This window comes from Haloarcula rubra (assembly GCF_019599465.1).
Taxonomy (GTDB): Archaea; Halobacteriota; Halobacteria; order Halobacteriales; family Haloarculaceae; genus Haloarcula; species Haloarcula rubra.
In genome coordinates this window covers 549,239-606,909 of record NZ_RKLR01000002.1, presented here as the reverse complement: position 1 = coordinate 606,909, position 57,671 = coordinate 549,239, and the positions used below count along the sequence as shown (strand labels likewise).

50 protein-coding genes, 5 tRNA genes and 1 CRISPR repeat array (1 of these 56 cut by a window edge) are annotated in these 57,671 nt (G+C 62.5%); of the genes, 23 read left to right on the top strand and 32 right to left on the bottom strand.

What is annotated here, in order from left to right:
* Positions 1–223: 223 nt before the first annotated feature.
* Positions 224–1,117, bottom strand: a complete 894-nt coding sequence (locus tag EGH21_RS07840) for a formate/nitrite transporter family protein (RefSeq protein WP_220617908.1) — start codon at positions 1,115–1,117, stop codon at positions 224–226.
* Between the two features lie 263 nt (positions 1,118–1,380).
* Here EGH21_RS07840 and EGH21_RS07835 point away from each other — a divergent pair, with 263 nt between their 5' ends.
* Positions 1,381–2,628: a site-specific integrase gene (locus EGH21_RS07835; protein ID WP_166968107.1), complete on the top strand. Its 1,248-nt coding sequence runs from the start codon at positions 1,381–1,383 to the stop codon at positions 2,626–2,628.
* A gap of 11 nt (positions 2,629–2,639) precedes the next feature.
* Here the strand turns inward: EGH21_RS07835 and EGH21_RS07830 are convergent, their stop codons facing one another.
* Positions 2,640–2,828 carry a hypothetical protein gene (locus EGH21_RS07830; protein WP_166968105.1) on the bottom strand — a complete coding sequence of 63 codons (189 nt, stop codon included), beginning with the start codon at positions 2,826–2,828 and terminating at the stop codon, positions 2,640–2,642.
* Positions 2,825–2,971, bottom strand: coding sequence for a hypothetical protein (locus tag EGH21_RS07825; RefSeq protein ID WP_166968103.1), 147 nt, complete (start codon positions 2,969–2,971; stop codon positions 2,825–2,827). The genes EGH21_RS07830 and EGH21_RS07825 overlap by 4 nt, the downstream gene beginning before the upstream one ends.
* A 552-nt stretch (positions 2,972–3,523) precedes the next feature.
* On the opposite strand from EGH21_RS07825, the gene EGH21_RS07820 reads away from it, so the two are divergent.
* The 3 genes from EGH21_RS07820 to EGH21_RS07810 all read left to right on the top strand — a co-directional run bounded on the left by EGH21_RS07820 (position 3,524) and on the right by EGH21_RS07810 (position 11,087).
* The gene (locus tag EGH21_RS07820; protein WP_166968101.1) at positions 3,524–4,180 is read left to right on the top strand and encodes a DUF8102 family protein; all 657 of its coding nucleotides are present in this window, start codon (positions 3,524–3,526) and stop codon (positions 4,178–4,180) included.
* Between the two features lie 1,710 nt (positions 4,181–5,890).
* Complete coding sequence (locus tag EGH21_RS07815) at positions 5,891–9,772, top strand: MrcB family domain-containing protein (RefSeq protein WP_220617907.1); 3,882 nt, start codon at positions 5,891–5,893, stop codon at positions 9,770–9,772.
* The gene (locus EGH21_RS07810; RefSeq protein WP_220617906.1) at positions 9,753–11,087 is read left to right on the top strand and encodes a hypothetical protein; all 1,335 of its coding nucleotides are present in this window, start codon (positions 9,753–9,755) and stop codon (positions 11,085–11,087) included. Before EGH21_RS07815 ends, EGH21_RS07810 begins: the two co-directional genes overlap by 20 nt.
* Before the next feature lie 402 nt (positions 11,088–11,489).
* Here EGH21_RS07810 and EGH21_RS07805 read toward each other — a convergent pair whose 3' ends face one another.
* The 14 genes from EGH21_RS07805 to EGH21_RS07740 form a co-directional block, all read right to left on the bottom strand.
* Positions 11,490–12,158: a recombinase family protein gene (locus EGH21_RS07805; RefSeq protein ID WP_166968093.1), complete on the bottom strand. Its 669-nt coding sequence runs from the start codon at positions 12,156–12,158 to the stop codon at positions 11,490–11,492.
* Positions 12,151–12,303, bottom strand: coding sequence for a hypothetical protein (locus EGH21_RS07800; protein WP_166968091.1), 153 nt, complete (start codon positions 12,301–12,303; stop codon positions 12,151–12,153). The genes EGH21_RS07805 and EGH21_RS07800 overlap by 8 nt, the downstream gene beginning before the upstream one ends.
* A gap of 179 nt (positions 12,304–12,482) precedes the next feature.
* Positions 12,483–18,030: a CRISPR direct-repeat array (repeat unit 30 nt; unit sequence GCTTCGACCCCACAAGGGTCCGTCTGTAAC).
* A 109-nt stretch (positions 18,031–18,139) separates the two neighbouring features.
* Positions 18,140–18,403, bottom strand: a complete 264-nt coding sequence (gene cas2 / locus EGH21_RS07795; protein WP_220617905.1) for a CRISPR-associated endonuclease Cas2 — start codon at positions 18,401–18,403, stop codon at positions 18,140–18,142.
* A gap of 2 nt (positions 18,404–18,405) precedes the next feature.
* Entirely contained in the window at positions 18,406–19,398 is a 993-nt protein-coding gene (cas1b, locus tag EGH21_RS07790) for a type I-B CRISPR-associated endonuclease Cas1b (protein WP_220617904.1), read from the bottom strand.
* Positions 19,399–19,400: 2 nt separating this feature from the next.
* Positions 19,401–19,961, bottom strand: a complete 561-nt coding sequence (locus EGH21_RS07785) for a CRISPR-associated protein Cas4 (protein WP_220617903.1) — start codon at positions 19,959–19,961, stop codon at positions 19,401–19,403.
* A complete protein-coding gene (locus tag EGH21_RS07780; RefSeq protein WP_220617902.1) occupies positions 19,958–22,510 on the bottom strand; it encodes a CRISPR-associated endonuclease Cas3'' in 2,553 nt (850 codons plus the stop codon). Before EGH21_RS07780 ends, EGH21_RS07785 begins: the two co-directional genes overlap by 4 nt.
* Positions 22,510–23,298 (bottom strand): type I-B CRISPR-associated protein Cas5b, encoded by a 789-nt coding sequence (cas5b, locus tag EGH21_RS07775; protein ID WP_220617901.1) that lies wholly within the window; start codon positions 23,296–23,298, stop codon positions 22,510–22,512. Before cas5b ends, EGH21_RS07780 begins: the two co-directional genes overlap by 1 nt.
* A 3-nt stretch (positions 23,299–23,301) precedes the next feature.
* Positions 23,302–24,366 (bottom strand): type I-B CRISPR-associated protein Cas7/Csh2, encoded by a 1,065-nt coding sequence (cas7b, locus tag EGH21_RS07770; RefSeq protein WP_220617900.1) that lies wholly within the window; start codon positions 24,364–24,366, stop codon positions 23,302–23,304.
* A complete protein-coding gene (gene cas8b, locus EGH21_RS07765; RefSeq protein WP_220617899.1) occupies positions 24,359–26,476 on the bottom strand; it encodes a type I-B CRISPR-associated protein Cas8b/Csh1 in 2,118 nt (705 codons plus the stop codon). Before cas8b ends, cas7b begins: the two co-directional genes overlap by 8 nt.
* Positions 26,463–27,275, bottom strand: coding sequence for a CRISPR-associated endoribonuclease Cas6 (gene cas6, locus EGH21_RS07760; RefSeq protein WP_220617898.1), 813 nt, complete (start codon positions 27,273–27,275; stop codon positions 26,463–26,465). Before cas6 ends, cas8b begins: the two co-directional genes overlap by 14 nt.
* Before the next feature lie 298 nt (positions 27,276–27,573).
* Entirely contained in the window at positions 27,574–29,619 is a 2,046-nt protein-coding gene (locus EGH21_RS07755; protein WP_220617897.1) for a minichromosome maintenance protein MCM, read from the bottom strand.
* Positions 29,620–29,830: 211 nt separating this feature from the next.
* Positions 29,831–30,400, bottom strand: coding sequence for a hypothetical protein (locus EGH21_RS07750; protein ID WP_236035439.1), 570 nt, complete (start codon positions 30,398–30,400; stop codon positions 29,831–29,833).
* Between the two features lie 69 nt (positions 30,401–30,469).
* Positions 30,470–30,543: transfer RNA gene (locus EGH21_RS07745), tRNA-Phe, on the bottom strand.
* Between the two features lie 558 nt (positions 30,544–31,101).
* Positions 31,102–31,175, bottom strand: a tRNA-Val gene (locus tag EGH21_RS07740).
* A gap of 85 nt (positions 31,176–31,260) precedes the next feature.
* Here EGH21_RS07740 and EGH21_RS07735 point away from each other — a divergent pair.
* The 5 genes from EGH21_RS07735 to EGH21_RS07715 all read left to right on the top strand — a co-directional run bounded on the left by EGH21_RS07735 (position 31,261) and on the right by EGH21_RS07715 (position 36,356).
* On the top strand, positions 31,261–31,845 hold the full coding sequence (locus EGH21_RS07735; protein WP_220617895.1) for a DUF192 domain-containing protein: 585 nt from the start codon (positions 31,261–31,263) through the stop codon (positions 31,843–31,845).
* Positions 31,846–31,885: 40 nt separating this feature from the next.
* The gene (locus EGH21_RS07730) at positions 31,886–33,802 is read left to right on the top strand and encodes an ABC transporter ATP-binding protein (RefSeq protein ID WP_220617894.1); all 1,917 of its coding nucleotides are present in this window, start codon (positions 31,886–31,888) and stop codon (positions 33,800–33,802) included.
* Between the two features lie 71 nt (positions 33,803–33,873).
* Complete coding sequence (locus EGH21_RS07725; protein ID WP_220617893.1) at positions 33,874–34,785, top strand: NAD(P)H-binding protein; 912 nt, start codon at positions 33,874–33,876, stop codon at positions 34,783–34,785.
* Between the two features lie 179 nt (positions 34,786–34,964).
* Complete coding sequence (locus EGH21_RS07720) at positions 34,965–35,408, top strand: hypothetical protein (RefSeq protein WP_236035438.1); 444 nt, start codon at positions 34,965–34,967, stop codon at positions 35,406–35,408.
* An 84-nt stretch (positions 35,409–35,492) separates the two neighbouring features.
* Positions 35,493–36,356 (top strand): hypothetical protein, encoded by an 864-nt coding sequence (locus EGH21_RS07715; RefSeq protein ID WP_220617892.1) that lies wholly within the window; start codon positions 35,493–35,495, stop codon positions 36,354–36,356.
* Positions 36,357–36,389: 33 nt separating this feature from the next.
* Here EGH21_RS07715 and EGH21_RS07710 read toward each other — a convergent pair whose 3' ends face one another.
* From EGH21_RS07710 to coxB, 3 genes are read right to left on the bottom strand one after another with little or no spacing between them, the layout of a single operon-like run.
* The gene (locus EGH21_RS07710) at positions 36,390–36,656 is read right to left on the bottom strand and encodes a cytochrome C oxidase subunit IV family protein (protein ID WP_220617891.1); all 267 of its coding nucleotides are present in this window, start codon (positions 36,654–36,656) and stop codon (positions 36,390–36,392) included.
* Positions 36,657–36,665: 9 nt separating this feature from the next.
* The gene (locus EGH21_RS07705) at positions 36,666–39,224 is read right to left on the bottom strand and encodes a cbb3-type cytochrome c oxidase subunit I (protein ID WP_220617890.1); all 2,559 of its coding nucleotides are present in this window, start codon (positions 39,222–39,224) and stop codon (positions 36,666–36,668) included.
* Positions 39,221–39,976: a cytochrome c oxidase subunit II gene (coxB, locus tag EGH21_RS07700; RefSeq protein ID WP_220617889.1), complete on the bottom strand. Its 756-nt coding sequence runs from the start codon at positions 39,974–39,976 to the stop codon at positions 39,221–39,223. Before coxB ends, EGH21_RS07705 begins: the two co-directional genes overlap by 4 nt.
* Positions 39,977–40,096: 120 nt before the next feature.
* Between coxB and EGH21_RS07695 the strand changes: the two genes are divergently transcribed.
* Complete coding sequence (locus EGH21_RS07695) at positions 40,097–40,618, top strand: DUF6789 family protein (protein WP_220617888.1); 522 nt, start codon at positions 40,097–40,099, stop codon at positions 40,616–40,618.
* A 198-nt stretch (positions 40,619–40,816) separates the two neighbouring features.
* Here the strand turns inward: EGH21_RS07695 and EGH21_RS07690 are convergent, their stop codons facing one another.
* The 3 genes from EGH21_RS07690 to EGH21_RS07680 all read right to left on the bottom strand — a co-directional run bounded on the left by EGH21_RS07690 (position 40,817) and on the right by EGH21_RS07680 (position 42,896).
* Positions 40,817–41,272 carry a DUF5790 family protein gene (locus EGH21_RS07690; RefSeq protein WP_220617887.1) on the bottom strand — a complete coding sequence of 152 codons (456 nt, stop codon included), beginning with the start codon at positions 41,270–41,272 and terminating at the stop codon, positions 40,817–40,819.
* A 101-nt stretch (positions 41,273–41,373) separates the two neighbouring features.
* On the bottom strand, positions 41,374–42,477 hold the full coding sequence (locus EGH21_RS07685; protein ID WP_220617886.1) for a DUF7544 domain-containing protein: 1,104 nt from the start codon (positions 42,475–42,477) through the stop codon (positions 41,374–41,376).
* Positions 42,478–42,548: 71 nt separating this feature from the next.
* A complete protein-coding gene (locus EGH21_RS07680) occupies positions 42,549–42,896 on the bottom strand; it encodes a dihydroneopterin aldolase family protein (protein ID WP_220617885.1) in 348 nt (115 codons plus the stop codon).
* 75 nt (positions 42,897–42,971) lie between these two features.
* Between EGH21_RS07680 and azf the strand changes: the two genes are divergently transcribed.
* Positions 42,972–43,745, top strand: a complete 774-nt coding sequence (gene azf / locus EGH21_RS07675) for an NAD-dependent glucose-6-phosphate dehydrogenase Azf (protein WP_220617884.1) — start codon at positions 42,972–42,974, stop codon at positions 43,743–43,745.
* Between the two features lie 31 nt (positions 43,746–43,776).
* On the opposite strand, the gene EGH21_RS07670 is transcribed toward azf, so the two are convergent.
* Entirely contained in the window at positions 43,777–44,388 is a 612-nt protein-coding gene (locus tag EGH21_RS07670) for a DUF309 domain-containing protein (RefSeq protein ID WP_220617883.1), read from the bottom strand.
* Positions 44,389–44,531: 143 nt separating this feature from the next.
* A tRNA-Arg gene (locus tag EGH21_RS07665) sits at positions 44,532–44,604 on the bottom strand.
* Between the two features lie 266 nt (positions 44,605–44,870).
* Here EGH21_RS07665 and EGH21_RS07660 point away from each other — a divergent pair.
* The 4 genes from EGH21_RS07660 to EGH21_RS07645 all read left to right on the top strand — a co-directional run bounded on the left by EGH21_RS07660 (position 44,871) and on the right by EGH21_RS07645 (position 48,290).
* Positions 44,871–45,218, top strand: a complete 348-nt coding sequence (locus EGH21_RS07660; RefSeq protein WP_220617882.1) for a hypothetical protein — start codon at positions 44,871–44,873, stop codon at positions 45,216–45,218.
* A gap of 146 nt (positions 45,219–45,364) precedes the next feature.
* Positions 45,365–46,789, top strand: coding sequence for a single-stranded DNA binding protein (locus EGH21_RS07655; protein WP_220617881.1), 1,425 nt, complete (start codon positions 45,365–45,367; stop codon positions 46,787–46,789).
* 55 nt (positions 46,790–46,844) lie between these two features.
* The gene (locus tag EGH21_RS07650; protein WP_220617880.1) at positions 46,845–47,282 is read left to right on the top strand and encodes a histone; all 438 of its coding nucleotides are present in this window, start codon (positions 46,845–46,847) and stop codon (positions 47,280–47,282) included.
* Positions 47,283–48,290, top strand: coding sequence for a histone deacetylase family protein (locus EGH21_RS07645; protein WP_220617879.1), 1,008 nt, complete (start codon positions 47,283–47,285; stop codon positions 48,288–48,290).
* Here EGH21_RS07645 and cca read toward each other — a convergent pair.
* Entirely contained in the window at positions 48,269–49,666 is a 1,398-nt protein-coding gene (gene cca / locus EGH21_RS07640) for a CCA tRNA nucleotidyltransferase (RefSeq protein ID WP_220617878.1), read from the bottom strand. The genes EGH21_RS07645 and cca overlap by 22 nt on opposite strands.
* 96 nt (positions 49,667–49,762) lie before the next feature.
* On the opposite strand from cca, the gene EGH21_RS07635 reads away from it, so the two are divergent.
* Both EGH21_RS07635 and EGH21_RS07630 read left to right on the top strand, forming a co-directional pair.
* A tRNA-Asn gene (locus EGH21_RS07635) sits at positions 49,763–49,835 on the top strand.
* A gap of 109 nt (positions 49,836–49,944) precedes the next feature.
* Positions 49,945–50,019 (top strand) — tRNA-Ile (locus EGH21_RS07630).
* A gap of 155 nt (positions 50,020–50,174) precedes the next feature.
* Here EGH21_RS07630 and EGH21_RS07625 read toward each other — a convergent pair.
* Together EGH21_RS07625 and EGH21_RS07620 are read right to left on the bottom strand one after the other, a co-directional pair.
* Positions 50,175–50,573: a hypothetical protein gene (locus tag EGH21_RS07625; RefSeq protein ID WP_220617877.1), complete on the bottom strand. Its 399-nt coding sequence runs from the start codon at positions 50,571–50,573 to the stop codon at positions 50,175–50,177.
* Entirely contained in the window at positions 50,507–50,896 is a 390-nt protein-coding gene (locus EGH21_RS07620; RefSeq protein ID WP_220617876.1) for a hypothetical protein, read from the bottom strand. The genes EGH21_RS07625 and EGH21_RS07620 overlap by 67 nt, the downstream gene beginning before the upstream one ends.
* 172 nt (positions 50,897–51,068) lie before the next feature.
* Between EGH21_RS07620 and EGH21_RS07615 the strand changes: the two genes are divergently transcribed.
* Positions 51,069–51,248 carry an HVO_0416 family zinc finger protein gene (locus EGH21_RS07615; RefSeq protein ID WP_220617875.1) on the top strand — a complete coding sequence of 60 codons (180 nt, stop codon included), beginning with the start codon at positions 51,069–51,071 and terminating at the stop codon, positions 51,246–51,248.
* Between the two features lie 198 nt (positions 51,249–51,446).
* Here EGH21_RS07615 and EGH21_RS07610 read toward each other — a convergent pair whose 3' ends face one another.
* Positions 51,447–51,944, bottom strand: coding sequence for a PadR family transcriptional regulator (locus tag EGH21_RS07610; RefSeq protein WP_220617874.1), 498 nt, complete (start codon positions 51,942–51,944; stop codon positions 51,447–51,449).
* Positions 51,945–52,076: 132 nt separating this feature from the next.
* Between EGH21_RS07610 and EGH21_RS07605 the strand changes: the two genes are divergently transcribed.
* The 3 genes from EGH21_RS07605 to EGH21_RS07595 all read left to right on the top strand — a co-directional run bounded on the left by EGH21_RS07605 (position 52,077) and on the right by EGH21_RS07595 (position 54,667).
* Positions 52,077–52,427: an ArsR/SmtB family transcription factor gene (locus EGH21_RS07605; protein ID WP_220617873.1), complete on the top strand. Its 351-nt coding sequence runs from the start codon at positions 52,077–52,079 to the stop codon at positions 52,425–52,427.
* Between the two features lie 26 nt (positions 52,428–52,453).
* A complete protein-coding gene (locus EGH21_RS07600) occupies positions 52,454–52,753 on the top strand; it encodes a DUF7521 family protein (protein WP_220617872.1) in 300 nt (99 codons plus the stop codon).
* A gap of 72 nt (positions 52,754–52,825) precedes the next feature.
* Entirely contained in the window at positions 52,826–54,667 is a 1,842-nt protein-coding gene (locus EGH21_RS07595; protein ID WP_220617871.1) for a UvrD-helicase domain-containing protein, read from the top strand.
* Between the two features lies 1 nt (position 54,668).
* On the opposite strand, the gene EGH21_RS07590 is transcribed toward EGH21_RS07595, so the two are convergent.
* Positions 54,669–55,784 (bottom strand): RNA ligase, encoded by a 1,116-nt coding sequence (locus tag EGH21_RS07590; protein WP_220617870.1) that lies wholly within the window; start codon positions 55,782–55,784, stop codon positions 54,669–54,671.
* 87 nt (positions 55,785–55,871) lie between these two features.
* On the opposite strand from EGH21_RS07590, the gene EGH21_RS07585 reads away from it, so the two are divergent.
* Positions 55,872–56,546, top strand: a complete 675-nt coding sequence (locus EGH21_RS07585) for an RNA ligase partner protein (RefSeq protein ID WP_220617869.1) — start codon at positions 55,872–55,874, stop codon at positions 56,544–56,546.
* Here EGH21_RS07585 and EGH21_RS07580 read toward each other — a convergent pair.
* Positions 56,543–56,791 (bottom strand): DUF7533 family protein, encoded by a 249-nt coding sequence (locus EGH21_RS07580; protein WP_220617868.1) that lies wholly within the window; start codon positions 56,789–56,791, stop codon positions 56,543–56,545. The genes EGH21_RS07585 and EGH21_RS07580 overlap by 4 nt on opposite strands.
* Positions 56,792–56,882: 91 nt before the next feature.
* On the opposite strand from EGH21_RS07580, the gene EGH21_RS07575 reads away from it, so the two are divergent.
* Positions 56,883–57,374 carry a metallophosphoesterase gene (locus EGH21_RS07575; protein ID WP_220617867.1) on the top strand — a complete coding sequence of 164 codons (492 nt, stop codon included), beginning with the start codon at positions 56,883–56,885 and terminating at the stop codon, positions 57,372–57,374.
* A 15-nt stretch (positions 57,375–57,389) separates the two neighbouring features.
* Here the strand turns inward: EGH21_RS07575 and EGH21_RS07570 are convergent, their stop codons facing one another.
* A protein-coding gene (locus EGH21_RS07570; RefSeq protein WP_220617866.1) for a type II glyceraldehyde-3-phosphate dehydrogenase crosses the window boundary here: on the bottom strand, positions 57,390–57,671 show its final stretch. 783 nt of this gene lie beyond the right edge of the window; the window shows 282 of its 1,065 coding nt (coding positions 784–1,065); its start codon lies off the right edge, out of view; its stop codon occupies positions 57,390–57,392.

Genomic DNA, 57,671 nt, shown 5'->3' with positions numbered 1-57,671 from the left:
GGACCGTAATGCCCCGGAACCGAAACGGACCGAACGACGGCGGTCGTCGAACGACAGAACAGGGTCGGCCAGACGACGCGGACCCGCAAGGAGACGACACTGCCGACACAGCCACGGAGTGGTTCGCCGCCACGGCTGTCAGGGCCGGTTTGACGGTCATCGGCGTCCCTATCGGCGCCTGCAGGCGTCTCGTGGGAGGCACTCACCGCTCGGTGGCCACTCCTCAGTCGCCGGTCGTCCCGGACGGTTCCCCGTGGTCTGCCTCCTCCCCCTCCGTGGCGTCGTCGCTATCCGAGAGGTCGTACTCCGAGCGGTCGGTCAACGCGACGTGCCCGTAGTTGAGCAGCCCGACGAACACCGACCCGCCGACGATGTTGCCGACGGTGGTCCACGCGAGGAAGCGGAGGAAGCCCCCGACCGTCACGCCCTGGCCGAGGAGCGCCGCCGTCAGCACCTCCGTCGTCCCGAGCAGCGCGTGGTGGAACGGTGCGAACCCGATGCCGCCCGTGACGAACACGACGATGAAGAAGCGACTGACGGTGTCCTCCGTGGCGGCGACCAGCCACGTGACCAGCCCCATCAACCAGCCCGCGACGACGCCGCTGAACATGATGGTCGGCCCCGAGAATGGGAGGAGGTTCGCCGCGAGCGCCCCGTAGGCCGACGGGTCCACGATTTGCAGCGACGGCCCCAGGGTCGCGATGAGCAGCGCGAACCCGCCACAGCCCAGCAGGTTCGCGACGTAGACCGTCGTCCAGAGCTGTCCCATCTCCCCGAGCGACGCCCGTCCGTCCAGCACCGGCAGTATCGCCATCGTGGTGTGGGCGGTGAACAGTTCCGTCTGCCCGAGGATGACGAACAGGAACCCGATGGTCGACGCGCCGGCGAGCGCGACCTGTTGGACCAGTGCCGACTCGAACCCGCCGGAGAAGGACAGGACCATTCCGATGAACAGTGCGCCGAAGCTCACATTCAGGCCAGCGGCCAGTCCGGAGACGAACACCGCCGACTGTGGGCGGTCGATCTCTCGGAGCGCGTCGACCATCTCTCGCTCCAAGATGTCGTGATACGAGAGAAACCCGGCGGCGTCGTCGCGCCGTGACGAGGACGTTGACATCGCCACGTCGTTTGCCAGCCGGCCTGTTCAATCCCGCGTCCTCACGTCGCCCGTACTCTCGTGGGCGCGCCGGGCTCGAATGCGAGTGAATCGCCAGATTACGACGGCGCGCGAGTTGGAGGACGACGTAATCTCAGGGCGGATGAGACGACTTCAGTCGAACGCGGTCGCTGTCCGGTCGATACGGAACGAACTGCAGGAAAATGCCGCCTCCCGGACCTCAACTGGTGGTTTACATGCCGGTATGACATCCCCCCATGTAGATGACGAGAAACGCAGATCGTCGCATCGAGAATCTGCAGGGCCGCATTGAGCGCGCCGAGGAGATGAGTGGAGACAACCGAGACGTACTGCAGGCCTTCGACAACCGACTGGCCCTGCTCGGGAGTCAGTACGGCAAGGAGCGCCGTGAGAAGCTCCTCAGGCATTGTGTACGCATCGCCGAGGAAGTCGGTGGACTGGCTGACGCCCTCGACGACAAGCGGGCGGCCGAGGACATCGTCCGCTGGATTCACGACACCTACGACAACGAAGAGTCCAACCGGGATTACCGAGTCGCGCTGCGAATGTTCGGGAAGCACGTCAGCGACGGCGACGAGATTCCCGACAGTATCGCGTGGGTCTCCGCGACCACGTCGAAGGACTACAACCCCATGCCGAACCCGGCGAAGATGCTCTGGTGGGACGAACATATCAAGCCCATGCTCGAAGAGTGCCGCCACGCCCGAGACAAGGCGCTCATCGCCGTCGCCTGGGACTCTGGAGCCCGTAGCGGGGAAATCCGGAACCTCTCCGTCGGAGACGTTTCTGACCACAAATACGGCCTGCGTATCTCCGTCGACGGGAAGAAGGGCGAGCGGTCGGTCATCCTCACGACCGCCGTCCCTTTCCTCCAGCAGTGGCTGAGCGTCCATCCGGGCAAGAACCAGCCAGAGGCCCCGCTCTGGTCCAAACTGAGCAAGCCCGAGGACATCAGCTACCAGATGAAGCTCAAGATTCTCAAGAAGCACGCCCGGAAGGCTGGCATCACGCACGCCGACGTGACGTTCACCCGGATGCGGAAGTCGTCGGCGTCCTACCTCGCTTCCGACGGCGTGAATCAGGCCCACATCGAGGACCATCACGGCTGGGACCGCGGCTCGAAGGTCGCCTCTCGCTATGTCGCTGTCTTCGGTGACGCTAACGACCGCGCTATCGCGCAGGCCCACGGCGTCGACGTCGAGGAAGACGAGTCCGACCCAATTGCGCCGGTGACGTGCCCACGATGCCGGAACGAAACCCCTCGTGACGAACCCACCTGTGTCTGGTGTAGTCAGGCGATGGACACCGCAGCGGTCGAAGAGCTGGAAGCGGACCAACGAGAGACCCGTGCCGAGCTGCTCCGAATCGCTCGCGACGATCCCGAGCTTCTCGGCAATCTCGAAAACGTCGAGCGGTTCATCGAACTCGGCGACGAGAACCCCGAACTCCTCCGTGAAGCACGGGAGTTCGCGAGTGCCGGCGGCAACTGAAACAGACACGGCTACACCTCCTCCTTGGCGCGCTCGATCTCCGCTTCAACGTCGTGGAGGAGCGGTTCGTTTCCGTACCGGACCAGCGCACTCAGTGCAAGTGCGCGGACGAACTCGTCGTTTCCGTGCTTGAGGATACGAACGAGCGTCTCCTTGTTCTCCTGAACGAACTGGTCCCCGTCTGCTCTCTTCGCCGTCATTGAATCACCCCCTGCGGTGACAGTCCGAAGTCGTTCGGCGTGTGGCTCTCGACGTGGAAGGAGGCTTTCTTGTCACGTAGGTCGACCCCACAAGCGGGACACTTGACGAGTCGAATCTTGTCGTGGCCGAACCGCTCTATCATCGGCCGGCACCTCGCTCGGTGAGAGTCGTTTCTTCGGGGCGATCCGCTATGATCAGTCCATCGTTTTTGCTTTCCATAGTCCGGTGATGGGCCGGTTAGGCCGGCGAGACCGGAGCCGCCGAAAACAGAACGAACCCGAACTCTCATTAGCAACGATTGCTAATGTGTTAACACGGTCGTCCTGTTGTACGTGCGTATAGGACGGCTCCCATATCGGTTGTTTCAACGACGGGCCACGGTGACGGGTGGTAGGACACCCGAGCGGCCTCCCGTTCTACGGGTGGTGCCTGTCGTTGGACGATTCAGACGCGTTGAGCGATATCTTTAATTCGGAGATCTTAGTGGTTCCTGTGTGTTGCCCTCCTCAAGTAGGCGTTCCAGGGTGTCACTCCAAGATTCTCCGGTGTCCTTGACATCGCTCACTTTGTCTCGAGTACTGGGACGGACGGGGATCGACGTCCATCCTTCATCGGAGTTCACCGACATACACCCCTCAATGAATCCCGGGTAATTAGGCTTTTGTGTACCCATGGTTAGTACATACTGTTAATCATGTGTACCACCGACGAATTAGACGATGACCCCGAGGACGAAAGGGAGAGCTGGCTCAGGCATAACAAAGATCCGCATGATCGACCCCAGGGACTTCTCACCTACGATGACCGAGAATACCTGCTGGGAGAAAAAGACATCAGTGACGCATCGGAGACGCAGCTACGCCAGCGGATGCGTGACCGGATACGGAACGGTCTCGTAGACTTCGAACTGCTCTTCCACTACCTGGATGACCGTGATTTGCAGACTATATTTAGCGACATCACTGAGCCGCCAGAGGGTTCAGAGATCAGCGAGGTGTACGACGGTATTCGGTGGGCTCTCGCATTCAGCTATTATGGCATCACTGAGCACACTCATGTGAACTTCGAACGACTCCTAGAGGAAGCCATCGAGATAGGGAGTAACCGGAGCCGGAAGGCGACGGAAGGAGAGCATCAGAAGGCGGCTATTGCGTCGGTGAACATCGAGGTAGATTGGCGTGTCCGATTCGTCGACCCCGAGCGCGCGATGGAGAAGCTTCGAGACGGTGAGTGGCTCACCGATAAGGAGATTGGTGCTCTGGTAAGGCACGGTGATCTCGATAACGAGGATTTGGAACGTCTGCGAGAAGACGACATATTGGACAGCGACACGGCCACTGACAAAGAATAACCCACCGATCAGAACGCTTCTCACGGGCCGGAATTGATAATTTGGTTCTGTTGCGAGTCTCAAGGCCGGAAATACGGGCATGCAGTCACGGTCACCTTATTCGATCCGGCCACGTGTCCGCTTGCCCGATATGGATAGGCAATTCGCCGCCCAATTGCCGGCGATAACCCACACTGAGAGAGCGGAGAAGAATAAAAAAGGACCCAGGCGTGGCGGTAATGGTCGGATCCATCTTGCCCACCTCAACGAGTACCGGAACAGGCGTGCCTCAGAGAGATAGAGCGGGAACCAACGAATCGGGAGCATCCCGCGAGGGACAGGCGAACAAGGCCAGCGCCTATCGCTCCCGCCATTATAATGGCGCCCGTCGTGCGAATAGAACGGCCCACTGTGCCTGTCGCTGGTGCGGTCTCAGTGGGCGCCGCCTGCCAGTACATCCATCCCTACAGGCCCGTTTTCACAGACGGCGTCTCACGGGATAGAACGGATATCTCTCGGTTGGATTGGCGAAGCCGTCAACGGTGCTCATAGATATGGAGGACTGCCAGAATCAGTGGTTCGTTCGTGTCTGCGCGCCAGGCCGACCTCGATCTGTGATGGTGGCGATGTAAGAGCAATCTGCCCATTTGTCTCCGTCAACGATGGAGAAGTCGGGGTTTACGCGGACTGGTATCGTGTTCGATGCCAGCTATCCCCAGTTCAGTCGGTGACACTCGCGCTAGTCACACCGGTTCCGGGTCCCAAAGTCGGTTCGGCGCCTTTGGACGACCAGAACCGTGTGTAGACCCGGACAATAGTATCTCGCCCTGTCCGTGATGGCCGATAAATTGGACTGTCCATCGAGGATGAATGGCGTGAGTGGGTAAGGATGATCAGTCGGGCGCAGAATTGTCGGCCAGCAGAGCATGATTGCCGGGAGAATTGGTGGACATCGGGGAGCTAGTCGGTCCACTTCCTGTCTGGTCGGCCTTGTCAACCGGGGTTTGCTCGTGGCCCGGCCTATCCCACCTCTTGCTTTGCCGGGAGTGGACTTTCGGTGTCACTTGAGGCGGCCGAAAACGGTTTTTGCCGGTCAGGAATGGGTCTATCCCGGAAAACCGGCTGCAGCACAGCCAGCTCACAGGTCACGCTTCACCGGCCGAGAGTTGGGCGATATCGGGGAAGATGGTCAAGGAGCCGGGCGAACATCGACTCTGGATCCCATCTGATTCGCCTCAGGGGCCAGCATATTCGCCCTATTCTGTGGATGGGTTGGCCTTTTTGAAGTGGGTCACTCGGAAGGGTGATAGCGGTGCCTGCCGGCCAAGAACGGGTCCACTCCGGAGGGCCAGCTGCAGTGTTAGCCTATAGGCCACGCTCCGGCGGCCCAAATAGGAATTAGGTGTCGGTAAAAATAGGCAAACGGAAGAGAGGGTGTCATACAACGGATCTCACACTCGTTCTTCTCGCCCTCTACTCGTTCAATACAGACGAGTGCTCGAACATGTCACTCGGAGATCTGCCCGAAAGCTGCCACGAGTCGTGTGCTGAATACAGAGGATAGATACGGCGAAATGCCCGTGTGACACTGCGGTTTTTGACTGACATTTCCTAATCCAGCATGGCATACATGTACAAGAAAAGTCGAAATTTTCCGTTAGAATAACGCTTGAATGTTATGATCGAGCGTTGTCGGAAAAACAATAAGTGCTGGCTAAGGAACTGATTCCTATGACAGATTGGGGAGAAGCCGTTTGCCGGGAGATAGAACGGTTTCAGCAGTGGTCGTCGCGGGATGAATTCTGTGTTGAGGCATTGTTTACCCAGGCAAAGCCTCGGCTACAGTCGCAATTTCCTACTTCTAGTACACACCGCCAGTCGATGCGGAGGGCCCTTCAGGACCTGACATCCATTGGCGCGATCGAACGCCTTCGCCCAGGTGACTACAGAATCGTTGATCTTGAGACGGATGGCCTGGCACTTCAGTCAGTCTCAAAAGAGGGCGAATCACTGCTTGAGCAGTGGCAGGCAGTAGCTGAAGAACAGCCACAAGGAGAGCATTTCGACTTTGTGGACCCCTATGACTTTGATGGGTTTCAGACTAATGTTGAAGCGTTTATCTCAAGCCCTGATCTGGAGACATTCAAGGCTGTCCGGGATCACCTCAACAGCGGTGTCAGTACGGATTCGGGAAGCAACATCTACGAGAAGTGGACTGAGACAAAGGGGCGAGAACCCGAAGAATTAGCGACCTTGATCGGAGAGATCCAGGATGCGAGCAGTTATGACACTGGATGGGAAGATGAGCTAGATGCGAAGTGGATGGTTCGGGAGCTCTACGGCCGGTTTCACATCGATGAGGCGCCCCCAATAAACAGCCAGACGCTAGCTGGTTTGGAACTGTTTGGTTATCCCTCGACGGATGATTACAACGAGGCTCATGTTCATTACGAGGATTTCAAGCTTGACTATCTGGAGTTCTGTGGTCACGCCACCGAAGAGACTGACCATGAAGTGTCACTGAATATTGAGATCGGCCAGCTACTCCGAGTGATCACCGAAGTTGACAAAGACGGTTTAGAGGAGTTTGAGGGTCCCGCTCAAGTCGAATTACTTCTGGAGTCGATCACGGACCAACGGCGCATGGCCACGCCAGCGATGATCGGCCCCAAGCCCAGGGAGCTTGGGCTCAAATACGTATTAGGAGAAATAGCATCGAGGTATCCTGCGAAAGAGGAGATCTCCGGAAGTGAGGCTGAGCGAAGCGTTTCGAACTATCCCCGCCTGCAGGGCTGGTTAAAAAGTGAAGCGACGGCTGCAATCAAGGAGTTTGTCGCCGAGACAGACCTCGATTACAAAATCCGTGCTGGAATGGGCCAGGGGACAATGGCATATGACCCTTATGTGGCTGTCTTCGATAAAAATCACACTACGAGTACCCAAAACGGAATTTATGTTGTGTTTCTTTTTGACCCGGCTGCAGATAGTGTCTTTTTAACCCTGAATCAAGGCGCCCAAGAAGCAACCAAAGCAAGTCATTGCGCAGAGTCGGGTGCAAATACCTACGACCTGTTAGACCGAGCTGCCGAATCCTACAGAGAGGCGCTTGCAACGGTCCCTGACCGATTCACCGCACAGTCGCCTGAGTTGACTAATGATACTTCAAAGGCCCGAAAGTATGGGCGTGGGGCGATCTGTTATCGTGAATACGGTGAGACTGCATTCAAACAGTCCTCAGAGGATACTACCGGAGAAGATCTACAAAACATTATCAGCACCTATCAACAGTTGTTGAAGACTGTCGGCTCTACACCGACGATGACAATGCCAGCCGGCCAGATGTGGCGTATCGGGCCAGGCTCGGGCGGAGGACTATGGGAGGTATGGTCAGAGTGTGGGATTGCCTCCGTTGGGTTCGGGGGACATGAGCTGGCAGATGTCCAATCTGCCTCGCAGGACGTCCGTGAAAACTGGCAGAAGAATCAGAGCGAACAGCAGCTCTATGATTTCGTCACAAACATCGAGGACGGGGACCTCATCGTAGCAGGCTCACAGAAAGACAACTTGAGCCGTGTATATGGTTTTGGGGTCGTGACGGCTGGTTTTGATTCGACCGATCAAGATGCTGTCCTCGATGAATACAATGGCGACATTGAAATGCCTCATGACCGCTTCATCCAAGTCGATTGGTTCCCGGTCGCAGAGCAAGGACTACCGATCACGATCACCTACAATCAAGAGGTCTTCAATCAGTGGACCTTAGAAACCCTCTCAGAGGAGGCCTACCAGCAGATCGGCGCCGCAACGTGTCGGAAGCGCTCGTTTGTCGACACGGACCGTACGTATCAGGAGATTGCTGATGCTCTCCACACGACTTTGGGGCTAAGCGATGGGGAGACTAAAACGACCGAGAAGAAAACCAAATCTGGCCAACGACGGCTCCCATCGCTACCGGATATCGACAACCCTGCAACCGCCCCCTATTATTGGGTGAACCAGAGTGAGGGAAAAGCACCAGTCGCTGACAAGTACCTGCAGGCGGGTCTTGATGAGCGCTGGTCACACAACCTTGGGAAACTGGAGGTAGGTGACACCGTCTTCAATTATCACGACGGGGAGCTACTCGGCTATTCAGTCGTTGCGTCGGAAGCTTACGTGACAGAGGTCGATGGAGCATACAAACAGCAAATCGATGTCACTTTTACGCAATTTAAAGAGCCGATCGGGTTGACCGATCTCTATCCGATTTTCATCCAAGACAAATATCGCCTGGAGAAGTATAATCCGATGGGGCCCTCGGGCCCAAACCAGGAATACCTCTATTGTGTCTCCGAATCGGCTGGTGAGAAACTCATGCAGTTGGGGACTGCCCAACAGAATATAGATCGACTGGAAGACCGGCTCTCGTTACCACCGGTCGAACCAGACCTCCCGGAAGGACTCTACTATCCGAGTGAGCAGGCCGTTTCGATCCGAAATCAAATCAGAGCAGCGCTGAACGGCGGTAAACACATCGTGTTCACTGGCCCGCCAGGAACGGGAAAATCGAAACTGGCAACAGCAGTCTGTGCCCAGCTGACTGAGGCAGGGGTCATCGACGGCTCAGTGTTCACGACAGCAACAGCCGAGTGGACAGCATACGATACCGTCGGCGGCTACATGCCCAGCCAGAATGAAAAAGATGGGAGCCTAAAGTTCTCACCCGGGCAGTTCCTACGGTGCTTCCGGACAGATGAAGGAGACATCCGGACCAGGTGGCTGGTGATCGACGAACTCAACCGCTCGAATATCGACAAAGCGTTTGGCCAGTTGTTCTCGGTCCTGTCCGGTGACTCCGTCGAGCTCCCCTACGAACGCGATGACACAGTGAAGATTGACTGGGTCGATGACGGGACCCTCCAGGAACAGCGGGAAGCGATCGCAACCAACCCAGATCGCTATCCTGTGACACCGCAATGGCGGCTATTGGGGACTATGAACACGGCAGATAAAGCCTCACTCTATGAAATGTCCTATGCTTTCATGCGGCGCTTCGCGTTCATCCATGTCGGCATCCCCGAGCTGATCGAAGACGGTGACGTTCAGGCCTGGCTGTTGAATCCGGCAGCTGGTAAGGATAACTACGCCACCTCCTGGCTAGCGATCGACCCAACCACCGAGTTGGATATCGAAGAGGATGTAGATGACGACTCAGTCGGACTGGCTAGAACTCTCGACAATATTGGGGATCGAATCGCAGTCCTTTGGGCGAATATCAACGCCGGCCATGAAATCGGTCCCGCCCTTATTGAGGACCTTGTCTCTTACACGGCAGCTTATGATAGCGAGGCGGCAGGAAGTGCACTAACTAGTGCGGTGATATCACTAGTCTACCCTCAACTGGAGGGCTTGCGGCCTGATGAGCAGAAAGATCTGATTAATTCGCTAAACGATAGCACGACCATTCAGTGGGTCCACTCAGATCATGAGCCCGAAGACACGGAGGCTGGTGTCGAGGATGAAGGCCAGGTCGACAATGACCGCGAGGTGACCCCTGGTGTCGATATAGGGGCCCTGAAAGCCACTGCCGAAGATATGTTCGCTATCGACTTCGATGACAAAGACGACGCGTGAAACCCTCACTGAGAGGGTTCAGACAGAGCTCATAGCCTATCTAAAATCGGGGCGGCCGATTGGCCAGGAGCAGTTGGTACATGCTCTCGACAAAACGGGCCTCCAGATTCAGGACCTTGATCGGTTGCTCAGGATCCGGTTTGCCCTCTCGGAGCCAGTTCAGGACTACCTGTCGGAGCTTCACGATCGGCTCCGGCGGGTAAAAACCGACAGCACAGTCGAGAGCGAGGAGACTCGTGGGGAAATACGGGGGGCGATTGACTGGGGCCAGACCATCCGACAACGCTATTCGGAGCACCCAGGTGATACATCCAGGTTCGTGACACGGTCGGCAACAACTGAGTATCAACTACCACAAAACGTCTTGATGAAGGCCTTATTGTCGATTATTGCCGAGACAGCCAGGAGTGAGCTGCTGGAGATTGATTACCAGTGGCGACGCGACCGATGGGACGATGGCAATATCCAGTCCTTCCTGCGCCATTACAACCGAAACGTCCACCTGAACCGGATCAACGCCGATAGCGATACCAGGGTCACGCCAAAGGCTCTAGATCAGGCCCGGCAATCTCGTCAACCGCTCTACTATGAAGCCTACGACCTCTATCGACTGTACGAACGGCTTCTGGCCCGAGACTTCGATGACGATGACGCTGGGCGGGTGCTGTTGGAATCCCTATCTGTCCCCGAAACGGCAACCCTATTTGAACTGGCCGTTATCTTTGAGCTTCTCAACGCTTTCTCGGAGCAGGCGGAGGTAACGTTACGATCGATCGAGCGTGGCAGCGACGCGATTGCAGTCATGGCTGACAGTAACTGGGAGTATCGAATCTATCACGACAACACTGGACGGCTACGCTTTCACGAACCGGTGCCGGAGAACAATTCCGTACAATATATTCGCCAGTCACGGCGGGCACTTGACCGACACCGGGATATCATGGATCACGATACCAGGCGGTCCCTCTATTCAGGCCGGCCCGACATCGTGATAGAGCGCTATCCGATGGACCAAGCAGATGGCCAACCAAATCATGTGATTCTGGGAGAGATCAAACATACCGAAAGTCGGTCCACTCTCTCCGACGGAATCTACGAACTCATGCGGTATTTTGAATTCGCTAAGCCAGACCCGGGGCACGGTGGTTGGGATAGCTCATCGTACCTGTTGGGACGAGACGATATCAGTCTCTCCGGATTCATCGTGTCAGACGGCGTCGCGTTCGAACCTGAAGTCTCTGAGGTCGCACTTCAGCATTTGGTATATTCGTGGCTCGGAGAGCTCTCTATTGACGACCTCTTCGTCTTCAACTGAGCGCCACCGGTGACAATCGTAGATTCGCACGTTCAGCGAGATCTGACGCCCCGACAGAAGAAGCTACTGTTGGTCTGGCCACCCAGTTTTCCATAGAGCATATGAAAGAATGAGACACTCGCTCTTTGACGTCATTAAGGACGTCAGCTTTGTCTAACACTCAGCAAAACCGGTGATGGAGACCGAGCGATAACCGACTCGCGCGCTGTATTCAGCACGATACACTGAACATCACTTAGTTCTGACAGGGGGCCAGCGGTCAGCTCGCATGTAGTTGAGCACACGATTCTCCTCCGATAACATTGAAATTACCCATATTGTGAACTCTTCAATGACACCCTAAAACGGAAGATACAAATTGGCGAGTTCAGAGGATAAGATCCTCGGGATCGACGTCGTTGCTTATGGGCTCTCAGTCTCCTGGAGGTAGCGGTCGCGGCGGTCCATCACGCCCGACATCGTTGAGGGTGCGATGTCCAGCTCTTCTTGGACGTCGCGGTAAGTCGCTCCGTCCTCCACCATGCGGATGGCCTCGACGACGTGCTCAAAACGGCCCTCTCGGTCCGGCACCCACCGTTCGCCAGCGTCATCGAACTGGAAGCCGATAGGCGGGCGGCCGTGGTCGTACCCATTCTCAATGCGCTCCTGGACGGCCTCGCGGGCGCGCTCAATCTCCTTCTTTTTCGCCTCGTGTTCGCTGGCGGCTTGGAGGACTTCGACGGCGGCCTGCACCGGGTCCGACAGGTCCAGTCGTCCCTCCTGGAAGGTGTGCGCCTCAACGTCGTGTTCGCGGAGATCGAGGACGAGGCGCATCGTCTCGTCGAAGTCCCGGGCGAGGCGACGCTTGTCGTTGACGATGACCGCTGCGATCCCTCCAGACTGCACGCGCTCCCGGACGCGCTGGTACTCCTCTCGGCTCTCGTCGAAGCCCGAGGAGTGTTCTCCGTCGTCGTAGATGGCTTCGAGCTTGAGGCCGTTCTCGTCGGCGTACGTGCGGATGTGGTGCTTCTGGCGGTCGATGGACGTGTCCGACTCCTGGGAGATTCGGGTGTAGCCGACGGCGCTACTCATCGACGATGGTCACCTCTAGGGTGCTCCCCGACTTCACCTTCCAGTCGAGGCGCTTCCCGTCCAGTTGCATCGCTTCGGCGACACCCTTCGGCACCGTGACCTTGTACTGCCCGTTCGATCCCTGACTGACGCGTGTCTTCGGCATCTCTGTATAGGCCTTATGTTAGTCCTATACTTAGTCCTAATCTATCTGTTCGTGTAACCCCGGTTTCTCGAACGTAGGGCGTCAAAGAACGGCACTGTGGATTTGTCGCTTGAGTTCCAATCCCGCGGTGGGTTTCTCCCGCGTCCGAAGACGTTTGGGCGGTGGTGACGGTAGGAAGAGCTTTGATCCCACAAGGGTCCGTCTGTAACTCGGCGTCGTCGATGGTGAGGTCGTGGAAGCGATAGCTTCGACCCCACAAGGGTCCGTCTGTAACGACCTCGAAGCCGACGGCGGCGACCCCGACGAGCGAGGCTGGCTTCGACCCCACAAGGGTCCGTCTGTAACAACTTGCGTACAAAGGGCACTTCAACGCGCTCAAAGCTTCGACCCCACAAGGGTCCGTCTGTAACAAGAGCCCGGAGACGTCCGGCGAGAGCTGTTGTTTGCTTCGACCCCACAAGGGTCCGTCTGTAACGCAGTGGAGGACAAACAGATGAAACGCACACACTACGCGCTTCGACCCCACAAGGGTCCGTCTGTAACCAGAGCCACGAAGGAGGCACCGAATGTCTGCCCGTGCTTCGACCCCACAAGGGTCCGTCTGTAACGACCTTGCCCTCCTGCGAGGCGTCTATCTTCACCTCGCTTCGACCCCACAAGGGTCCGTCTGTAACCAGCGCGAACAGGTTGCCGAGGATGTCGTCGGTGATGCTTCGACCCCACAAGGGTCCGTCTGTAACGGCGTTATAGTCCCGCCTAAGGATAGCTGGGCCGAGCTTCGACCCCACAAGGGTCCGTCTGTAACCGCCGACCGACGACATGTGGACGGCGCTGAGCAACGCTTCGACCCCACAAGGGTCCGTCTGTAACACGCTGTCGTGTCGAGTGTGATGGGATGGGTGAGGCTTCGACCCCACAAGGGTCCGTCTGTAACCCGCACCACGGACAGCCGTCGTCGGCGTCGGCCGCCGGCTTCGACCCCACAAGGGTCCGTCTGTAACCAGTCACGCCCGGTAGGTCCTCGTCAGCATTGTCCTGGCTTCGACCCCACAAGGGTCCGTCTGTAACTAGCGGTACGTCCTCGCCGCGCTGGTGTTGTGTGCTTCGACCCCACAAGGGTCCGTCTGTAACGGTCGGCAGTACAACGCCACGTTGGCCCACCTGTCGCTTCGACCCCACAAGGGTCCGTCTGTAACGCTCACCAGTCCCGCGCCGACGACGGGTGCAAGCCATGCTTCGACCCCACAAGGGTCCGTCTGTAACGACGACGGCACCGTGTCGAAGATGTTGCGGACGACGCTTCGACCCCACAAGGGTCCGTCTGTAACGCGCGCCCCGCTGACAGCGAGGTCCGTGCATGGCGGGCTTCGACCCCACAAGGGTCCGTCTGTAACGCGTCCGATCGAGTGGGTCGGCGGGAACATGGCTGGCTTCGACCCCACAAGGGTCCGTCTGTAACCGATTCCCACGGGTCAAGGCCTGAGTCCTGATAATCCAGCTTCGACCCCACAAGGGTCCGTCTGTAACGTTAATGCGAAAAGGGCGGCGGGTTACTCTTTCGAGGCTTCGACCCCACAAGGGTCCGTCTGTAACAGCGCTAGCGACGACTCGGGCGGGCTCCCGGAGGTAGCTTCGACCCCACAAGGGTCCGTCTGTAACACCGACGGAGGCGACGAGACCTACCTGATCGAGGAGCTTCGACCCCACAAGGGTCCGTCTGTAACTGCGCACATCATGGCTCGTTCTTAACGCGCTCCTCGCTTCGACCCCACAAGGGTCCGTCTGTAACAGACATTCCGTGCGGACTCGTCTACGACGATGGTGCGGGCTTCGACCCCACAAGGGTCCGTCTGTAACACACTCGGCGGCACGGACCTCGGGAGTATCCTCGCTTCGACCCCACAAGGGTCCGTCTGTAACGCGAACTCGACGACGTCCGCTCCGCACTTCAAAAGCGGGCTTCGACCCCACAAGGGTCCGTCTGTAACAGGACCTCGCCCGGTACGTGCGCCCGAAGCGCGGGCTTCGACCCCACAAGGGTCCGTCTGTAACCAACCTCAACGGCCGAGAGGCACTGGACGAGTTCTTAGCTTCGACCCCACAAGGGTCCGTCTGTAACACGGCCTCAAGCCCTACTACGCGATAGACTCGGTACGGCTTCGACCCCACAAGGGTCCGTCTGTAACCATCCCAACAGAGGGACAGCGGACATCATCGACCTGCTTCGACCCCACAAGGGTCCGTCTGTAACCAGCAGGCCGTCAACGACTCGTACCTCAGCTACGAGCTTCGACCCCACAAGGGTCCGTCTGTAACGGCACGGAGACGCTCGAACCCGGCGCGGCCAGCTCGCTTCGACCCCACAAGGGTCCGTCTGTAACGAGGACCTCATCGACCGCCAAATATACATGGGCACCGCTTCGACCCCACAAGGGTCCGTCTGTAACAACCCCATTGATGGGTATCTATTCCGCGACGGGACTGGCTTCGACCCCACAAGGGTCCGTCTGTAACCCGCCGAGATCCGTCGTCAGCAGGAACGCATTCTCGCTTCGACCCCACAAGGGTCCGTCTGTAACGATAACCTGCGTGATGCCCGACGCCGACCGCACGCGCTTCGACCCCACAAGGGTCCGTCTGTAACCGTGCTAAAGAAGGTCGGCCAGACCCGGAGTGAAAGTGCTTCGACCCCACAAGGGTCCGTCTGTAACCGGGTGAAGGTACTGTCGACCCTTCTGACGGGGGTTGCTTCGACCCCACAAGGGTCCGTCTGTAACTCGTCTCGATCGCCATCGCGAACAGCGCCGTCGACGGGCTTCGACCCCACAAGGGTCCGTCTGTAACCTCTCTATCACGGGTTCGACGTCGTACTGGTCGGCGCTTCGACCCCACAAGGGTCCGTCTGTAACACATATTCGCCGTTAGCCCCATCCCCGCCACCTTCGGGCTTCGACCCCACAAGGGTCCGTCTGTAACTAACAAAGCCAACCAGACCGACGGCGGAGTATCCACGCTTCGACCCCACAAGGGTCCGTCTGTAACTCCGCATCCGCCGGTTCCCTCCAAATCTATGCCCTGCTTCGACCCCACAAGGGTCCGTCTGTAACAGCAGTTGGCCGCCTATTACGACGACCTCGCTACTCGCTTCGACCCCACAAGGGTCCGTCTGTAACTGATACTGGCGACGTACTCGGCGGCGACCCGTTCGGCTTCGACCCCACAAGGGTCCGTCTGTAACAGGCACACGACCCGGACCACCCGCTGTATCACCCGCTTCGACCCCACAAGGGTCCGTCTGTAACGGTCAACCTGTTCTTTCGTCGAGAGTGCATCGGGTGTGCTTCGACCCCACAAGGGTCCGTCTGTAACCTTCGGATTCATCGGCGGTACTATCTACGTATGGCAGCTTCGACCCCACAAGGGTCCGTCTGTAACGAACGTCTCGAGCTCGGACTACGTCGACAAAACCGGCTTCGACCCCACAAGGGTCCGTCTGTAACCGCAACGAACATGACGCCGGGCGAACTCCGCGACCTGCTTCGACCCCACAAGGGTCCGTCTGTAACGCGTCCCGCCGGGGGCGTGGAGGTACATGTTCCGGGCGCTTCGACCCCACAAGGGTCCGTCTGTAACGTCCCGGCGGCGGACTCTACAAACGAAAACGCCCGGCTTCGACCCCACAAGGGTCCGTCTGTAACGTCCTCTGCCCCCGCTGTCGTCCCCTCCGACCCGTCGCTTCGACCCCACAAGGGTCCGTCTGTAACCAGTCCGCTGTACGAGGTGGCGACCGACGGCACCGAGCTTCGACCCCACAAGGGTCCGTCTGTAACCTGTTCCTGTATCATCGCCACTGGTACTGGCGCCGTGCTTCGACCCCACAAGGGTCCGTCTGTAACTCGGCCCTTCAGCATGTTCGCCACCTGTCCGGACGCGCTTCGACCCCACAAGGGTCCGTCTGTAACGTGGGTGGCGACGACGCCAGACAGGACCTCGCCGAGCTTCGACCCCACAAGGGTCCGTCTGTAACCCTGCTCGACCCGGATGTCCCGAAACACCGAGTTGGCGCTTCGACCCCACAAGGGTCCGTCTGTAACGAGAACCAGCGTCAGCCAGCCGGGGGTCGTGACCGCGCTTCGACCCCACAAGGGTCCGTCTGTAACTCATGCTCCTGTCAGATTGTCAACGCCGAAATTGGGCTTCGACCCCACAAGGGTCCGTCTGTAACACGGCGTCGTGACGATTACCCCGCCGGGGACCAGCTTCGACCCCACAAGGGTCCGTCTGTAACGGCAGGTACGGGTGCATCTTGTACGTGTACAGGTCGCTTCGACCCCACAAGGGTCCGTCTGTAACAAGAGGTTCGTGAGATGGCCGCCGAAGCGAAAGAGCTTCGACCCCACAAGGGTCCGTCTGTAACCGGAGTTCCCCACCCGGATGCCGCTGGAGTTCCTCGCTTCGACCCCACAAGGGTCCGTCTGTAACAAGTTCGGCATCGCGCCGGCCGACGAAGTCAACGTCGCTTCGACCCCACAAGGGTCCGTCTGTAACTGCTGTACGCCCTCCTGCGGGGTGACGGACGGCGAGCTTCGACCCCACAAGGGTCCGTCTGTAACATTTTCGGCAAATCCTCACTCAATCCACGCAGGGCCGCTTCGACCCCACAAGGGTCCGTCTGTAACAGTCGGTGGACATCGACACCGGGGACAGTAATCCTAGCTTCGACCCCACAAGGGTCCGTCTGTAACGAGAGCGTCGGTCTCGTCGCCGGCTTTCCCCGAGCTTCGACCCCACAAGGGTCCGTCTGTAACTTGTTGCGGACGTGCTCGCACCAGTCGGCCAGCGTCGCTTCGACCCCACAAGGGTCCGTCTGTAACCACTGTACACATCAACTGTGGTCGGATACGAGCAAGCTTCGACCCCACAAGGGTCCGTCTGTAACATAATTAAATATAGACATACGGATGGTGCGGGACTTGCTTCGACCCCACAAGGGTCCGTCTGTAACACCGAGAGAGAAGTATCGATTGACGAGGTAGGGGCTTCGACCCCACAAGGGTCCGTCTGTAACCAGCAGCCACACCGCGGCGAAGGCCCCGACGAGGGCGCTTCGACCCCACAAGGGTCCGTCTGTAACTGCGGTCGGTATCTCCTACCCCAGAATCCATGTGTAGCTTCGACCCCACAAGGGTCCGTCTGTAACGACGGGTTCCTCACCGAAGACGAACAACGCCGTGTCGCTTCGACCCCACAAGGGTCCGTCTGTAACTCGCCCCTCGGTGGCCGAACCTGACGAGCAACGGGCTTCGACCCCACAAGGGTCCGTCTGTAACAACAACAGCAGCCCGACCGGCGGCGTCACGCTGGCCGCTTCGACCCCACAAGGGTCCGTCTGTAACCGAGCAAGGGCTGGGGGACGTCGGCCGAGTTGCAGCTTCGACCCCACAAGGGTCCGTCTGTAACCAGCGCGAAAACTGCCGGCACGCACACCTGGACGGTGCTTCGACCCCACAAGGGTCCGTCTGTAACGCGCCGGGCGGCGGCGACCCGTCGACGGCGCCGGCCGACGCTTCGACCCCACAAGGGTCCGTCTGTAACGCGCGAGGTGGTCATCGGCATCGTCGCCCTCTCGGCGCTTCGACCCCACAAGGGTCCGTCTGTAACTCCTGTTTGCTGTACGAGATACCCCTGTTGGGGTTTGCTTCGACCCCACAAGGGTCCGTCTGTAACCATGGCCGATTTGGCCACGTATTCGTCTTTACTGCCCGTTCACACTTCATCGTTTCCGTCGACCCGCGATAATCCCTGGACCCCCGGGGGTCGATGGAAGAGGGGAGAACTATAGAAATTGGTCGTCAGCGGCGGGATCATCACCGAACACAGTTCGATCAACCATCTTCTCGGAGGAGATGCGGTAGATGATCGTTGATTCTCCGGGTTTGAGCAGGTCGTCGACACCGGATCGGATCTTTTCTAGGTCTCCCTCGGTCACATCCCCTTCAAGCACGGAGTTTTGCACGTGTGTGAGATACCGACGGAGGAATTTCAGCATCTTGTGGGTCCGATCTGCTTCCATGTCGTAGACCACGACGACGTAGACCACAGTCACCACCACCGTCGGAACGGAACGTACTCCTCATCTGTCAGGAGGTGTTTTTTCAGTTTGTATGCTTCGACTCGGAGGAGATACTGGTAGCTCACTTTCTTACCCAGATTCGGGTGATCGATTGTCTCTTCGAGGGTCTCCTCGTAGGCTTTCGAGTAGGTCTTTCGACCGCGTTCGTTCAGGAGACACGAGTTCATGTCGTCCTCGAAATCGTCAGTAGTCAGCTGACCACGGTTGACGAGCCTGAAGATGATCCGATCAGCGAGCAACGGCTTGAACAGGTCGGCGATGTCGAGTGCCAGCGAATAGCGTCGTTCACCCGGTTCGTGAAGGAAGCTGACCGTTGGGTCGAGTGCCGTCGCTCGGATTGCCGAGACGACGTTTGCATAGACCAGCGAGTTGCCAAAGGAGATCAGGCTGTTGACCTCGTTGTTCGGTGGATTGTACTGGCGGCCGCCGAAGACGAATCCCTCGGGAAGGATCTCGTCGAAGGTCGAATAGTAGGCCTTCCGGCCACGCGCTTCGACGCCCATCGTCTCGTCGATCGTCCCCATTCCGTCAAGCGACGCTCGGGCATCCTCCAATTCCTCCAGCACGTGCTCGAAGTCGTGTCCACGCCCGTTGTAGTAGGTGACATTCGAACGCATGTTGTGGATGCTCCCGTCGACGAACGCCTTCGCCAGTTTGAGCCGGTGGTCCGGGTCGTCGTAGGCCCGGACTTGATCGACGATCGTCTGGCCAGAGGTCTGACCTCGCTTTGGCATGATCGAGCCGGCGTAGTGGTCATGCCAGCCGAAGACGTGGACTGCAACGCCTTCCTGATTGAGGAAGGAGACGAAGCGAGTATTGTACTCGATCTGGCCGTGGAGGAAGATCGCCTCGGCGTTCTCGACCGGGAGGTACTTCTTCTCGCCGTCGTCGGTGACGACCCGCACCGTGTCGTCATGGCGTTCGATCCGTCCGTTGGAAAACACGTGGTAGTTGTCGTTCATGATCAACAGCTCCAGCAGAAGTCGTGATACGCACATGAGTCACAGACCGGCTTTTCTTCCGCCGTCGGTGGGGACTTGGCGGTGACGACTTCGCGAATCCCCTGAATGGCCGATTCGACCTCGCCGCTAGTCTCGGTAGTGAGTTTGATCGTCTCGCGCCGTTTCTCAGTCGGATGTGCGAGAACGCCGGTCTTCTTGACGCCGGTGACGCGGTCGAGATACCAGAGGTAGAACAGCAACTGCAACCGCGCCGGTTCGGTCATCGACGAGGAGGGTTTGACCTCCAAGATCTCGCCGCTGTCCAGCACGTCGATGGCGATGATCCCGTCGACGCGTACGTCTCGACGTTTGTCCGAGTACGCCGAGTCGTCCACGTCGCTCCCGCGGACGATCGTCGGCGTGTCGCGGTCGATCTCGATATCGCGGCTGAGGAACCAGAGTTCGCGCTCACAGACGACGTAGTACTGAAACATGACGCCGGTGAGCCGGAACGGAAGTTCCTCGGTCTCATCTCTAGCGGCGGCGAGAAACCGGTCGACGGGGTCGGCCGACGGGTCGGTCATAGGAACCGATCGTCGACGCTCGGGTTGTCCACGGCCAGACCCTTCGTCTCGTCGAAGTAGTCTTTACTCCGGGATCGCCTGAGAACGTGGAGACCGGTATCACCGAGCTCTTCGAGGTTCCGGACCGTCTCGGCCTCACGCGAGTCCTGGCTGTAGATCGGCAGAGAAACCGTGATATCCTTACTCTCATCTCTGAGAGTCTCGAACGCCTCGTAGTCGAACTCTCTAATGGCCGTCTTCATCGATTCAGCCATTTGACTGTCGGCGTCGGTCCGACAGACGATGACGTCGACACTGTCACGCCGACCGATCAAGGAGAGAGATCCAAGTTTGTCCGCGTTCGCCTCGTCCACCCAGTCGACGTACTCGGGGGACCCCGGATTTCGGTCTGACACGAGTCTGTAGTAGTGCTGGACGGCCTCCCGAGTCATCGTGCTTTCCGGGATGGTTCCTTCGTTTGCCCCGACTGCATCGAGCGTCTTCGAAGTCAACGAGATCGTGCTTACGCCTTGGGAGTCGTACACGGCCTGTGAGGGCGTCTTGGTCGTTCCTTCGGGCGGTGCGAGCCACCAGAGGGTCACCGTACCGTAGTCGCGTTCGAACGACCGGTTACACCGGCCTGCTGCCTGGACGACGCTGTCGATGGGTGCGACGTCGCGGTATACCCGATCGAAGCTGATGTCGACGCCGGCTTCGATGAGTTGTGTCGACACTGCGACGAGCGGGATCGACCGCTCAGTGAGGCGCTTCGTCGCCTCAACGAGTGCAAGACGGTCGCGCGGCCGAAGACGAGTCGAGAGGTGGACGAGTGCCCGCTCATTCGGTCCGACAGTCGTCGTGACCTTGTCGACGAGGGCATCGAGATCGATCCCTTCATCATCGAGTTCGGTCCTTAGACACCGGCCAACATCGACGACCGCCTCGCGGTCCTCAACCGCGTCAGTGAGCGCGATGGCACTATCGATGGTGTTGCAGATCGCGAGTACCGAGTCGGTCTCCCCCGTCTCGTTGAGGATGACCCGGCCGGCGTTCTCGTAGCCCATCGTAGCGTCGGTGTCGTCAAACGCCAGAGCGGAGTCGTGGACCTCGTACTCGACGCGCTCAAAGCGGTTGAAGTATCGATCCACGTCGTTGACCAGTTCGAACGCATCACTGAACAGCGCCGGCTGCGTCGCCGTCATGGCGACGACCGTCGCGTCGTACTCTTCCGTGAGGATCTCCGCAATCCGGCGAACGACCTTCCACCACTTCATGGGCAGTGCCTGTGGTTCGTCCAGCACGATCACAGAATCGTACAGCGCCGGCAGTTTCATCGACTGCGTGTTGCCGGGACCGACGAGACTCTCGAAGAGCTGGACAAACGTCGTGAGCGTCAGCCCGGAGCGCCAACTCTCGGCGACCATCTCCTCACGTCGGGCGTTCTCGTCTGTGTCCTCCTCCCTTTCCGCGCTGTCGCCCAGTTCGGTGCGCGTCTCGGCAAGGTGGTGGTGAATCGTGAGCAAGTCGTCACAGCCGTCGGTGTCGAACACGTCTGTGAGTTCGTCAGCGACTTGATCGATGACCGAGGTGAAGGGAAGCGCATAGACGACGCGCCCATTCTCCCCACGAAGCGCGAGGGCGGCGCTCAGCCCGGTCAGGGTCTTGCCCATCCCGGTCGGGAGGGTGAGCGTCGCGATCGACGACTCGGCATCGCGAAACTCCTCAACGCCGGCGATGACATCATGTCTCGCCTCGTCACGGAAGCAATCGAGGACATCGGCCTGACTGTCCTCGTCACTTTCTCCACCGAGGCCATCGATGTATTCCGAGAGGACAGCGGCGTTCGGTTCGGAGGCGTCGAGATCTTCGTCTTCAATCCCGGCGGCTGTGGTCTTGTCAGCGAGGATCAGCCCGCTCCAGAGCTGGATGAGCAGACCGTAGAACTCGTCGGATGGTGCTGCCCGCTTGCTTCCAAAATCAAACCTGTCGACGTGTTCGTGGACCGTCTCGAAGAACGTTTTGTCCGTGATTTTCGTCCCGAACTCGTCCCACGATCCAGCACCCTCTGTTACGTCGGCGACGAACGACTGTGCGAACGTTCGGTGATGGTCGTCGACGTTCCGGACCTGCTCGATCACGACGCGTTGGCGCTCGTTGTTCGCCTCGCTTTGGTTCTCGAACCGCGAGACGCAGTCGACGTACTCTTTGACATCCGGGAGGCGACCGTGATGTTTGGCGATCGCGACGAAAGCCGCCAGACAGTCTTCGCCGTCATAGCCCGATCGATCAAGGACGTAGTACCCGAGATAGGCACCGAACAGGGAGTGGTTCGTCCGTTTGCTGGACTCTCGCTGGCCTGTTACGTACTCCTGAAACCACGTCGTCGCCTTGCCGACATCGTGACACTGGGCCACGACCGCCGCAACCTCATCGAGCGGGTCGCCACCGATCGTCGTGGCGTCTGCCGGGATCGTGTCGCGTGTTCGACCGGCCACCGCGTCGAGATGATGGCGGAGCAGTGTCGCCTCGTGGTCCCCCTCGGGAGGGTGAGATATCGGGGCGTTGGTCATCAGGTAAACACCACGACTCTGCCGTCGACCGTCTGTGGTGACAAGTCCGTCAGCCGTAGCGACCCCCCGTCAGGGTTGTAGGCATAGGAGACGAACGCGCTGGTCGTCCGACCGCCCTCGTCGCGTTCCATGAACGCGGGCGTCTGTTCGATCTGGTAGCGGGTGTCCGGTTGTGGGACGATCGAATCGACGGCTTCCGGAACGGTTGAGTCGATAGTCACCGTCTCACCGTTCGGTCCCGTTTCGATCGGAAACTCCCCGTGGTATTCGACCGTCGCGAGGTACTCGGAGAGACCGAGACTCGGGACATAGTACGACTCCCCAGATTCGAGCAGCGAGCGCAGTTGTTCGTACCGCTTGTCGTCTGAGAGCCACACGTCAACCCGATAGGCTGGGTCCACGAGGACCTCATAGTTGTGTTGCTGGCGGGGCTTGGACGGATCGGGGAGCTTGATCGAGAGCTTCCCACGAGGGTTCAGCGAGGCCAAGTGCTCGTCGGCCGTCGAAAGCGTGTTCATGGGGAGCTTCATCGTGCGGAGTTCGGTCGCCGGTTCGATGGCGACGAGGGACTCCCCTGGCGCGAACAGGTCGTAGTAGCCGTCACGCTCGATCCCTAGCATCGCCGCGATCAGCCCCGCGACGGTTGTCCGCGGGATGACCCGGTAGGTCTGTTTCACGATGTTGCCCTCGATACGTCGGAAGTGCCCCCACGGACCGCTGATCGTGAACGACAGACACGTCTCCGCGTCGTCGGGGAGATTCGACGCGGTCGAGGCGTGCAAGGTCACGGCTCACTCCTCCGGCATCGTCGCTTTGGCGTCTTCGTACACGTCGATCACCCGGACGGAATCGGCACCGATGGCATCTTCAAGTGCGCCGTAGAGGAACTCGTGACCGCCTATCTCCCCGTCGACGGAAACGTCGAGGACATCGCTGGCGACGACGTGGACAGTGTCAATCCGGTCGGACGCTTTGTCGAGTCGGTCGACGAGGCTTGTCACGTCGAGACACACGTCCCGAACCGTCCGGAGTTGTTCGGCCGGTTCGGACGCCTCCTCATCGAGTGCGAGGTCCTGATCGAGACCACCGAGGTGGAAACTCTCGCCCTCGTACTCGACCCGGAGGTAGAGCCGCGGCTCCTGGCCGACCTTGCTCCGGCTGATCGTCTGGTTCTTCAGCGCACGCCAGCACAACGTGTCCAGCCGCCGAACATCCTCATTCTTCAGCAGCGTGTCCTCGGCCCCATGTTCGTCCACGAGACCGTGGAACCCGATGAACGCGTATTGGATGCGGTGGTCGTCGAGGTCGAAGCCGCCCTGCTCTTTGCCCTTTCCAGTCGCGATGACGCTCGTGAGGCTGTTGTACTCCTCGTTCTCGGTGACCGGATGGAGCGACTTACCGGGCGAGAACTGGACCGGACCGGTGAAGTGGCTAGGGAGTTCGTCGGCGATATCCTCGTACTTCTCCTCGTCCATATCGACGCTCATCGTCGCGCCGAAGTAGCGTACGTCGGCGCTGTTTTCGAGGAACTGCTGGAAGACTGCGTCTTCGATCTCGTCACCATCCACATCGTCGAGTTCGACATCCTTCAGTCGATCTTCGAGAAGATCTTCGCGCGTCGCCTGATCGCCTTCCTCCTTGACATTGCGAATATAGACGCCGTGCCCGTCGTCCTGTAGCTGGTCGCGGAGGTACCGCTTGAGACGAACGTCTGTGACGATCGCTTGGTCTGTCTGCGGGTCGATTCGTGGTCGGTTCGCACCGCTGAGCGGATTGCCGTTGGGGTTCGCGTCGACTGCATCATAGGCGAAGACGATCTCTGATCGGTTCGAGGCGGTGGGATAGTGTTCACTCATTGGTATCGATAGTGTCGTCGGTGTCTGCGTCGCTGTTCTCTGCGTCCTGGTTCGTCGAACGGTCGTTCATTCCGTAGGTCACACCCAGTGCGTAGTAGAAGCGGAGATCGTCGGTGCTGATCTCCCATACGTCGGGATCCTTCTCGGCCATCGTCTCGACGATCCCGTTGGTGACCTCCTTGTACATCGTCGAGTTGATGTTCGAGCCTTTCTTGGCGCTCTCCCGAGAATAGACGACGTCCTTGTCGATCACCTCCTGCGTAATGCGCTTGACCTTTGTCTTGGTCATCGACTTGATTGGGTACTGATCGATGACGGTCGTCGATCGGTCGTGGTAGGCCTGTTGGTAGGTGCCGACCTGGCCGACGAGTGCGCCGATCAGGAACGCACCTCGCCGTTCGGGATTGTCGAGGCCATCCGTCTGGTCGATGAACGATTCGAGTTTCTCGGTGCGATCGAGGGCGACAGTGCCCCCGTCGGTTCGTGCAGCATCTGATTGCATAGTGTCGTAGTCTGGTCCGTCGATCAGGTGTGATTCAGTATCGCCAGCGTCTGTCGTCACGAGATTGGCGTTTTCGAGAGCGCACAGCTGTGCGAACTGTGAAGCGATCTGGAACTCGGGGACATCGTCGCCGTCCCAGTCAAGCAGTCGCTCAACGTAGGCGCTGACGAGTTGGCCCCTCGGCACTGGGTCGCCGGCGAGGATCGAGACGTGAACATCAATGCGCTCGTCGTCCACTGTCGCGTCGGTGTCCTCGTCGGTAAAAGGGAACGTCGCGTAGAGATAACGACCATCTGCAACCCTCCCCCGTGGGTTCCCCCCGTTCGTCAGTGGCCACTCCTCGTGAGAAGGCATCGGTGATGTTCGCTCCTCATTCCTCGCGTCATCGTCGTCAAACACCCAACTGCCGGAGACCTGTTCGTGTCGCTTACCGACCTCCGTCGGATAGTGGAGTCGACCGTTCAGCGTCTCGCCGTACACGTCGAAGCGAGACATCTGGTGTTTCATCACTGCGGCGACGTAAAATCGCAGCCGCCCCTCGAACTCGTCTTCGTGCTCCCCGAAGCGGTCGTAAAACTGCTGGACCGGATCCATGTCGTCCGCCTGTGCTACGCCGTGAAGTGCCGAATACAGTTTGTACGTCTCCTTGGGCTTCGGTCGACCGAGGAAGTACGGGAGGTAGTACACGTCCGCGTTGAACGTCCGGTAAGAGCAGGCGTCGACGAACTCCTCGGCGTTCATCAGCGTGACCGCCCCGTCCTCGGAGATGGGGTGGCTCCGCCAGGCTTCGTCGGGATCCAGTCCCGGGAACTTCTCCATCTGCTTGCCCAAGAAATAGTTGAGTGGATCTTGAGCGGTACCAACTGTACGACAGACCTCTCCGGTAATCAGATCAGTTGCTTGTCCGACCGAGTTCGTTGCCTCACCTTTTGAGACAAGTTTATGGAGCTTTTGAGCCCGCATTGCATCGTTGAGAACCGGTACTTCACCCGGCCATTTGTAATCCGATTCCTCGTCCTCTTTTATTTTCACCGTGATTAGAGAGGTACGTTTGCCGCCGAGATCGTCCTCGATCCTGTTTCTTAGGGTATCGAGAACGTCGTCTCGCTCGCCGATCTGGGCCAATGAGTCAATTATACAACCCTCGTCATGTTGTTGTGCAACCTTAGTAACGGCATCCTCGGTTGGCCACCGAGTGAGACGGTCCGCTGCATATTTGCCGAGTCGTTCTGGTTCTTTATTTTTCCCAGATCGGTGAGTTATACTGTGATCGATTCCTGATCCTCTGTTGAAATAGTAACAGTGGCAGATCTTATCGACGTGATCATCAGTATACTGAGCTATCCTAATCGGAGGGTCGGCCAATTCTGGCTGCTCGCCCGATAGATCTACTCTGACAACGATCAGGCTCTCTTCTGCGCCGACCAAGTCGTTGGCCTGGTCAGGTGTCAGATACGCGGCATACTCGCCGCCGCCTGCTGTCGCCAGCGTGTAGAGACGACCATATAGATGCTGGATGTCTCGAAGCGAGGAGATCGGCCGCTCCGGGAGTTCGTCTTCCAGTTTCTCTGGTGGATACTCCTCGTAGAACGCATCAGGTTCGAGCACCGATTCGACCTCCCGTACGAGCGTCCTGACTGTCTTTCTCGGTGATGTTGACGAATCCGAACCCGAGCGAGTTGCGCTCGCCGATACCGGTGTCGAGAGCGAGATTCAGATGGCGACGGTGGTGGTCGTCGCGGACGGTGTAGTCGAACCGCCATTTACTCAACACCCACGTCTCACGCTGGCCCTGTGTCACGGTCACCGGGATCGAGAACGTCTTGATCAGGTCCGCGCCGTCGAACAGATCGCCGTCAGCCTCGGACGGCCCGGGAAGGTAGTCGGGACAAAACAGATCGTGTTTCTTGTCGAGATTGTTCTCGATTTGATTGCGGAACGGCTCCATCGTGTGCTGGGGTCGCCAGAACTCCGCCTCGTCGTGGTCAACGTCAATGTCGTATTCCTCGAAGCGCCATGGCGGGATCCGAACCAGCACGCCCGTCCCCGTCTCGATCGTTCCCGATGTGCCCGGTTCGCCCACGTCGGTCGCCAACCCGTTGACAGAATCGACGTGGAAAGGCATCTCACCGATGTTCAGCTCCCGGTCGTCTTTGAGGTCGGCAGCAACGTGGGCGAGTAATTCCTCGTTGGGAGAGGCTACGAGCAGGGTTCGTTCGTCCCCCTCCCGCATATCTCCCGGAGGGAACGGGTTCGAGTACGTGAACCCTTTCGGGCGATTCTCGTCGTGGATCGAATCGTACTCCGTCCCGTCGAGCGCGTTCCAGATACGCCCTCGAAGCTTGTGGTGGTACGTGTTGTCGTAGGCAGTATCGGCGCGTGCGTTGATACGCGCTAATATACGCAAGAAGACATCACCTCTGTCTCCTCTTGGCCAGTAATGACATAGCAAATGACAATTTGCAGGCTACTACATAAATGTCACTACGTCATAATGGAAATGAAATTCCAATTCAAGGCTCTTCGAGAAAGTGTTCCAGATTAGTCCAAAGGTCCGGAACACCCCATTGCGGCCTCCTAAGTGAACCGGTTGCGAGAGTGTTCTGTCAGGAGACATAAAAATTTGATTACAGACGTCATTGTTTCCTCCACACCACGGTACACCGCACCCTGGATTATTGTTAGAAAGGCTCTCTATAACATTTCTACGCTTTTCTGAGTTCCTCGTTTATGAGGAAGAGCATCCCCTTCTGTTTTAAATGGTTAATATCATTCTCAATGGTGCTTTTTTTGAAGGCTAAATTTTCAGCTATCTCTTTTGTAGATGCTCCATCCAGTTCAGCAACAGCGTCAAGAATCGCTTGTCTTCGCTCTCGCTGACTCTTCGACTGCCCAGTTTCAATAATATCAGCATCGAACTCACCGCTCTCCGGATCGTACCCTACCTGCTTCATCGACTTCGTCACGAGCTTAATCGCCCGCTCTACATCTTCGACCTCCACAGTATCGGAAAGACGAACCCGAGCGCTCGACTCTGCGAGCCGCTGTATCGCTTCGACCTTGCGGAATGTCACCGGAATCGGTGAGTCGTCGTCTTGTTCACCAGCCCCAGCTCGGAACTCGACGAAGAACTGCTTCAGTCGCTCCGCTACTTCGTCGCTCTCGATGATCGGACGACAAGTCTGTTTGGCGTGAGCGACGTAAGCCCGCATCACCGACCGGTCTATCGCGGGTTCGACCCGCTGCTGTTCCTCCTCACTCAGCTCCTCACCCCGGGTGTAGCGGCCTGCAGCCTGCCGGCTCTGGACCATGTGCTCGACGACATCTGCATCGTCCTCCCTGTCGGGCTCGTCGGACACCATGAACATCAGGTCGAACCGGGAGAGCAGTGTCGGTCCCATATCGATCTGCTCCCCTTTCGGACGGTAGCGCTCGAAGCGGCCGTCCTTCGGATTCCCCGCTGCAAGTAACGAAGTCCGGGCGTTCAGCGTGGCGTTGATGCCGGCTTTGTTGATGTGGACCTGCTGACTCTCTAGGGCGTCGTGCATCGAGGATACCGCGTCGGACTGCATCTTGTCGATCTCGTCGACGCAGGCAATCCCGCCGTCGGCCAGTACCAGCGCACCGGCTTCCAGTCCCCACTCCGTATCCCCGAAGTCATCCGATACAGCGGCTGCCGTCATTCCCGCCGCCGTCGCACCCTTTCCCGAGGCATATGTCGACCGCGGCGCAATTTGGTCGACGTAGCGGAGGAACGTGGATTTCCCACAGCCGGGGTCTCCAAGGAGGAGCATGTGCCAGTCGCCACGGTCGCGGCTGCCGTCCGGGTACTCGTGTACCCAGCCGCCGAAGAGCTGCAGCGCGACGGCCAGCTTGACGTGTTCATCGCCTCGGTGTTTCGGGTTGATCGAGTCGATAAGTAGCCGGTACGGGTCGCCACGTTCCCCGTTTGCGATGGCTTCGATCTCGTCGAGGTGCTCCTCTACGTCGACATCGTCGTAGTCGCTCTCCTCTTTGACGACTGAACGCGCGTCGAGGTTCGTGTCGAAGTCAAGCCCCTGGTCGGCTCCGGGCTCTTCGATGTCGAGAATCCCGGTCAGAATCACCCTGTTACCGGCATCGAAGCCTTCGATCAGGTCGTCTTCGAGGTGCGCGTCGACACTCTGTGCTTCTCCGCCGTTCGTTTTCTCGGGCGGTTGCTGGATACGGGCGTACTGGTGGTCGGTCCAGCTACTGGCGCTCGCATCGAGTGAGAACGGACCCTGTCGCTCACACCCCTGGCACTCGTGCGGTTCCTGCAGGCTCTCGCCGTATTGTGGAATCTCAGTCTGGATCCCACAGCGTTGGCACTCCCACACGGCTTCTGTGAGGCGCGGCTTCACGTCGGAGACCTTCTGGACCTGTCCCCGGATGTCGAGCAACTGGCCGACGTTCTCGTGACGGGACACACCAGAGGGGTCAAATACGTGTGTCTCCGGGAGGTTGTAGATACGTACGTGGGCGTCGTCAAGTTCGACCGCTACCGGCAGGTCGTAGAGACGGAGCGCTTCCTCTAGGTGTTCCTGCAGTTCCTTTGGATGGTTCCGCACGTCGTCGGCTACGTTCGGATCGAATCGGTACAGGTCGTCGTAGTCGACGTGGATCGATTTCTGCTCTTGGGGGTAGCGTTGTGCGAGCTGTGCGATCTCTTCCGAGTAGTAGTCCCGGAAGAATTGTATCAGTTCTTCAGTGAGTTCGTGGTTTTCGGGCATCATGTGATTCTGTGAAGTCTTCACAACAGCCACGGAGGCTGTTGATTCGTATCGACTGCGAGCGGTGCGAGCGGTTTGCGAGCGTACTAACAGCTAACGAACAGTTGTTTACATAACCGTCCTACCCTGCAAACTCTAAGGTTTCAGACGGTATCGCTCAGACTGGACCTATCCGGTGGGGGCTTCCCCCATCGCATCTGTTGTGAGGACTTCACAGATTCTCACCCTCCTGGTCAGCCGTGTACTTCCGGGGAAGGCTCCCGGCGTCGAGATCAAGACGTAGCTCTCCGTTCTCGTACTGGAGCGCGCGGCCGTTGATCAACCGAGCCGCGCGCTCCATGTCCCGGTAGATCGTCGTCCGGTCGATGTTCGGGTAGTGGAGCGCTTCCTCGGCTTCATCCCGGTCGACGGTCGCTGCAGGCGGCTCGTCGCGGCGTTCACGCGCCTTCGCAGCTCTGTGAAGGTGCTGGACCAGCGTCACCGCGCGCTGCTTGCCGGACATCTTGTCGGCGTTCTCGACGACTTCCAGGATGTCGGTACGCGCATCGAGGCGCGCAACCTCCGCTTCCAGTTCGTCGACGCGCTCGTCACGCGCGGCCAGCTCCTCCTCTAGCTCCTCGCGTACGTCGCGCTCATCGTGAAGCTCCTCACGGAGCCCGGAGACTTGTGTCGAGAGGGCGTCGAGCCGCGCTTCCAACGCTTGCACGGTAGTTTCGAGGCCCTCATCCCCAGGGTTTGCGTCGGGAGAACTCCCCTCGCTGTCGGGGTTCGAATCGGTCACGCCGACCACCCCCTGACAGACCCCTGGCTAAGGGGGATTGTCGTTCGGGCATGTGAACCGAGAAGGGTATGCCGCCTCCCGGATTTGAACCGGGGACAGCTCGATCTTCAGTCGAGTGCTCTCCCAGTCTGAGCTAAGGCGGCGCGCACTCTGTGCGAGGACGAGGGTAGAAAAAAGGATTTCGATACCCCGCCGCCATCGGCCGAATCGCGAGGCGCGTCACCACACCACCTACGGGAGGAAGAGGTCGGCGCTGTCGAACTCCGCGCCACAGTCGTCACAGGTGTACTCCGTGCCGTTGTCCGTCGAGACGCGCCCGCTACACTTCGGACACGTCGAGCCGTCTATCATGGTTTGCGGTACCACAGGTCGTAATAAGTGACTTTCGGCAGGTGTCGACAGGGCAACAGGCTGGGACGTCGACGGAGAGCGCTCGGCGTGAGCGCCGCGAGAACTCAGTGGGTCCGGGCGGATTCGAACCAGAGAAAGACTCGCGTCGCTCGTCTTTCGGGGCGCGAATCCGCTATCCCACACAGACGCCGCTGGCTCCTCACCTCCGTTCGTCGCAGTCGCCGTCAGAAGTGGGTCCGGGCGGATTCGAACTGGGGGGAGACGTGCTCACTCCGTTGCGCGCGACTCCCGAAGTTCGAACCGCCCGGAAGAGACATTCACCGCTCACGGTTCGTTCGCGGCAGAATGTATGGGTCCGGGCGGATTCGAACCACCGGCCTCGGCCTTGTAAAGGCCACGTCATAACCAACTAGACCACGGACCCGCATCCCCAAATTTTCCACCGGCAGGAATAACGCTTTCTCTCTCGGTCGGAACCCTTACCGTCGCCCTGTCCCTCAGTAGCGGGTATGAACCGCCGTCCGCTGGCCGCCGTCCTCGGCCTCGTCGGCCTCCTCGTCGTCGGCGTTCTCGTGCTTCAGAGCGGCGCGTGGGTCGGCGTCCTCGGCGTCGGCGAGTACGACGAGGGGACGGTGACGGTCCGCGAGGGGACGACCGGCACGGCGAACGGGACGGCCACCGAGACGGCCACCCGGTCGGCGAACGCCACCACCGTCGCCGTCCGCGACGACGCAGAGCGGTTGGCGACGGTCGAGGTTCGCATCGCCGACACCTTCGAACAACGGTACGTGGGCCTGAGCAAGACCGACTCTATGGGGCCAAACGAGGGGATGCTGTTCGTCCACGATGAGGAAGGCGAGTACGCCTACGTGATGCGGAACATGTCCTTCCCACTGGACATCATCTTCGTCGACGCGAACGGGACCATCACGACCGTTCACCACGCGCCGCTCCCGCCCGAAGGGACCAGCGAGTCCGACCTGAAGCGCTACGAGGGGCGCGGGAAGTACGTCCTCGAGGTGAACCGCGGGTGGGCCAACCGGACCGGCGTCGGCGTCGGCGACCGGGTGGAACTGCCCGCGGGCGTCGCGTAGCCCGACGGCCTTTTGCGCGTCGACCCCGTGAGAACGGACCATGGACATCGACGCGGCGTCCGACGAGGACGTCTTCGAGGACGCCCGCGACCGCGTCGAGCGGCCGATGTGGCGGCTGTTCACCGAGTACGGGCGTGGCCAGCGCGGGGCCTTCCTCGTCGGCCTCGTCAGTTCCGTCTTCGCGCGGATGCTGGACCTCCTGCCACCGCTCTTGCTGGCGCTGGCTATCGACGCCGTCATCCAGGGCGAGTCCGGGTACAGCCTCCTGTTCGTCCCGCAGGGACTGATTCCCGACGAGACGACCGGCCAGCTGTGGCTGACCGCGGGGCTCATCGCCGCCTCCTTCGCCGGCGGTGCCATCTTCCACTACTCGCGTAACTGGGGGTGGAACAAGTTCGCCCAGCACGTCCAGCACGCGGTGCGGACCGACACGTACGAGACGATGCAGCGGCTGAACATGGACTTCTTCGCCGACAAGCAGACCGGCGAGATGATGTCGGTGCTCTCGAACGACGTGAACCGACTGGAGAAGTTCCTCAACGACGGGCTGAACTCCTCTTCGCGGCTGGTCATCATGGTCGTCGGCATCGCCACCTACCTCTTCTACATGAACTGGCAACTGGCGCTGGTCGCGCTGTTGCCCGTCCCCATCATCGCCGTCTTCACCAAGCGGTTCATCGAGACCATCCAGCCCAAGTACGCCGACGTGCGCTCGTCGGTCGGGAGACTCAACTCTCGGCTGGAGAACAACCTGAGCGGCATCCAGATAATCAAGACCGCAAACACGGAAACCTACGAGTCAGACCGCGTCGAAGACAGTTCACAGGAGTACCTCGACGCGAACTGGGACGCCATCGAGACCCGCATCACGTTCTTCCCCGGCCTCCGACTCGTCTCGGGACTGGGGTTCGTCGTCACCTTCGTCGTCGGCGGCCTGATGGTCATCGGCGAGGCACCCGCGGCGCTGTCGGTGGCGCTCTCGCCCGGCGAGTTCGTCGCGTTCATCATCTACACCCAGCGGTTCGTCTGGCCGATGGCCCAGTTCGGGCAGATAATCAACATGTACCAGCGGGCCTACGCCTCCGCAGAGCGCGTCTTCGGCCTGATGGAGACGCCGGGCCGACTCGCCGAGGCCGACGACGCCCCGCCGCTGTCGGTGACAGAGGGCGCCGTCGAGTACGACGACGTGACCTTCGGCTACGACGACGACCCCGTCGTCGAAGACGTCGACTTCGAAGTCGAGGGCGGCGACACCGTCGCCCTCGTCGGGCCGACCGGCGCAGGTAAGTCGACGGTGCTGAAACTCCTCCTCCGGATGTACGACGTGGACGAGGGCGCGGTCCGCATCGACGGACAGGACCTCAGAGACGTGCAGATTCCCTCCATCCGACAGGCCATCGGCTACGTCAGTCAGGAGACGTTCCTCTTCTACGGCACCGTCAGGGAGAACATCGCCTACGGCACCTTCGACGCCACCGACGAGGAGATTCGCGCCGCCGCGGAGGCCGCCGAGGCCCACCAGTTCGTCGAGAACCTCCCCGACGGCTACGACACGATGGTCGGCGAACGCGGCGTCAAACTCTCGGGCGGCCAGCGCCAGCGCATCGCCATCGCCCGCGCGATGCTGAAAGACCCGGAGATTCTCGTTCTGGACGAGGCCACCAGCGACGTCGACACGGAGACGGAGATGCTCATCCAGCGCTCGCTGGACGAGTTGACGAGCGAGCGGACCACCTTCGCCATCGCCCACCGCCTCTCGACGGTGAAAGACGCCGACACCATCCTCGTCCTCGAAGACGGGCGCGTCGTCGAGCGCGGGACCCACGCGGAACTGCTCGCCTCGGAGGGGCTGTACGCCAACCTCTGGGCGGTGCAGGCCGGCGAGATAGACGAACTGCCCGAAGAGTTCGTCCAGCGGGCGATACAGCGCCGGGCCCGGACCGACGCCGACGACTGAACCGCGAGAGGGCCGTCACGTCGCTCCGTTTCGTGGGTCGCCATTAAGCCACTGGAGCGACATCTAGGGGTATGCGCGTCCTCGTCACCGGAGCCACCGGCTTCGTCGGTGGCCATCTCGTGCCAGAACTGCTCGCGCGGGGTCACGAGGTGGTCGCCATGACCCGCGACGCCGACAGCTACGACGCGCCGGCCGGCGTCTCCGTCGTCGAGGGAGACGTGCTGGACCCGGACCTGACGCTGCCGTCCGTCGACGCCGCCTACTACCTCGTCCACTCGATGCAGGCCGGCGAGGACTTCGAGGAACGGGACCGGCGGGCCGCCCGGACCTTCCGTGACGCCGTCGACGCGGCGGACATCGACCGTATCGTCTACCTCGGAGGCCTCGGCAACGAGGAGGACGAGGACCTCTCGGAGCACCTCCAGTCCCGGCGCGAGGTCGAACACGTCCTCGGGGACGGCGAGGCGGCGCTGACCGCGCTCCGGGCGGCCATCGTCATCGGCGAGGGGTCCGCGAGCTTCCAGATAATCCGCCAGCTAGCGGCCCGCCTGCCGGTGATGGTGACGCCGTCGTGGGTCCGCACGGAGTGTCAGCCCATCCACGTCGACGACGTGGTGGCCTACCTCGTCGGGGTGCTAGAGACCCCGGAGACGGCCGGCCAGACGTACGAAGTCGGTGGGCCCGACGTGCTGACGTATCAGGAGATACTGACGACGACGGCGAAACTCCTGCTCGGGCGCCCGCCGATCATCGTCCCGGTTCCGGTGCTCTCGCCGGGGCTGTCGGCCCGCTGGCTCGGCCTCGTGACGGACGTGCCGGTCAGCGTCGCCAAACCGCTGGTCGACGGCCTGCGCAACCGCGTGGTCGTCACCGACGACAGCATCAGGTCGATAGTCGACGTGGACCTGACCCCCTTCGAAGAGAGCGTCCGTCGGGCGCTGAGTGAGTCCGAGACCGTCGCGGAACGACCCGTCGAGGCCTAACCGCGCAGCAGGTCCGCCACGTCGTCGGCCCGTTCGAGGACGGCCGGGTTCGAGGCGTCACCCTCGATACCCGTCGACGGTGCGTACGGTTCCCCGACACTTCTAACCGGGCCCGGACCCCGCCACGACCCACGAAACGGCACAAACAGTTATCATGGAGTGTCATGTACTGCCATACCATGACGACCGCGTTTCTCGTGAGCACGGCGGTCATGGGGCTGTTCGTGGTCGCGGTACTGGGCTGGGTGGCACGGAGTCGCGGCTGGTATCACTACTCGCCGAGCGCCGAGTCCATCGGCTGGGCACACGGCGGCGAGGGGGAGACGCAACTCGGAACGCTGTCCGACGACCCGCGAGTGCTCGCCGTGGCGTTCACGCTGCTCGTCGTCGGGTTCGTCGGCGGTGTCGTCCTCGTCGTCTCGGGCCCGGTCGAGATGCAGGCCGCGGCGGGTCTGGCCGTCGCCGTGGCCGGCGGGCTCGTCCTCGTGGGCTACCTCCTGCTCGGCGTCTACCTCTCCGCCACGCGACGGGGCCACCCACGGTCGCTGGCCGTCGCCGAGTCCGCGACGGTGGCCGGCGTCCTCTTTCTGGTCGCCGTGACCGCCCAGTTGTTGATGGGGTGAGCCCTCGGCGTCGACGGTGGCCCGCTGACAGCCCGAGCCCCAACGTTCAAATACGCATTTGTCGCACAATCTGTCGTGACGATGGTGGTGCTGCCCGATTGGCTCGTCGCCGTTCTCGAGGAAGTGGCGCTCGGTGGCGGGGCCCTGCTACTCGTCTGTGGCGGCCTCCTGTGTTACTTCGGGTGGGACCAGCGCCGGACGGCGGCGTTGCTCGCCGACGCCGACCCCGTCTCGCCGGAGGAGGCAGAGCCGGGAACCCTCGCACGGGTCCGTGGGACGGTCACGGCGACGGCCGACGGGACGCTCGCCTCGCCAGTCGCCGACCGCGAGTGCGTGTTGGCCGGCTACGAGATCGAGGAGCAGTACGACACACCGGCCGACACCACGTGGGAGCAGGCCGCGTGGGGCGTCACGAGCGTCCCGTTCGCCGTCGACGTCGACGGCGGCCGACTACTGGTCGACGTCGGGGACCACGTGGTCGGGAACGCGACCGAGGACGTGTTCACACCCGAGAGCGTGCTGGTGTCGGCGGGCGTCTCGACGCCCGAGGTCAGGTGCCGATTCGAACGCTTCGACACGCACCTCGAGACCGACTACGGAGAGGCGCCACCGCCGCGACTGGCGCGGTTCCTCGACGCGACCGACGGCCTCTCCACCGACCCGATGGCGTCGACGCCGACCGTCGACGAGAGTCGGCGGCGCTATCGGGAAGGGTGGCTCCGGCCGGGCGACGAGGTGAGCGTCCTCGGGACGGTCACCCGGCGGGCCGACGCCGACACCGCCGCCGGCCACCCCGACGAGATGGTCCTCACCGGCGGCGACGAGACCCCGCTCCGGCTCTCTGCAGAACCGCTAGACGCTGGAGGCGGCGGGACCGGTGTCATCCTGACGGGCCTCGCTTTCGGGGCCGTCGGCCTCGCCTTGCTGGCGGCGGTGCTCGTCTGGTGACCCAGACGACCGGAGCGGGACGGCCTCCCCCGGTCAGACGATGGAGTACGCGGCGGCGGCGGTCAGCGCGAGGGCGGCGACGGTCCCGCCCAGCACGAGGTACGTCACCGACCGGGGTTCCCAGCGCAGGTGCTGGTAGTAGGCGGCGACGCCGACGGCCTTGACGACCGACAGCACCATGATGACCCCAAAGGCCACCCAGTAGGCGCTGTCGACGAGGCCGGCGAACTCGACGACGGCCTGTGCGGTTGCGAAGACGAACAACACGACGTATATGACGGTGTATCCTTTCCAGTCCATGATGTCACCTCAGAGGATGTAGAACAGCGGGAACAGGAACAGCCAGACGATGTCCACGAAGTGCCAGTACAACCCGAAGTACTCGATGGCCCTGTCGTCGCCCTGATACGCCCCGTTCCACGCCCGATAGGTCATGTACGCACAGATGACGAGGCCGATAGTGACGTGGGCGCCGTGGAGACCGGTCGTGAGGTAGAACGTCGACGAGGCGATGTTCGTCGAGAGGTTCCACCCGTTAGGGAACATCTCGGTGTGGATGTGGAACAGGTGTTGCCACTCCAGTCCCTTGTTGACGAGGAACCCGACGCCGAGCGCGAACGTCCCCGCGAGTGCCGCCGTCGTCCCCTTCTTGCTCTCGCGTTCGGCGGCGACCATCGCCAGCACGACGAGGAAACTCGACGTGAGCAGGAGATAGGTGTTGATGAGGCCCGGCATCGTGACGTGTTCGGCCGGGATGAGGTCGTGGTGCCACTCGGACCACCCGTAGGCGACCCGGACGAAGGCGTACGACCCGATGAACGCGCCGAACAGGACGATGTCGCTGGCGAGGAACGTCCACATCCCGAGTTTCATCTTCTCGACGCTGTCGAAGGGCCACCGCTCGGCGATAGGCATCTCCGGCGCGTGGAACGGTTCCCGGGTCATCCCGAACAGCGCCCCGAACGTCGCGAGGCCGCCGACGGCCGCCATCGAGACGTAGACGACGCTCCCCGTGCGCACGCCCGAGAGACCGAGGAACGCGACGAACCCGCCGAGGCTGACGAGGAACGGCCAGAAACTGGCGTGGCTCGCGTGTTCCTCGCCGGCCGTCTCGTGGGCGGGCGACGCCGGCGTCGCGGTGGCCGCCGTCGTCACGGAAGCGGTGCCGCCGTCGGCCGCCGTCCCGCCGTCCGCGGCCACGCCGCTGCCGCCAGACCCGCTCGTCCGCCGGGCGACTTCCGCGTCGTCCATGAACGACAGCGACCCGTCGGCGTACGTCGGGACGCCGGGGAAGTTCTCCAGCGGCGGCGGCGAGGAGACGGCCCACTCCGCCGTCGTCGCGTAGTCCCACGGGTTGTCGCCCGCGTCCTCGCCGCGCCACAGTGAGACGAACAGGTTGTAGAACATGATGAGCATGCTCGCGCCGAGGATGAACCCGCCGACGGTGGCCATCGAGTGCCAGATCTGGAGGTCGCGGGAGTACTCGAACACCCGGCGCGGCGTCTCCCACGCGACGAACATCGGGAAGTACAGCAGGTTGAACCCGACGAAGTACACCGCGAAGTGTATCTTCCCGAGTGTCTCGTCGTACATCTTCCCGGTTATCTTCGGGTACCAGTAGTAGAGGCCGCCAAACAGGGCTGTCGCCCCGGAGACCATCACGTAGTGGAAGTGCGCGACCACCCAGTAGGTACCGCGGAACTGGTAGTCGAGGACGATAGCGCCGAGGAAGACGCCGGTGATGCCGCCGACGATGAACAGTATCAGCGCGCCCAGCGAGAACAGGAACGGCGTCGTGAACCGGACCCGCCCTTTCGCCATCGTGTAGATGAGCGAGAAGACCATCAGGTCGAACGGCAGGGAGATGCCGATGGTCGTCGCCATGAAGATGGTCTTGATTGGGAGGTTGATGCCCGTGAGGAACATGTGGTGCATCCAGACGACGAAGCTCTGGATGGCGACCAGCACCATCGAGATGATGAACCACTTGCGACCCACCAGCCGTCGCCCGGTGAACGTCTGGAAGCACTCGGCCATCACGCCCAGCGCCGGGAAGAAGACGATGTACACCTCCGGATGGCCGAAGAACCAGAACAGGTGCGCCCACAAGAGGGAGGCACCCGGGTTGTCGGCGTCGGTGGCCAGCGTCGACCCGTCGTTGGCGAACTGGAAGTACGTCGTCCCGAGGATGTGGTCCGAGGCCAGTATCATCAGCGCGGCCAGTAGCGCCGCGAACGCGAACAGCATCATCCAGACGGTGAGGTTGATAGACAGCGAGAAGATGGGGATGTCCCGCATCCGGAGGCCCTCGGCGCGCATCCGGTACATCGTCGTCAGGAAGTTCACCGACCCCAGCGTGACGGCGGCGGTGAACATGATGAGCGCCAGCACGACCGACGTCGCACCGAGTCCCTCACCCGGGATGTACGCCGGGGTATTGAGCGGCGCGTACATCGTCCACCCGCCCGCGAAGGTGGTCCCCTGGAAGAAGGAGACGCCCATCAGGACCCCCGAGAAGAGGTACAGCCAGTACGACAGCGCGTTCAGGCGCGGGAACGCGAGGTCGTCGGCCCCGATCTGCAGGGGGACGACGTAGTTGGCGAACCCGAAGGCAAAGGGCGAGATGAACCAGAACACCATCAACAGACCGTGCGTCGAGACGGCCTGATTGTACCCCAGTGACCCAAGCAGGTCCGCGCCGGGCGTGATGAGTTCCAGACGGAAGAGCAGTGCCAGCAGGCCGCCGAACACGAGGAAGAAGAGGGCGGTGATGAGATACAGGACGCCGATGTCCTTGTGGTTGGTCGTGAGGAACCACCTACTGACCGAGGATTTGGGCGGCAGGCCGTGGTCGTGGGCGTCGCTCATGCCGGGGCACCTCCCACGCTGGCGGCAGTCTGGTTCGACGACCCGTTCTCGGTCCCGTTAGTCCCGGCGTACCACGACTGGTACTCGTCCTGTGGCAGCACTTCGACGGGGGAGACCATCACGGAGTGACCGCTCCCACAGAGTTCGTAGCACTTCGCCTGATACGTCCCCGTCTCGCTCGTGGTGAACCACGCGTCGGTGGTCTGGCCCGGGATGGCGTCGGTCTTGACCCGCAACTCGGGGATACCGAAGTTGTGGAACACGTCCCGCGAGGTCACCTCTAATCTGACCACCCGGTTCCGAGGCACCTTCAGAGTCGACGTCTCGTGGCCGTTCGGGTAGATGAACGCCCACCCGAAGCGGAACCCCTCGACCTGAACGGTGATGTCCTCCTCGCCCTCTATCGTGGGACCGTCCTCGACGTAGGCCAGCGAACTGTACGTCCACGCGATGAGCGAGACGACGATGATGGCGCTGATGCCGAACGAGTAGAACACCTTCCGCCCCCCCGACCCGCCGGTGGGCATCTCACCCATCGACGGGCGTTCGACCTTGTCGGCGTAGGGGTCCTCGCCCGCCGTCTCGCGATACTTGATGGCGTGATACAGCGTGTACGTCACCACGAGGACGCCGACGGCCGTCCCGAGGACGAGAAACACCTCGAAGATACTGTTGAACACGTCCGCCGGTGCCCTGACGTCGCCCCCGTGGAGTGGGACGCCGACCACGGCGTGTGGTACCAAGTGGCCCATCGTTTCCTCATGATTTTTTGCACCTCATATTAGGTATTGTGGACAGTTCGCTTACATATGCAGTGCGTTACCCGAACGTGTGCGCGAACTTTTTTATTCATTGGTATGGTACAACACAACATGGCAGACACGTCACCGGGGGTCGAAGACCCGATGAACGACGACTCGGTCGCGGAGAGCGAGGAGTTCGACAATCTGCGAGGCATCCTCGCCGACGGCGTCGTCGGTGCGGCCGGTGGACTGGTCGGCACGGCGATGATGAGCGTCGTCTTCCTCATCGCGCAGTCGCTGGGCGCGTTCAGCCTCTCCGATTTCGCTATCCTCACCGAACTCGTGGGGCTGACCGGCTACGTTCCCGAAGTACTGTTCGGGTACGTCATGTTCCTCGGCGGCGGGATGTTCCCGTGGCCGCTCCTGTTCGCGTCGCTGAAAGAGTACCTCCCGGGACAGTCCGACCCCATCTCGGGGGCCTTCTTCGGTGCGGCGATGTGGACGGGGTTCGTCCTCGCGTTCTACACCGGCCAGTCCGGACTGGCGCTGGTGCTGTACGCCGTGCTGACGCTGGCGGCCCACGTCGTCTACGGCATCGGTCTGGGCGCGGTGTTCAACTACTTCGCGACGCGACCGGACTCCATCGTCTGAGTCCGACCGCTCGCGTGTCCCGGTGTGGCCCAGCGACTCACAGGACCAGCTAGCGGCACCACGTCGACGGCGGAGGCAGGAAAGTCAGACGAGCGACACCGAATCGAGGAGAGCGAGGGACCGGTGACCGACCGCTGGACGGGACGAGCGAGGCGCTTCTCGGACGAGATACCGGACGAATCGACGGGTCGTGCGGCGTCAGGCCTCGGCTTCCTCGGCGTCGGCGTCGGCGTCCGCGTCGGTGTCCGCGTCCGCGTCCTCGTCGGCCTCGAACTCTTCGAGCGTGCTCCGGAGTTGCGGAATCGTCGCGGTGAGGTCCCCGACCTGTTCGCGGGCCGCCTCCACGTCCGCGACGAGTTCCTCGACCGTCTCTATCTCCTCGGCGAGGTCGTCGGCGTCCTCGAAGGCGTCGGCGCGTTCCCCCATCGTGTACCACTTCTTGGCGTCCCGCAGGTGGTCCTCGGCGTCGCCCACGTCGAGTGCGCCCTTCAGCGCGTTGAGCACGCCCAGCGTGTTGTCGGCATCGACGTCCCACACCGCGTCGGCCTCGGGGAGGGCGTCGCGGGCCTCGGCCAACGAGGCCTCGACGTCGCTTCGCATCTCGTTCGCGGCCTCGCCGAACAGTTCGTCGTCGTCCAGACTGGTCTGACTCATGGCTACCAGTTGACGTGGTGAGGGGTTAAAAGCCCGCCTGAAAGTGAAAGTGAAACCGACGGACGTGAGCGGGCGGACGGCGCGAAAACCGAAAAGCTCTCTCAGTCGGCCACGTCGGCTCTGACCTCGGGGACCGGGTCCATCTCGGCGTCGATGGCACCCAACACCAGCATGGCGTAGTACCGCAGGAACGCCTGTAGCGGCACTTTGACGAGGTTCGCGACGACGAGCATCGCCAGCGCGAACAGGGCGAGGACGAGGCCCGCCAGCACGCCGGCGACGAGTCCCTGTCCCAGCGCGAACCAGAGGGCGGCGGCGGCGAGGCCGAACGGAATCAGCAGGACGACGAACGCGACGACGCCGGCGACTGCGCCGACGATGCCGACCCCGATGCCGAGGACGACCGAGAGGGCGAGGTACGCGAGATACTGCTTCGGGTGCTCGCCGATAGAGGCGAGGAGCCGTCGCCACCCCTGCACGACGCCGTGGTCGCCCTGCAACATCAGCGGCACGACGAACACCGTCGTGAACCCGTTGACGACGCCGCTGACGACGGCGAACACGGCGAACCCGAGAATCAGTAGCGTGGACGACGCGACGAGGGCTTCCGGCCCGAGGTTGGCGAGTTCCCCGCCGGCGACGACGAGGAAGAGAACGAGGAAGGCACCACCGGCGAGCAACAGCGTCACGAGGCCGAAGACGAGGCGGAACACGAGCAGACGGACGCCGTTCCCGACGTTCTCGCCGAAGTATCGCCGGACGTGGACCTCCCGTTCGACGAGGGACTGGACGAAGACGAACTCCATGAAGTTGCTCAGCAGGCCGACGACCAACACGAAGAGGGCCACGGCGAGAAGCGCGACGAGCAGCACGATGCCAGCACCGGCCAACGCCTCGGCGGCACCCGGCGGAAGCTCCGGACCGGGCGGCGTGAACTGTGACAGCGTGCCGTCCGCAATCGACGGCAGTACGTCCAGCGTGCCGGTGAGCGCGAACTCGCTCCCGGAACCGTTCGGTCCGGTCGGCCCCTGACCGAAGTCGTCGAAACTGTTCAGACTGCGAGCGAAGTTCAGGCCGCTACCACCGCCGCCGACGAAGAAGACGACGAACGCCAGTTTGAGCCACTTCCGGAGGTCGAACGGGAACAGGAACGCCTGCGTGGCGTCGATAGCGTCGTCGATGTTGTCTATCGCGTGGAGGGTCATCACCGGAGTTGCACGACCAGCGAGGGTAAAATTTTCGGAGGGTAGCGTGGCGATACCAACCGAGCGACGCGTCACTCCCCGACCGAGTCGACCTGCATCAGCGGGTAGCCGTCCGCCATCGCCATGCTCGTCTCGACGACACAGCCCTCGTAGTCGATTGTCATCGACACGTCGAGGAAGCGGCCGGTCAGTTCCGTGTAGTCGGCCCCGGCCGCCGCGATAGCCTCGCGAAGGGGAGCCTCGCGAACCTCGACGGTGACCGACTCGCAGTGTGGTTGGTTCTCTATGGCGTCCTCCATCGCGGCCGCCAAGGAGTCCGCGCTGTCGGGACTCACCGGCGTCCCGGCGAACTGGTGATACAGCGAGCCGAACTTGATGCCGGCCTCGAAACAGGCGACCTGCGGCGTCGTCGGGTCCATACCGAATGGTCGGTCTGCCGGCACATAACGGAACCGCAAGCTACCTATTGTGCGCTGTCTATCCACCGTATACGAATGGACGACCCGGTTCTACTCACAGGCGCGGGCGGCGCGGTCGGGGAGGCCATCCTCGAAGGCATCGGCGACGCCTACGAGTGGAAACTCATGTTCCACAGTCCGCCGGCCGAGGAGCCATCCCACGAGTACCTCGTCGGCGACGTCGCCGACGACGAGGACGTCGCGGCCGCCGTCGAGGGCGTCGGCGCCGTCATCCACCTCGCCGGCGACCCACGTCCCGAGGCTCCGTGGGACTCCGTGCTGGCGAACAACATCGACGGCACCCAGAAGATGTACGAGGCCGCCGTCGACGAGGGCGTCGAGAGGTTCGTCTACGCCTCGTCGAACCACGCCGTCGGCGCGTTCGAGACCGACCGCCGCACCCCCGAGATGTACCGCGAGGAAGACGACTTCCTGCTCGACGGGTCGGAGTTCCCCCGCCCCGGCAACCTCTACGGCGTCTCGAAGGCCACCGGCGAGGTTCTCGGCCGCTACTACCACGACGAACACGGCATCAAGGTGTGTAACATCCGCATCGGGAACCTCACCCGCGGGCACCCGCCCATCGACTACGAGCGCGGACAGGCGATGTGGCTCTCCTACCCCGACTGCGCCCACATCCACGAGTGCGCGCTCGAAGCCGACTACGAGTTCGAGATCGTCTACGGCATCTCCGACAACGACCGGAAGTACTACTCCCTCGACCGCGCCCGCGAGGTGCTGGGCTACCGCCCGCAGGACAACTCCGCCCACTTCGAGGGCGAAGACCGAGTCGTCGAGCCGGACGCTTGAGTCCGGAACAACCGGGTTCCGACGCGTCGGCTCAGTCGAACAGTCCCCGTACGTCGTCGTCCTTCTGCCGTTCGCGCTGGACGTGGTCGCGCAGTCGGTGGTAGACGACCGGCCGATTATCGCCGTCGCGGACGAACGAGAACAGGAGGCCGACGAACCGCCCCTCGCCCCGCTCGCCGAGTTCGTCGCGGGCGTAGTCGACGGCGTCGTCGACCACGGACTCGTCGTAGCCGTCGGCCTCTGCCAACACCTCAGCGGCGACGGCCGTCGCGTCGAAGTCCAGCGCCTCGTAGTCGAGCACCGCACCCTCGTGGGTCAGTTTCGGCGGCGCGCCCCAGTCGACGGCCGCCGGGTCGGCGGCCACCCGTGCGAGGAACGGCCGCACGTCGCCGAGGTTCACGCCGCGGTAGTCGGCCGGCAGGTCCGCGAGGTACTCGCCGGCGCTCTCCGCGAGTCCCTGCGCACCCGACCAGTTCTCCCCGCGGCCGTGGTGGACGACGGCGGTGAACTGGATGAGGCCGTGGAGGAAGCGCTCGTCGCGGCCCTCGTCGAGTTCGAGCCAGTAGTCCTCCCACGCGTCGTGGGCGGCGTGGAACCGCCCGGCGTCGTAGACGGCGATACCGGCCCGGAGGTGGGCGTCCATGCACGGCGATACGTGGGGGGTCGGCAAAAGTGGCGTGACGACGCCGTCGCTCGCAGAGTTGGTGCGCGGGAATGTAGCGTCCGGACGGAGTTCCACGCGAGCGGAGCGAGCGTGGCGCTCGCCGGTTTGCTTCGAGAGAATGACGTCCGGACGGAGATTTGAACTCCGGTCCCTGGCTCCGCAAGCCAAGAGGATAGTCCACTACCCTATCCGGACTCATCTTGACGGAGGGTGGTCGGTATGAAAAGGGTGACGGTTCGACGGCCGCGCGCGACGGGAGAGCACACCACGGTCAAAGCCGGATTTGAACCATCACAAGGGCCTTCGTATCTCCGGACGGTTGTCAGGGTGTGCAACGCAGAACCCTTCTTCGACGACTCGGCGCGGTCGGTACGGTCGGTCTGGCCGGTTGCGCGTCGCGTGGTGACCCCGGAACGGGTGACGGCGGAACAGACAACGGCACGGGGGGCGAAGGCCCACGCGTGACCGACAGCGAGTTCACCGTCACTGGACGCGGGTCCGGGACGCAAGCCAGCGAGGCCAGCGTCACCTTCGGGACGGACGCGGTGACCGTCGAAGGGACCATCTGGGGCGCCAACGGCTGTAAGACCGCCGCACTGTCGAGTGCCGACTACGACGCCACGGCCGACGAACTGACCGTCGCCGTCGAGACGGTCGACCGCGACGACGCCGGCGACGCGTGTACGCAGGCCATCGTCGAAATCGACTACGAGGCGACCGTGCAGTTCGCGGCCGGTCTCCCCGGACGCGTCGTCGTCACCCACGACCACGGTGACGGCCCGACTGAAGTGACGACGGCCGAACGGTGAGGCGGAGTTCCCGTCGGGCGGAGGTTTATATCGGGTGACGAGGCCAACGTCGAGCATGGGAACGACGACGGAATCGACGGACTGCAGCGCCTCGCTCGGCCAACGACAACGCTTAAGCGCGGCCCATCCCTGCGTCCCATAGATAGATGGGTGCGATAGAGGACATTTACGCGGATTTAGAGACGGACGTCTCGGAGGAGGAGTTCCGCGAGGCCGTCGAGGAGAAGGTCGAACAGATGGGCGGCCTCGCCGACGAGGAGACGGCCGCGATGTTGCTCGCCCACGAACTCAACGAGGGCGAAGTCGAGACCGTCGCGGACGTGGAACCGGGGATGGACGAGGTGAAGTTCCTCGCGAAGGTGATGGCCATCGGCGACCTGAAGACGTTCGAACGGGACGGCGAGGACGAGGACGGCCGGGTCATCAACGTCGAGGCGGCCGACGAGACGGCCTCGATTCGGCTGGCGTTCTGGGACCAGCAAGCCGCCGACATCGACGACGGCGCACTCGACGTCGGCGACGTCCTGCGGGTGAAGGGCCGACCGAAGGAAGGGTACAACGGCCTCGAAGTCTCCGTCGACAAGGCCGAACCCGACGAGGACGCCACCATCGACGTCGAACCCGGCGACGGATCCACCGTCGAGTCGCTGACGATGGGGCAGTCCGACGTGACACTGCGGGGCCTCGTCCTGGACACCGACAGCATCCGCACCTTCGACCGCGACGACGGGAGCGAAGGCAGAGTGTCGAACCTCACGCTGGGCGACGAGACCGGACGTGTGCGAGTGACGATGTGGGACGACCGCGCCGACCGCGCCGAGGAACTGGCCCCCGGCACCGCCGTCGAAGTCGTCGACGGCTACGTCCGCGAGCGCGACGGGTCGCTCGAACTGCACGTCGGCGACGAGGGGGCCGTCGACGAGATAGACGAGGCGGTCGACTTCGAACCCGACGCCGACCCCATCGAGACCGTCGAGATCGGCGACACCGTCGACATCGCCGGCGTCGTCCGCTCGGCCGACCCCGTCCGCACCTTCGACCGCGACGACGGCAGCGAGGGACAGGTCCGGAACGTCCGGATTCAGGACGCCACGGGCGATATCCGGGTGGCGCTGTGGGGCGACAAGGCCGAGAAGGACATCGCGCCCGGCGACGAGGTACTGGCCGCCGACGTGGAGATACAGGACGGCTGGCAGGACGACAAGGAGGCCTCCGCGAACTGGGCGTCGACGGTGGTCGTTTTGGACGACGGGACGGACGTCGGCAGTGCACCAGCCCCCTCGGGCGACGACGAACACGCCGGCCTCTCCTCGTTCGCCGACGGCGACAGCGACGGCGCGTCGAGCGAGGCCGGCGGCAGTTCCGGCCGGACCGACGACGGCGGCGGCGCGCAGGCCGCCGAACAGGTCGAGTTCACCGGGACCGTCGTCCAGACCGGCGACCCGGTCGTACTGGACGACGGCGAGGAGACGATGAGCGTCGAGACGAGCGAGCGCGTCCAGTTGGGACAGGAAATCACGGTCCGCGGGGTCGTGGACGGCGACCGTCTGGACGCCGACGACGTGTTCTGAGCGGGAGAGCGCCGCTACGGAAACTCTTAAGGCCGCAACACTCCCGCTTGTGGGTATGAGCGTCGAGCTACCGTTCGCGCCGGTGGACGCCGTCATCCGACGGAACGCGGACGGGTTACGGGTCAGTGCCGACGCGGCAGAGGAACTGGCTCGTCGGATTCAACGACGGGGAGCGTCGCTCGCGGTCACCGCCGCCGAGGAAGCGACCGCGGACGGCCGAAAGACGCTGATGCCGTCGGACTTCGGCGTCGGACACGTCCCGGACAAGGACAGTCTGGAACTCCCGGTGGCGCCGGTCGACCGCATCGCGCGCCTCGACATCGACGACGACTACCGCGTGGCGATGGACGCTCGCGTCGCCCTCGCGAACATCCTCGAAGCGTTCGCCGACGACGTGGCCGCCGCCGCGGCGACGCTGGCCCGTCACGCCGACCGCCGAACAGTCAAAGCGGCAGACATCGAGACCTACTTCCAACTCGGCCAGTACTACTGAATGAACTTCGGCTACCGCGAGGTCTGTCTGGACCACGACACCGGCCCGCGCCACCCCGAGAGTCCCGACCGACTCCGGGCGGTCAGACGCGCACTCAAGGACCGCCACGGCGTCGAGTACGTCGCCCCCAACGACGTCGACATGGAGTTGGTCCACGGCGTCCACGACGCCGACTACGTCGAGGAGTTCCGCGAGTTCTGCGACGACGGCGGGGGCAACTGGGACGCCGACACCGTCGCCGTCGAGGCGACGTGGGACGCCGCGGTAGCCTCGGCCGGGCTGGCCGTCTGGGCCGCCGAGACGGCGATGGACGGCGTCTCGGCCCGCGACACACCCTTCGCACTCGGCCGCCCGCCGGGCCACCACGCCGTCTACGACGACGCGATGGGGTTCTGTTTCATCAACAACGCCGCCGTCGCCGCACAGGCCGCCCTCGAAGCGGATGCAGAGCGGGTCGCCATCTTCGACTGGGACGTCCACCACGGCAACGGCACGCAGGACATCTTCTACGACCGCGAGGACGTGTTCTACGCGTCCATCCACGAGGACGGCCTCTATCCCGGTACCGGTGCCATCGACGAGACGGGCGAGAACGACGCCGACGGCACGAACCTCAACGTGAAGTACCAACCCGGCGCGGACACCGCCGACTACCTCGCGGCCATCGACGAGGCCATCGGTCCGGCCATCGCCGACTACGACCCGGACCTGCTCGTCGTCAGCGCCGGCTTCGACGCCCACGAGCACGACCCCATCTCGCGGATGCGCGTGACCACGGAGGGGTACGGCGCCATGACCCAGCGGGTGCGCACGCTCGCCGACGACTGTGGCGCCGACCTGTCCTTCGTCCTCGAAGGCGGCTACGGCCTCGATACCCTCTCGGACTCGGTGACGACCGTCCACGAGGTGTTCGACGGCTACGAACCGATGGAACCCGACGACGGCGTGAGCGAGGACGCCCGCGACGTCCTCGACCGGGTCGCCGCTCAGGGCTTCGGATCGAAGTAGTCGGCCAGTGCCACGCCGAACGAGTCGGCCAGTGCCGCTATCTCCTCGCCGACGAGCACGTCGTACCCCGCTTCGAGCGCCGACTCGACGTGCGGCCCGAGTCGCACGTCGAACAGCGCGTCACTCGTGACGAACGCCTCCGCGGTCGTCACCTCGCGCGGTCGTTCGACGACGTATCGCTCGCCGTCGACGAACGGGCCCGCCACGTCGGGGTCGTCGGCGTACGCCTCGTAGAACCCCGTGGCGTGTTCGCGGACGTGGACCGGCGGCCCGTCGTGGCGCTCGACGGCCGGGCGTTCGGCGACGGCGAGTTCCGCCAGCAGCACCGCCTCGCCCGCGCCGTCCGACTCGGTCTCCTCATTCGCACCTCTGGTGTCCGTCGTGAACGTCGCCGAGCGGAGCACGTCGAACCCCCGCCGGTCGAGTTCGTCGGTGAGGCCGCCCAGCGACTTCCGTAACTGTGGCCAGAGTTGGTCCTCGACGACGTCCGGGGCGTCGAACCGCAACGCCACCGGCGTCGTCCCGCGACGCTCGACGGCCGTCCTGACGGCGTCGGCGTCGTACGGGTCGGGGTCGCTGGCCTCGAACAGGTCGGTTCGGGGGTTCGCGAGGAGGGCACGCGCGTAGTGCTGGAACCGCGCCACGTTGGTCGCCGAACAGACGGCGGCGACGTTGCGCTCGGGGTCCGTCGGGTCGACGACCACGAGCGGGCCGTCGAACGAGACGGTCCCGTGGCCCTCCGGGTCGAAGGTGACCGGCGGGTGCCAGTCGGCGGCCGCCGCGACCAACTCGCGGAACCCACCGTACTCCAGCACCAGCAACTCCGTCAGGTAGCCCGAGAACCCCCGCGTCCGGAGGTCGCTCCCGTAGACGCCGATACCCTTCAGGAACTGCTTCGTGACCCGGACCTCCCCGGCGAGTGCGTCGTCCAGCCGCGAGTCGAGATAGCGGGTGTGGAACGGGGTCCGGTCGACGGCCGACTGGATGGCCGTGGCGTCCTCGACTGCGTAACAGGGAACCAGGTCGACGGTGTACCCTTCGCACTCGCCGACGACGTAGGGGTGTTCGGCGTACTCCTCGCGGCCCTCGGGGAGGACGGCGTGGCCCACGTCCAGCCCGTACTCCTCCAGCGTCTCCCGTGGCAGGTCCGGCGGGAACGCGACGAACACGTCGACGTCGCGGTCCCCCGCGGTCCACGTCCCTCTGGCCGTCGACCCGACCTGTATCACCTCGGCCGAGACGGGGAGGTCGGCGATAGCGTCCGCTGCCCGCTCCATCACCGTCTCGGCGGCCCGCTGTAACCGCTCGCGCTCCTCGGCGTCGGGCGAGACCCGCTCGTGGACCCGCTCGACGACGGCGTCGAACTCGTCGCTCATGTCCGCCGGTACTCACAGAGTGCGTGAAAGCGTGTCGATGGCGCTCGGAAACGAAAGCCATATTTAACAACTCCGTCAATCGATGCATGCGAGCAAGCCGCCGTAGCTCAGTTGGTAGAGCACCTGGTTGTTACCCAGGTTGTCCCAGGTTCGAGCCCTGGCGGTGGCGTCCTTCTCTCGGTTCGCTACACGGCGAGCCTCGCGAGCCGGCGACCCACGAACCGGCCGACGCGGACCCGACAGGCTAAAGACGTGGAACCGAGAAACGACGCACGAAGGGGCCCTTAGCTTAGTCTGGTTAAAGCGATCGGCTCATAACCGATTGAGCGCTGGTTCAAATCCGGCAGGGCCCATCCAACTTCTGCCCGGTTCCAGGTCGACGACCTGCCGACCGACGGAACTCGGTGTGTCGTCTTCGTAGAGACACCCGTTACGCCGGGATAGTGTGACCGGAATCACCACGGAGATAGGCCAGTCTCTCACGACGGGACTCCGAGGGGCTTCGAGGTCAGGGGACGACGCCGAGGAGGACGGCGAGGACGGCCAGCGCCGCGGTGCCGAGGACGAGCGATACGCCTGCGGCGAGCGCCGAGCGGCGAATCGCCTGCGACCGGTCCGAATCGGCGATGTACAGGCCGCGCCCGGACAGCTGGACCCCGATTTTCTCGACGTCGAGTCGGGCGTCGTCGGACGGTCTGAGGCGGCCCTGAACGACGATGGTCTCGCCCTCGTCGACGCGCGCCTCGTAGTACTGGCGGGGGCCGTCGTGGGAGACGCCGGCCAGCGAGACGTCGTTCCGCCCGACCGGGTCGCGCACCGGGTCGGAGACCTGTGCCTCGTTCAGGCGGAGCGTCGCCTCGCTCGGGTCGACGACGCTCCCGCTGTAGTCGCTGAGTCGGAACCGCACGGCGTCCTGCCCGCGGGCGAGTTGGTGGTAGGACTGTTCGACGCGCCGTCGAACCCGCGCACCGTCCGGAGGCCGACGATTCGCCAGGCGTAGGCGAGGCAGTCCCGTCCGGACAGCGGTGCCCGGCGCGTCTCGTCGATTCGTTCCGCACGGCCCGTCACGGTGACCGTCCCGGACGCCTCCCCGAGGTCACCGATGGGAACCGCACGCCGGCGCCAGAGCCGGACCGTCAGGTAGGCCTCGCGGAGCCCGGCACCGAGGAGAAACAGTCCGATACCCCCGACGATCAGCGTCGGTACGAGCAGGTCCTCACCGATAGCCATAGCCACGCCTCGGCCGGCGTCGGGGTAAGTGTATCTCCGGACCTACCGTCGACGGCGACGAATCGGCGGACGGAAGGTCGGTACGGCACCGGCGTCGATACGTATCGTGTCGTGCGGCAACGTTTCTCAGTATCGGTAGCTCTAAATACTGGTGTGCTATACCATAGCATGTATGGCGACCGCACCGAGTGGAGACGACATGTTCGACGAATTCCTCTCCCAACGAGGCCACGACGTCGACGAGACGGGTTGGGAGGAGAACTACAACAAGAAGCAGTGTCCGGACTGTGGCGGCCTTCACGAGTCTGCCGCGAGCGAGTGCTCGGTGTGTGGCTGGACACCGGTAAACTGAGACCGGTTCGACGGCGGTCCGTTTTTTCCGCATCCGACGACGTAGCGGGTGCGCTGTCGGGTCGAGTATCGCGAGAAACGGCCACCGGCCGACGGGGGTCAGTCGTCGACCGGTGGCGTTCGTCGCCCGAGCGCCGAGGGGCCGACGGGGGTCAGTCGTCGGCCCTCGTCGACGCCGCAAAGCGGTAGACGAGAGTAGTTACAGCGCGTCCAGCGACGCGTGTAGGAACATCCCCAGCAGGAGATGCCTGTACGCCGCGGCCTCGATTCGCGATTCCGCTGCGGCGGTGTCGGTTATCGAGTACTGCTTGGTCTGTACGAGCTCGTGCACCGTGAGCGTGTCGTCGGCTTCGAGGTCGTGCAGACGCGGGTACACGGTACCCGGACTCAGGTCCGCGTCGAACAGACGCGACAGCTCCGCCATGAGACCGGTCCCGTGCGTCTCGTCGTCGGACAACGCTATCAGCGCGAGCAGAATCTCGTCCAGGCTCTGGGTCACCATGCCGTCGTCGACGGCGAGGTCGCCGTCGGCGACGTCGTCGACGACCGAAGTCAACAGCGACTCCGGGAGAGCGTCACGACTAGCAGTGTCGTTCGTTCGTGGGTCACTCGACCCTCCGAGGGGGGTCAGTCGCTCGTCTGGTCGGTCACCCATCGTCTTGCCCGTCGCGACGCGACGGAGGTTGTCTCCGGACATCATCTCACCTGAACGCGATCCGCAAGAGAGCGTAGTGGCCGTGTCGTCATATAAACCCACCAGCGTTTTCCGACTCTGAAACAACCCCGGCTCTCGAAAACGCTTATGTGACCGGATGAGAACTCACTTACAGTGGCAGAGGACAAGAGTATCGAGGAGGTTCTCGACACAATCGGGGACCAGCACGCACGACGGGTGCTGGCAGCCATCAGCCGCGAACCGCATTCAGCCAAAGAACTCGCCGAGGAGTGCGACCTCTCGTTGCCGACCGTGTACCGCCGCATCGAACTGCTGGACGAGTACGACCTCGTCAAGGACCACACGCTGGTCGCCGAGGACGGGAACCACTACAAGGTGTACGAGTCCAACTTCGAGTCCACGGTCATCTCGCTGGAGGACGAGGAGTACAAGGTGCGTATCTACCGGGAAGAGAACCTCCCAGACCGGTTCAGTCAGCTGTGGGACGAACTGAATCCCGAGTGACCGCATGAAAGGGGAGTACTGAACGGATGGCCGAGGGCGTCGCAATCGCGCGCGGAGCGCTCGTGTTGATGCGGATGGTCGTGTTCGGCCTGACGCTCGGTATCACGCTCATCAGTTTTCAGGCCTACCGGAAGCGACCGTCCGAACGACTCCAGTACGCGTTCGTCGGCTTCGCGTTCATCAGCATGGGCGTCGCCATCTCCAGTGTCATCACCCAGTTGAGCGCCGGCGAGGTGGGCGCGCTCGTGCAGGTGTTCTTCCAGATGGCCGAGACCATCCCCTTCATCATCGGGTTCGCGATGCTGTACGTCTCGCTGTATCGGTAGCGGTCTGAGCCGAGTAACCCCCGTTTCTCGAAAGCACGTCGTTTATTGGTCCGGGGGCCTAGTATAGGTGCAATGACTGATTCGACCACCGAGGTTGTCCGCCTGTTCGGTGGGCCCGGTAGCGGGAAGACGACGGCGCTGCTCGACCGCGTCGAGGAACTGCTGGAGGACGACGACGTCGACTTCCGGGACGTGCTGGTGGTCTCGTACACGCGGGCCGCGGCCGCGGAGATACGGGAGCGTCTCGCCGAGCGACTGGACCTGACACCGCGTGCCCTGCGCGGGAACGTCTGTACGATGCACGCGAAGGCGTACGAACTGCTGAACCTCTCGCGGGGCGACGTCGTCGGCGAGGACGACAAGGAGGAGTTCTGCGAGCAGTTCGGCATCGAGTACGAGGACGAGTACGAGGGGTCCCGGCGGCGCTCGGCCCGGTCGACGACGCTCGGTAACAAGATTATCGCCACCAGCCAGTGGCTCCAGCGGACCCGGCGGGACGTCGCCGACTGGTACGACGTGCCGTTCAAGTGGGACGACGAGGAGGTCCGCCTCCCGCCGGAGATAGACGACAACGCCCAGACGGGCAACAAGTACACGCCGACGTGGCCCACCGACGACGACCGGGTGGACGTGCCCAGCGCCATCCGTGGCTGGCGCACCTACAAGGGCGACAACGACCTGACCGGGTTCGCCGACATGCTCGAACGGGTCGCCCAGCGGTCCCTGCTCCCGAACGTCGACTACCTCATCATCGACGAGTTCCAGGACATCACGACCCTGCAGTACGACGTCTACGAGGAGTGGAAACCCCACATGAAGCGGGTCCTCATCGCCGGCGACGACGACCAGGTCGTCTACGCGTGGCAGGGGGCCGACCCCGACCTATTGCTCGAAGAGGACGTCACGCAGGACGAGATTCTCCCGAACTCCTACCGACTCCCCTCGCGCATCCTCAACGTCGTCAACCGCGAGGTGCGCCACATCGAGAAACGGCAGGAGAAGGACCTGAATCCGCGCAAGGAGGGCGGCCGCGTCGAGGCCGTGCAGAACCCCTCGATGTACGACCTCGCGCGCAACGTCACCGGCACCGTCGACCAGTCCGACGAGACGGTGATGGTGCTGTTCCGGGCGCGCTACCAGATGTTCCAGTTCATCGACGAGTTCATCGGCGACGGCATCCCCTTCTCCTGTCTGACCGACCAGCGGATGTGGACCGACCGACTGACCCAGTACGTCAACGCCGTCGAGGCCGTCGAGAACGAGGAGACGCTCTCGGTACTCGAAGCGCGGCGACTAGCCGACATGCTCGTCGACTCCGCCTTCGGCACCGGCGAACGCGACGAGTTCTTCGACGCCCTCGAAGACATCGAGGAGGACAGCGACTCCGAGGACATCGCCGAGATCGAGATCGACCACACGGTCGTCACCGACCACGTCCCGTTCGTTCCCGACCCCGCCTCGGCGGGCGACATGCTCCGGAAGGTCACGAACTTCCAGGAGCGCACGGTCAACGCCTACTTCAAGGGCGACTACCGCGGGATGGACCCCGACCGCGTCCGTCTGGGCACCATCCACTCCGCGAAGGGCCGGGAGGCCGACCACGTGTTCGTCGCGACGGACCTCACCGAGAAGGTCGTCGAGCAGATGGCCGCCACCGTCGACCAGAAGGGCATCGACGTGCCCGGCGTCGACGAGTTCACGAAACACACGAGTCCGGTGCCGACGCTGACCGACAACGAACGGCGCGTGTTCTACGTCGGGATGTCCCGGGCCCGCGAGCGCCTCGTCCTGATGGAGAACCTCGTCGACGGCGCACCGACCCTCCCAATCGACGTGTTGCTCGAGAACGAACCGAGCGAGCGCTCCATCGACGAACTGCTGGACGAGGCCGGCGAGGCCATCGTCGCGGACTGACTCACTCGTCTATCGTCCCGCCCGAGAGGTAGTACGCCGTCTTGTCGCGGGTCGACCGGGCCACTTTCGTGAACGTGACCACCCGTTCACCGTCCTCGATTTCGTCCCGTTGGACCGTCAGTTCCAGCCCCTTGTCCCGGAAGTACGACAACAGCGCCTCGATTACCGCGGGGTCGGCCCTGACCGTGTGCGTCTCGCCGACCGGGTCGTCTGCCTCGACGGCCCGCACCGTCTCGACGGCCGGCAGGAGGACCGACTCACCCAGTTTTCGCGCTCGCTCTCGGACCCGTTCGGAGGAGTCCTCGAACTCGACGGCCTGGAACGCCTCGCGCAGGACGCGGGTGAAGATGAAGTCCCGGCCGTAATCGAACGGGAGCGCGAAGGCGTGTTCGAGGTCGGCGCGGTGGATGGCGCTGGTGGTGTACTTCAGCGCGCGCCGGCCGTCGGTGGACTTGAGGACGACTCCCTCCCGGCCGTGGGCGTCGAGGTCACGGACGGCCTCTCTCGCCGTCGAGACGGCCGCCGCGGGCGTGAACGTCCCGTAGTGGCGGACCGGGTCGAGGTCGTAGTCGACACAGCACTCCCGGCGGCGGTCGACCGGCATCGGGTCGCCCGTCTCGCGGTGGCGAACGCCGAAGACGTAGAACGCCGCCTCCTCGACCTCCGGGTAGTCGTGTTCGGTGTAGGGGTTCTCCGGGCCGACGAGTTCGCCACACAGCACGTGCTCGGGGTAGTCCTCGAAGAAGCCGTCGGGGTCGAGTGTCCGCTCGACTTTCGCGGTCGTGTACGGACAGACGAACCCGCTCCGGGTGAACGCCAGCACATCGCCGTCGACGCGGGCGACCCGGACGTTGTAGCCGTTGAGTTTCTCCTCGACCGCGACGGGGCCGTCGAACACCTCGTGGACGGCCGGTTCGAGGACGAGCGCTCGCGGCATCGAGGGGTAGCCCCGGACGACGACGTCGTCGACGATGGCGGTGCCGCGTTCGACGCCGTGGCGCGCGTCCGAGAGGTACCGATACGCCTCCCCGCGGAACCACGCCCGGTCGAAGTGCTCCAGCAGGTCTTCGGGGTCGGTGTCGCCGAGGTCGAACACCGACGACCAGTCCCGAGCCATGTGTGGGAGTTGTTCACGTAGTGACTAAACGTATCGGGGCGTCGGACCCGTCAGCAGACATTAGTGGACAGGCGTCCTACCGCCGGTATGGCCGACCGCCCGCTCAAGCAACGGTTCGTGCTGGACACCTCGCTGTTTCTCACGACGGAGATACGGGGACCGGACCAGGACGTCGAGGCGGCGTGTCGGGAGCTCCTGGAGCTCGTCGCGGCGGCGAAGCAGATTCACAACATCTCCTGTTACATGCCGCCCTCCATCAAAGCGGAGTTGACGGGGATGTTGGAGAACCGCGACGTCAGCGACGACGTGCTGACGAAACTGGACACGTGGGTCATCACGAAGGCGCCGGCCCACCACGAGGTGATGGTCCCCGCCGACCTCGTCTACAAGTTCATCGACGAGATGTCCGACCGGGTCGACCGCGGCCTGCGCGTCTCCGAGAAGGCCGTCCGGAAGGCCGAGGAGTCCCGCGCTGAGACGGTCGAGGAACACGACCACATGACAGAGGTGGACAAGGTCATCTCCGACCTGCGCGACGAGTACCGCGACACCCTCCGGCAGGGGGTGCTGGACTCCCGCGAGGACTTCGACCTCCTGATGCTGGCGAAGGAACTGGACGCCGGCGTCGTCACGGAGGACCAGGGCATCATCAACTGGGCGGAGGACTTCGGGCTACGGTACCTCAAGGGCCGGAGTTTCCCCTCCCTGCTGACGGAGTATCTCGCGGCGGACGACCCCGACCGCTGGCGGTCGGAGCGCTAGTCCTCGTCGGCCGGGTCGTCGGTCTTGACGACGGCGCCGACCGTCTTCTCCGCGACCATCCCCGGGACGTCAGTCGGCGTCGTGAGGTACTGCTCTATCACGACCATCCCGACGGCGATGCCGAGGTAGACGACACCGGCGACCATCTCGCCCCGGACGAGGTGCTCGACGCCGAACAGGCCGACCGGAATCGCCAGTACGACGATGGCCATCAGTCCCAGCGTGTCGAGGATACCCTGTGCCATTGACTGGGGTTCGCTCCTGCGGGACAAAAGCCTCGCGGGAGCGGACGCGGCGAGGGGTACGTTCTTGTGACCACCCGGCGAACGCCAGTCCATGCAGGTCGGCATCGTCTCCGATACGCACGACAACACGGGACTGGTCGAGGCGGCCGTCGAGACGTTCGACGACGCGGGCGTCGAGACGGTGGTTCACTGCGGGGACTTCGTCGCCCCGTTCTCGGCGACGCCGTTCGACGGCGACTGGGCGTTCTACGCCGTCCGCGGCAACAACGACGGCGAGTGGGCGCTCGAATCGACCGTCGAGGAGTTCGGCACCTACCTCGGCGAGATGGGCGAACTGACCCTCGACGGCGCCGAGTTCGCGGTGTACCACGGGACGAGCGGCGCTATCGTCGACGCACTCGTCGAGTGCGGGACGTACGACTACGTCTGTCACGGTCACACGCACGAGGCCGGCACCGAGGAGTACGAGGGGACGGTACGAATCAACCCCGGCGGCATCGCCATCCCGCCGGCCTCGGACCCGTTCTCGGTGGCGACGTTGGATACAGAGAGCGGCGACCTGACGTTCCACGAACTGGGCTGACCGGCGACCGGTCGGTCAGTCGTCGGCAGTGCTTCGGGGGGCGTTCCCCTCGTGTTCGACGAGTCCGCGGCCGACGCCGAGTGCGTCGTTGGTCCGGTCGATGCTCTGGCGGGCGCTGGCGGTCCGTTCCGAGAGGGCACGCACCGCGTCGATGTTCTCGGGGACCACGTCGGCCTCCTGGTGGATGGCCTGGAACAGGTAGAGGTCGTTGTCCTCGACGGTGACCGACTCCGCCCAGATGCAGTTCTCCCAGACGTCGCCGCGCGGGCGGCCGGCGTCGCGAGTGTACTCTTTGAG

Bases quoted from the DNA above. Each gene is read 5' to 3' on its own strand.
- EGH21_RS07670 (WP_220617883.1), bottom strand. From the start codon at position 44,388: ATGGACGCCCACCTCCGGGCCGGTATCGCCGTCTACGACGCCGGGCGG.
- EGH21_RS07720 (WP_236035438.1), top strand. From the start codon at position 34,965: ATGACGACCGCGTTTCTCGTGAGCACGGCGGTCATGGGGCTGTTCGTG.
- EGH21_RS07580 (WP_220617868.1), bottom strand. From the start codon at position 56,791: ATGGCACAGGGTATCCTCGACACGCTGGGACTGATGGCCATCGTCGTA.
- cas7b (WP_220617900.1), bottom strand. From the start codon at position 24,366: ATGAGTGAACACTATCCCACCGCCTCGAACCGATCAGAGATCGTCTTC.
- EGH21_RS07725 (WP_220617893.1), top strand. From the start codon at position 33,874: ATGCGCGTCCTCGTCACCGGAGCCACCGGCTTCGTCGGTGGCCATCTC.
- EGH21_RS07685 (WP_220617886.1), bottom strand. From the start codon at position 42,477: ATGACCCTCCACGCGATAGACAACATCGACGACGCTATCGACGCCACG.
- EGH21_RS07730 (WP_220617894.1), top strand. From the start codon at position 31,886: ATGGACATCGACGCGGCGTCCGACGAGGACGTCTTCGAGGACGCCCGC.
- EGH21_RS07615 (WP_220617875.1), top strand. From the start codon at position 51,069: ATGGCGACCGCACCGAGTGGAGACGACATGTTCGACGAATTCCTCTCC.
- EGH21_RS07620 (WP_220617876.1), bottom strand. From the start codon at position 50,896: ATGGCTATCGGTGAGGACCTGCTCGTACCGACGCTGATCGTCGGGGGT.
- coxB (WP_220617889.1), bottom strand. From the start codon at position 39,976: ATGGGCCACTTGGTACCACACGCCGTGGTCGGCGTCCCACTCCACGGG.
- EGH21_RS07840 (WP_220617908.1), bottom strand. From the start codon at position 1,117: ATGTCAACGTCCTCGTCACGGCGCGACGACGCCGCCGGGTTTCTCTCG.
- EGH21_RS07805 (WP_166968093.1), bottom strand. From the start codon at position 12,158: ATGAGTAGCGCCGTCGGCTACACCCGAATCTCCCAGGAGTCGGACACG.
- EGH21_RS07810 (WP_220617906.1), top strand. From the start codon at position 9,753: ATGACAAAGACGACGCGTGAAACCCTCACTGAGAGGGTTCAGACAGAG.
- EGH21_RS07680 (WP_220617885.1), bottom strand. From the start codon at position 42,896: ATGGACCCGACGACGCCGCAGGTCGCCTGTTTCGAGGCCGGCATCAAG.
- EGH21_RS07575 (WP_220617867.1), top strand. From the start codon at position 56,883: ATGCAGGTCGGCATCGTCTCCGATACGCACGACAACACGGGACTGGTC.
- EGH21_RS07800 (WP_166968091.1), bottom strand. From the start codon at position 12,303: ATGCCGAAGACACGCGTCAGTCAGGGATCGAACGGGCAGTACAAGGTC.
- EGH21_RS07695 (WP_220617888.1), top strand. From the start codon at position 40,097: ATGGCAGACACGTCACCGGGGGTCGAAGACCCGATGAACGACGACTCG.
- EGH21_RS07595 (WP_220617871.1), top strand. From the start codon at position 52,826: ATGACTGATTCGACCACCGAGGTTGTCCGCCTGTTCGGTGGGCCCGGT.
- EGH21_RS07830 (WP_166968105.1), bottom strand. From the start codon at position 2,828: ATGACGGCGAAGAGAGCAGACGGGGACCAGTTCGTTCAGGAGAACAAG.
- EGH21_RS07690 (WP_220617887.1), bottom strand. From the start codon at position 41,272: ATGAGTCAGACCAGTCTGGACGACGACGAACTGTTCGGCGAGGCCGCG.
- EGH21_RS07705 (WP_220617890.1), bottom strand. From the start codon at position 39,224: ATGAGCGACGCCCACGACCACGGCCTGCCGCCCAAATCCTCGGTCAGT.
- EGH21_RS07785 (WP_220617903.1), bottom strand. From the start codon at position 19,961: ATGACCGACCCGTCGGCCGACCCCGTCGACCGGTTTCTCGCCGCCGCT.
- EGH21_RS07755 (WP_220617897.1), bottom strand. From the start codon at position 29,619: ATGCCCGAAAACCACGAACTCACTGAAGAACTGATACAATTCTTCCGG.
- EGH21_RS07655 (WP_220617881.1), top strand. From the start codon at position 45,365: ATGGGTGCGATAGAGGACATTTACGCGGATTTAGAGACGGACGTCTCG.
- EGH21_RS07710 (WP_220617891.1), bottom strand. From the start codon at position 36,656: ATGGACTGGAAAGGATACACCGTCATATACGTCGTGTTGTTCGTCTTC.
- cca (WP_220617878.1), bottom strand. From the start codon at position 49,666: ATGAGCGACGAGTTCGACGCCGTCGTCGAGCGGGTCCACGAGCGGGTC.
- EGH21_RS07835 (WP_166968107.1), top strand. From the start codon at position 1,381: ATGACGAGAAACGCAGATCGTCGCATCGAGAATCTGCAGGGCCGCATT.
- EGH21_RS07815 (WP_220617907.1), top strand. From the start codon at position 5,891: ATGACAGATTGGGGAGAAGCCGTTTGCCGGGAGATAGAACGGTTTCAG.
- EGH21_RS07585 (WP_220617869.1), top strand. From the start codon at position 55,872: ATGGCCGACCGCCCGCTCAAGCAACGGTTCGTGCTGGACACCTCGCTG.
- azf (WP_220617884.1), top strand. From the start codon at position 42,972: ATGGACGACCCGGTTCTACTCACAGGCGCGGGCGGCGCGGTCGGGGAG.
- EGH21_RS07610 (WP_220617874.1), bottom strand. From the start codon at position 51,944: ATGTCCGGAGACAACCTCCGTCGCGTCGCGACGGGCAAGACGATGGGT.
- EGH21_RS07820 (WP_166968101.1), top strand. From the start codon at position 3,524: ATGTGTACCACCGACGAATTAGACGATGACCCCGAGGACGAAAGGGAG.
- EGH21_RS07735 (WP_220617895.1), top strand. From the start codon at position 31,261: ATGAACCGCCGTCCGCTGGCCGCCGTCCTCGGCCTCGTCGGCCTCCTC.
- EGH21_RS07780 (WP_220617902.1), bottom strand. From the start codon at position 22,510: ATGACCAACGCCCCGATATCTCACCCTCCCGAGGGGGACCACGAGGCG.
- EGH21_RS07590 (WP_220617870.1), bottom strand. From the start codon at position 55,784: ATGGCTCGGGACTGGTCGTCGGTGTTCGACCTCGGCGACACCGACCCC.
- cas1b (WP_220617904.1), bottom strand. From the start codon at position 19,398: ATGAACGACAACTACCACGTGTTTTCCAACGGACGGATCGAACGCCAT.
- EGH21_RS07650 (WP_220617880.1), top strand. From the start codon at position 46,845: ATGAGCGTCGAGCTACCGTTCGCGCCGGTGGACGCCGTCATCCGACGG.
- EGH21_RS07645 (WP_220617879.1), top strand. From the start codon at position 47,283: ATGAACTTCGGCTACCGCGAGGTCTGTCTGGACCACGACACCGGCCCG.
- EGH21_RS07600 (WP_220617872.1), top strand. From the start codon at position 52,454: ATGGCCGAGGGCGTCGCAATCGCGCGCGGAGCGCTCGTGTTGATGCGG.
- EGH21_RS07825 (WP_166968103.1), bottom strand. From the start codon at position 2,971: ATGATAGAGCGGTTCGGCCACGACAAGATTCGACTCGTCAAGTGTCCC.